This window comes from Solibaculum intestinale (assembly GCF_040096205.1).
In the GTDB taxonomy this organism is placed as follows: domain Bacteria; phylum Bacillota; class Clostridia; order Oscillospirales; family Acutalibacteraceae; genus Solibaculum_A; species Solibaculum_A intestinale.
The window spans coordinates 1-57,226 of the sequence record NZ_JBBMFD010000018.1; the positions used below are offsets into that span (position 1 = coordinate 1).

The 57,226-nt window shown below is 51.3% G+C and carries 59 protein-coding genes and 2 tRNA genes (1 of these 61 cut by a window edge); 22 read left to right on the forward strand and 39 right to left on the reverse strand.

Going from position 1 to position 57,226, the window contains the following annotated elements; genetic code table 11:
- The first annotated feature begins 171 nt into the window (after positions 1-171).
- Positions 172-462, forward strand: coding sequence for a hypothetical protein (locus tag WMO26_RS09800; protein WP_349220011.1), 291 nt, complete (start codon positions 172-174; stop codon positions 460-462).
- Between the two features lie 170 nt (positions 463-632).
- Here the strand turns inward: WMO26_RS09800 and WMO26_RS09805 are convergent.
- Both WMO26_RS09805 and nth read right to left on the reverse strand, forming a co-directional pair.
- Positions 633-717, reverse strand: a tRNA-Leu gene (locus WMO26_RS09805).
- Between the two features lie 40 nt (positions 718-757).
- A complete protein-coding gene (gene nth / locus WMO26_RS09810) occupies positions 758-1,426 on the reverse strand; it encodes an endonuclease III (RefSeq protein WP_349220013.1) in 669 nt (222 codons plus the stop codon).
- Positions 1,427-1,615: 189 nt separating this feature from the next.
- Between nth and thyX the strand changes: the two genes are divergently transcribed.
- The 9 genes from thyX (at position 1,616) to WMO26_RS09855 (ending at position 9,552) form a co-directional block, all read left to right on the forward strand.
- Positions 1,616-2,404 carry an FAD-dependent thymidylate synthase gene (thyX, locus tag WMO26_RS09815; RefSeq protein WP_349220015.1) on the forward strand — a complete coding sequence of 263 codons (789 nt, stop codon included), beginning with the start codon at positions 1,616-1,618 and terminating at the stop codon, positions 2,402-2,404.
- A complete protein-coding gene (locus WMO26_RS09820) occupies positions 2,401-3,075 on the forward strand; it encodes a dTMP kinase (protein ID WP_349220016.1) in 675 nt (224 codons plus the stop codon). The genes thyX and WMO26_RS09820 overlap by 4 nt, the downstream gene beginning before the upstream one ends.
- Positions 3,076-3,082: 7 nt before the next feature.
- A complete protein-coding gene (locus tag WMO26_RS09825) occupies positions 3,083-3,988 on the forward strand; it encodes a DUF2156 domain-containing protein (RefSeq protein ID WP_349220018.1) in 906 nt (301 codons plus the stop codon).
- Complete coding sequence (locus WMO26_RS09830; protein ID WP_349220020.1) at positions 3,985-4,848, forward strand: GNAT family N-acetyltransferase; 864 nt, start codon at positions 3,985-3,987, stop codon at positions 4,846-4,848. Before WMO26_RS09825 ends, WMO26_RS09830 begins: the two co-directional genes overlap by 4 nt.
- A 35-nt stretch (positions 4,849-4,883) precedes the next feature.
- Positions 4,884-5,423: a DJ-1 family glyoxalase III gene (locus WMO26_RS09835; protein ID WP_349220022.1), complete on the forward strand. Its 540-nt coding sequence runs from the start codon at positions 4,884-4,886 to the stop codon at positions 5,421-5,423.
- Positions 5,414-6,010, forward strand: coding sequence for a 5-formyltetrahydrofolate cyclo-ligase (locus tag WMO26_RS09840; protein ID WP_349220024.1), 597 nt, complete (start codon positions 5,414-5,416; stop codon positions 6,008-6,010). Before WMO26_RS09835 ends, WMO26_RS09840 begins: the two co-directional genes overlap by 10 nt.
- Positions 6,011-6,343: 333 nt before the next feature.
- Positions 6,344-7,657: an endolytic transglycosylase MltG gene (mltG, locus tag WMO26_RS09845; RefSeq protein WP_349220025.1), complete on the forward strand. Its 1,314-nt coding sequence runs from the start codon at positions 6,344-6,346 to the stop codon at positions 7,655-7,657.
- A complete protein-coding gene (locus WMO26_RS09850) occupies positions 7,647-8,891 on the forward strand; it encodes a peptidase U32 family protein (RefSeq protein WP_349220027.1) in 1,245 nt (414 codons plus the stop codon). Before mltG ends, WMO26_RS09850 begins: the two co-directional genes overlap by 11 nt.
- A gap of 205 nt (positions 8,892-9,096) precedes the next feature.
- Positions 9,097-9,552, forward strand: coding sequence for a hypothetical protein (locus WMO26_RS09855; protein WP_349220029.1), 456 nt, complete (start codon positions 9,097-9,099; stop codon positions 9,550-9,552).
- 381 nt (positions 9,553-9,933) lie between these two features.
- Here WMO26_RS09855 and thpR read toward each other — a convergent pair whose 3' ends face one another.
- From thpR to WMO26_RS09875, 4 genes are all read right to left on the reverse strand, one after another.
- Positions 9,934-10,479 carry an RNA 2',3'-cyclic phosphodiesterase gene (gene thpR / locus WMO26_RS09860; RefSeq protein ID WP_349220031.1) on the reverse strand — a complete coding sequence of 182 codons (546 nt, stop codon included), beginning with the start codon at positions 10,477-10,479 and terminating at the stop codon, positions 9,934-9,936.
- Between the two features lie 17 nt (positions 10,480-10,496).
- A complete protein-coding gene (locus WMO26_RS09865; protein WP_349220033.1) occupies positions 10,497-11,549 on the reverse strand; it encodes an alcohol dehydrogenase in 1,053 nt (350 codons plus the stop codon).
- Positions 11,546-11,803, reverse strand: a complete 258-nt coding sequence (locus tag WMO26_RS09870) for a helix-hairpin-helix domain-containing protein (protein ID WP_349220035.1) — start codon at positions 11,801-11,803, stop codon at positions 11,546-11,548. The genes WMO26_RS09865 and WMO26_RS09870 overlap by 4 nt, the downstream gene beginning before the upstream one ends.
- Positions 11,804-11,895: 92 nt before the next feature.
- The gene (locus WMO26_RS09875) at positions 11,896-12,756 is read right to left on the reverse strand and encodes a YwqG family protein (RefSeq protein ID WP_349220036.1); all 861 of its coding nucleotides are present in this window, start codon (positions 12,754-12,756) and stop codon (positions 11,896-11,898) included.
- Between the two features lie 600 nt (positions 12,757-13,356).
- Between WMO26_RS09875 and WMO26_RS09880 the strand changes: the two genes are divergently transcribed.
- A tRNA-Met gene (locus WMO26_RS09880) sits at positions 13,357-13,433 on the forward strand.
- A gap of 229 nt (positions 13,434-13,662) precedes the next feature.
- Here WMO26_RS09880 and WMO26_RS09885 read toward each other — a convergent pair.
- The 28 genes from WMO26_RS09885 to WMO26_RS10020 form a co-directional block, all read right to left on the reverse strand.
- Entirely contained in the window at positions 13,663-14,892 is a 1,230-nt protein-coding gene (locus WMO26_RS09885) for a tyrosine-type recombinase/integrase (protein WP_349220038.1), read from the reverse strand.
- A 145-nt stretch (positions 14,893-15,037) separates the two neighbouring features.
- On the reverse strand, positions 15,038-15,307 hold the full coding sequence (locus WMO26_RS09890) for a hypothetical protein (RefSeq protein ID WP_349220040.1): 270 nt from the start codon (positions 15,305-15,307) through the stop codon (positions 15,038-15,040).
- A gap of 381 nt (positions 15,308-15,688) precedes the next feature.
- Positions 15,689-15,988 carry a hypothetical protein gene (locus tag WMO26_RS09895; protein ID WP_349220041.1) on the reverse strand — a complete coding sequence of 100 codons (300 nt, stop codon included), beginning with the start codon at positions 15,986-15,988 and terminating at the stop codon, positions 15,689-15,691.
- A complete protein-coding gene (locus WMO26_RS09900) occupies positions 15,972-16,544 on the reverse strand; it encodes a sigma-70 family RNA polymerase sigma factor (protein WP_349220043.1) in 573 nt (190 codons plus the stop codon). Before WMO26_RS09900 ends, WMO26_RS09895 begins: the two co-directional genes overlap by 17 nt.
- Positions 16,545-16,808: 264 nt before the next feature.
- Positions 16,809-17,771: a DUF6744 family protein gene (locus WMO26_RS09905; RefSeq protein WP_349220045.1), complete on the reverse strand. Its 963-nt coding sequence runs from the start codon at positions 17,769-17,771 to the stop codon at positions 16,809-16,811.
- A gap of 14 nt (positions 17,772-17,785) precedes the next feature.
- Positions 17,786-18,334: a hypothetical protein gene (locus WMO26_RS09910; protein ID WP_349220047.1), complete on the reverse strand. Its 549-nt coding sequence runs from the start codon at positions 18,332-18,334 to the stop codon at positions 17,786-17,788.
- A gap of 26 nt (positions 18,335-18,360) precedes the next feature.
- Entirely contained in the window at positions 18,361-18,897 is a 537-nt protein-coding gene (locus WMO26_RS09915; RefSeq protein WP_349220049.1) for a DUF4313 domain-containing protein, read from the reverse strand.
- A gap of 19 nt (positions 18,898-18,916) precedes the next feature.
- On the reverse strand, positions 18,917-20,047 hold the full coding sequence (locus WMO26_RS09920) for a DUF3854 domain-containing protein (RefSeq protein ID WP_349220050.1): 1,131 nt from the start codon (positions 20,045-20,047) through the stop codon (positions 18,917-18,919).
- Between the two features lie 4 nt (positions 20,048-20,051).
- Complete coding sequence (locus WMO26_RS09925; RefSeq protein WP_349220052.1) at positions 20,052-21,848, reverse strand: AAA family ATPase; 1,797 nt, start codon at positions 21,846-21,848, stop codon at positions 20,052-20,054.
- Between the two features lie 81 nt (positions 21,849-21,929).
- The gene (locus WMO26_RS09930) at positions 21,930-22,664 is read right to left on the reverse strand and encodes a Rad52/Rad22 family DNA repair protein (protein ID WP_349220054.1); all 735 of its coding nucleotides are present in this window, start codon (positions 22,662-22,664) and stop codon (positions 21,930-21,932) included.
- Positions 22,661-23,335: a hypothetical protein gene (locus WMO26_RS09935; protein ID WP_349220056.1), complete on the reverse strand. Its 675-nt coding sequence runs from the start codon at positions 23,333-23,335 to the stop codon at positions 22,661-22,663. Before WMO26_RS09935 ends, WMO26_RS09930 begins: the two co-directional genes overlap by 4 nt.
- A 5-nt stretch (positions 23,336-23,340) precedes the next feature.
- The gene (locus WMO26_RS09940; RefSeq protein ID WP_349220057.1) at positions 23,341-23,904 is read right to left on the reverse strand and encodes a hypothetical protein; all 564 of its coding nucleotides are present in this window, start codon (positions 23,902-23,904) and stop codon (positions 23,341-23,343) included.
- Between the two features lie 10 nt (positions 23,905-23,914).
- Positions 23,915-24,253, reverse strand: a complete 339-nt coding sequence (locus WMO26_RS09945) for a hypothetical protein (RefSeq protein ID WP_349220059.1) — start codon at positions 24,251-24,253, stop codon at positions 23,915-23,917.
- Complete coding sequence (locus WMO26_RS09950; RefSeq protein WP_349220061.1) at positions 24,226-24,729, reverse strand: hypothetical protein; 504 nt, start codon at positions 24,727-24,729, stop codon at positions 24,226-24,228. The genes WMO26_RS09945 and WMO26_RS09950 overlap by 28 nt, the downstream gene beginning before the upstream one ends.
- Before the next feature lie 15 nt (positions 24,730-24,744).
- Complete coding sequence (locus tag WMO26_RS09955; protein WP_349220062.1) at positions 24,745-25,206, reverse strand: hypothetical protein; 462 nt, start codon at positions 25,204-25,206, stop codon at positions 24,745-24,747.
- 29 nt (positions 25,207-25,235) lie between these two features.
- On the reverse strand, positions 25,236-26,594 hold the full coding sequence (locus WMO26_RS09960; protein ID WP_349220064.1) for a DUF6094 domain-containing protein: 1,359 nt from the start codon (positions 26,592-26,594) through the stop codon (positions 25,236-25,238).
- Positions 26,587-27,624 carry a radical SAM protein gene (locus WMO26_RS09965; protein ID WP_349220065.1) on the reverse strand — a complete coding sequence of 346 codons (1,038 nt, stop codon included), beginning with the start codon at positions 27,622-27,624 and terminating at the stop codon, positions 26,587-26,589. The genes WMO26_RS09960 and WMO26_RS09965 overlap by 8 nt, the downstream gene beginning before the upstream one ends.
- 51 nt (positions 27,625-27,675) lie before the next feature.
- On the reverse strand, positions 27,676-28,110 hold the full coding sequence (locus WMO26_RS09970) for a hypothetical protein (protein WP_349220067.1): 435 nt from the start codon (positions 28,108-28,110) through the stop codon (positions 27,676-27,678).
- A complete protein-coding gene (locus tag WMO26_RS09975; RefSeq protein WP_349220068.1) occupies positions 28,107-28,319 on the reverse strand; it encodes a hypothetical protein in 213 nt (70 codons plus the stop codon). The genes WMO26_RS09970 and WMO26_RS09975 overlap by 4 nt, the downstream gene beginning before the upstream one ends.
- Before the next feature lie 15 nt (positions 28,320-28,334).
- Positions 28,335-29,072 carry a ThiF family adenylyltransferase gene (locus WMO26_RS09980; RefSeq protein ID WP_349220070.1) on the reverse strand — a complete coding sequence of 246 codons (738 nt, stop codon included), beginning with the start codon at positions 29,070-29,072 and terminating at the stop codon, positions 28,335-28,337.
- Positions 29,044-30,312: a hypothetical protein gene (locus WMO26_RS09985; protein ID WP_349220072.1), complete on the reverse strand. Its 1,269-nt coding sequence runs from the start codon at positions 30,310-30,312 to the stop codon at positions 29,044-29,046. The genes WMO26_RS09980 and WMO26_RS09985 overlap by 29 nt, the downstream gene beginning before the upstream one ends.
- Positions 30,313-30,788: 476 nt before the next feature.
- Positions 30,789-32,180: a vWA domain-containing protein gene (locus tag WMO26_RS09990; RefSeq protein WP_349220074.1), complete on the reverse strand. Its 1,392-nt coding sequence runs from the start codon at positions 32,178-32,180 to the stop codon at positions 30,789-30,791.
- A 254-nt stretch (positions 32,181-32,434) separates the two neighbouring features.
- The gene (locus WMO26_RS09995) at positions 32,435-32,881 is read right to left on the reverse strand and encodes a single-stranded DNA-binding protein (protein ID WP_349220076.1); all 447 of its coding nucleotides are present in this window, start codon (positions 32,879-32,881) and stop codon (positions 32,435-32,437) included.
- Between the two features lie 15 nt (positions 32,882-32,896).
- Entirely contained in the window at positions 32,897-34,261 is a 1,365-nt protein-coding gene (locus tag WMO26_RS10000; RefSeq protein WP_349220078.1) for an AAA family ATPase, read from the reverse strand.
- Between the two features lie 27 nt (positions 34,262-34,288).
- Positions 34,289-35,461 (reverse strand): DNA polymerase III subunit beta family protein, encoded by a 1,173-nt coding sequence (locus WMO26_RS10005; RefSeq protein WP_349220080.1) that lies wholly within the window; start codon positions 35,459-35,461, stop codon positions 34,289-34,291.
- Positions 35,462-35,539: 78 nt separating this feature from the next.
- Positions 35,540-38,377 carry a helicase-related protein gene (locus tag WMO26_RS10010; RefSeq protein ID WP_349220081.1) on the reverse strand — a complete coding sequence of 946 codons (2,838 nt, stop codon included), beginning with the start codon at positions 38,375-38,377 and terminating at the stop codon, positions 35,540-35,542.
- 472 nt (positions 38,378-38,849) lie between these two features.
- The gene (locus tag WMO26_RS10015; RefSeq protein WP_349220083.1) at positions 38,850-39,425 is read right to left on the reverse strand and encodes an SOS response-associated peptidase; all 576 of its coding nucleotides are present in this window, start codon (positions 39,423-39,425) and stop codon (positions 38,850-38,852) included.
- A 5-nt stretch (positions 39,426-39,430) separates the two neighbouring features.
- Positions 39,431-39,673 (reverse strand): hypothetical protein, encoded by a 243-nt coding sequence (locus WMO26_RS10020; RefSeq protein WP_349220085.1) that lies wholly within the window; start codon positions 39,671-39,673, stop codon positions 39,431-39,433.
- A 202-nt stretch (positions 39,674-39,875) separates the two neighbouring features.
- Between WMO26_RS10020 and WMO26_RS10025 the strand changes: the two genes are divergently transcribed.
- The 3 genes from WMO26_RS10025 to WMO26_RS10035 are packed head-to-tail and all read left to right on the forward strand — an operon-like array spanning position 39,876 to position 43,731.
- Positions 39,876-42,032, forward strand: coding sequence for a DNRLRE domain-containing protein (locus tag WMO26_RS10025; protein ID WP_349220086.1), 2,157 nt, complete (start codon positions 39,876-39,878; stop codon positions 42,030-42,032).
- On the forward strand, positions 42,022-42,690 hold the full coding sequence (locus WMO26_RS10030) for a hypothetical protein (protein WP_349220088.1): 669 nt from the start codon (positions 42,022-42,024) through the stop codon (positions 42,688-42,690). The genes WMO26_RS10025 and WMO26_RS10030 overlap by 11 nt, the downstream gene beginning before the upstream one ends.
- 18 nt (positions 42,691-42,708) lie before the next feature.
- The gene (locus WMO26_RS10035) at positions 42,709-43,731 is read left to right on the forward strand and encodes a hypothetical protein (RefSeq protein WP_349220090.1); all 1,023 of its coding nucleotides are present in this window, start codon (positions 42,709-42,711) and stop codon (positions 43,729-43,731) included.
- A gap of 54 nt (positions 43,732-43,785) precedes the next feature.
- Here the strand turns inward: WMO26_RS10035 and WMO26_RS10040 are convergent, their stop codons facing one another.
- Together WMO26_RS10040 and WMO26_RS10045 are read right to left on the reverse strand one after the other, a co-directional pair.
- Entirely contained in the window at positions 43,786-44,226 is a 441-nt protein-coding gene (locus WMO26_RS10040) for a hypothetical protein (protein WP_349220091.1), read from the reverse strand.
- 18 nt (positions 44,227-44,244) lie between these two features.
- Positions 44,245-44,610, reverse strand: a complete 366-nt coding sequence (locus WMO26_RS10045; RefSeq protein WP_435431556.1) for a helix-turn-helix transcriptional regulator — start codon at positions 44,608-44,610, stop codon at positions 44,245-44,247.
- A gap of 253 nt (positions 44,611-44,863) precedes the next feature.
- On the opposite strand from WMO26_RS10045, the gene WMO26_RS10050 reads away from it, so the two are divergent.
- The 4 genes from WMO26_RS10050 to WMO26_RS10065 are packed head-to-tail and all read left to right on the forward strand — an operon-like array spanning position 44,864 to position 46,870.
- Positions 44,864-45,346, forward strand: coding sequence for an RNA polymerase sigma factor (locus WMO26_RS10050; RefSeq protein ID WP_349220093.1), 483 nt, complete (start codon positions 44,864-44,866; stop codon positions 45,344-45,346).
- Positions 45,343-46,038, forward strand: a complete 696-nt coding sequence (locus tag WMO26_RS10055) for a DUF4367 domain-containing protein (protein ID WP_349220095.1) — start codon at positions 45,343-45,345, stop codon at positions 46,036-46,038. Before WMO26_RS10050 ends, WMO26_RS10055 begins: the two co-directional genes overlap by 4 nt.
- Before the next feature lie 40 nt (positions 46,039-46,078).
- Entirely contained in the window at positions 46,079-46,558 is a 480-nt protein-coding gene (locus tag WMO26_RS10060) for a hypothetical protein (protein ID WP_349220096.1), read from the forward strand.
- A gap of 30 nt (positions 46,559-46,588) precedes the next feature.
- Positions 46,589-46,870, forward strand: coding sequence for a hypothetical protein (locus tag WMO26_RS10065; RefSeq protein ID WP_349220098.1), 282 nt, complete (start codon positions 46,589-46,591; stop codon positions 46,868-46,870).
- 37 nt (positions 46,871-46,907) lie between these two features.
- On the opposite strand, the gene WMO26_RS10070 is transcribed toward WMO26_RS10065, so the two are convergent.
- Positions 46,908-47,120 carry a helix-turn-helix domain-containing protein gene (locus WMO26_RS10070; RefSeq protein ID WP_349220100.1) on the reverse strand — a complete coding sequence of 71 codons (213 nt, stop codon included), beginning with the start codon at positions 47,118-47,120 and terminating at the stop codon, positions 46,908-46,910.
- Positions 47,121-47,261: 141 nt separating this feature from the next.
- On the opposite strand from WMO26_RS10070, the gene WMO26_RS10075 reads away from it, so the two are divergent.
- Positions 47,262-47,513, forward strand: a complete 252-nt coding sequence (locus WMO26_RS10075) for an AbrB/MazE/SpoVT family DNA-binding domain-containing protein (protein ID WP_349220101.1) — start codon at positions 47,262-47,264, stop codon at positions 47,511-47,513.
- On the opposite strand, the gene WMO26_RS10080 is transcribed toward WMO26_RS10075, so the two are convergent.
- A complete protein-coding gene (locus tag WMO26_RS10080; RefSeq protein ID WP_349220103.1) occupies positions 47,514-48,758 on the reverse strand; it encodes a DNA polymerase Y family protein in 1,245 nt (414 codons plus the stop codon).
- 97 nt (positions 48,759-48,855) lie between these two features.
- Between WMO26_RS10080 and WMO26_RS10085 the strand changes: the two genes are divergently transcribed.
- Together WMO26_RS10085 and WMO26_RS10090 are read left to right on the forward strand one after the other, a co-directional pair.
- Positions 48,856-49,395 carry a TetR/AcrR family transcriptional regulator gene (locus tag WMO26_RS10085; protein ID WP_349220105.1) on the forward strand — a complete coding sequence of 180 codons (540 nt, stop codon included), beginning with the start codon at positions 48,856-48,858 and terminating at the stop codon, positions 49,393-49,395.
- A gap of 177 nt (positions 49,396-49,572) precedes the next feature.
- Positions 49,573-50,067, forward strand: a complete 495-nt coding sequence (locus tag WMO26_RS10090; protein ID WP_349220106.1) for a hypothetical protein — start codon at positions 49,573-49,575, stop codon at positions 50,065-50,067.
- 44 nt (positions 50,068-50,111) lie between these two features.
- Here WMO26_RS10090 and WMO26_RS10095 read toward each other — a convergent pair whose 3' ends face one another.
- Positions 50,112-52,670 (reverse strand): glycoside hydrolase domain-containing protein, encoded by a 2,559-nt coding sequence (locus WMO26_RS10095; RefSeq protein WP_349220107.1) that lies wholly within the window; start codon positions 52,668-52,670, stop codon positions 50,112-50,114.
- A gap of 432 nt (positions 52,671-53,102) precedes the next feature.
- Here WMO26_RS10095 and WMO26_RS10100 point away from each other — a divergent pair.
- Positions 53,103-57,226 carry part of the coding region annotated (locus WMO26_RS10100; RefSeq protein WP_349220109.1) for an RICIN domain-containing protein on the forward strand (this coding region is incomplete at its 3' end). Its footprint extends 1,938 nt past the window's final position, so 4,124 of the 6,062 annotated nt are shown.

Here is a 57,226-nt window from a genome sequence, read left to right on the forward strand (position 1 = left end):
CGGATACGTTCCGGCTCGGAGGACACGGCCGGGGGAGCTGAGGACGACGGGACGGCAGACGATGGCGGGGCCTGGCTGCTCGGCGCGGCGCTCGATGGGCTGCCCTGGGATACCGGCGGCGTGGAGATCGGCGCCTGGTGGGAGGCGCTGCCTTGAGAGGACGCGTCGGGCGTGTCCGGCTCCGATGCGCTCGACTCCGGTAAGTCGGAGCTGTCAAGGGCAGAGGAGTCGGGCAAGCTTGACGCATTCGGCAGGGACACGGCGGGCGGCAGCGACGGCAGGCTTGCGGTGGATGTAGGGATGGACGCCGCGTCGCTTTGCTCGCTATCATTTTGGCCGCCTGGTACCATTGCAATTATGATTATCAGCGCCGCAAATGCAACCAAAAAACCAAGAGATAGTAAAATAGTCTTTTTACTTATTTTTTTCTTTTTATCCATGTTTACACCCCGCGAAAAATGATAAATCAATATTATCATCATCCACGGCGCAGCAGACAAAGTAAATAATGGTAATTAGGCGCTTGCAGACATACAAAACGGGATAACGACCAAATAACGACCAAATCAGGAAAAGACAAAAAACAGCACCCCGGAAAACCTTGATTTTGCAAGGCTTTCCGGGGTGCTATCTGGTGCGAGAGACGGGACTTGAACCCGTACGCCATAAGACACACGCCCCTCAAACGTGCCTGTCTGCCAGTTCCAGCACTCTCGCGGGTCAACAGACGTTATTATAGCGTAATCCCCAACCGTTGTCAACCGGTTTTTTTCGTTTTATTCCGCGCGGTTACGACCGGTTTTCCGAAGGATTTACACACCTCTTTGAGCACGCAGACCTCGCAGTTCGGATGGCGCGCGTCACAGACCGCCCGTCCGTGGAGCACAAGCCTGTGGCAAAACCGGGTGGATTCTTCCGGCGGCAAAAGGGCGCGCAGTTCCTTTTCCACCTTGGCTGGGTCCTTGGTGTCGCAAAGGCCGATGCGGTTGGACAGACGAATGCAGTGGGTATCTGCGATGACCGCTGGTTTCCCGAACACCTCGCCCACCACCAAATTGGCGGTTTTCCGGCCCACGCCCGGAAGCTTTACGAGTTCTTCCACCGTATCGGGAATCACGCCGCCGTATTCGCTTTGCAGCTTCTGGCACATCGCCACGATATCCCTGGCCTTGGTCTTGTAAAGACCGCAGGGATGCACGATTTCCTCCACTTCGGAAAGATCCGCGTTTGCGAAGGCCTCCAGGGTAGGATACTTGGTAAAGAGCACCGGTGTGACTAGGTTGACCCTGGCGTCGGTACATTGGGCGGACAGACGGGTGGCAATCAGAAGCTCCAAGGGATTCTTTACGGTAAGGGAACACAGCGCGTCGGGATATTCCTGCTTAAGCAGATCCACCGCCGCCAAAGCCCGTTGCTTTTTTGTCATTGACGATCACCTCACCCGCATTTTAGCACGCTTTTTTCCCAAAAGGAAGAGGAAAATCACAAAATGGAGGAAATTAGTATAACTTGCTGAAAAGTGATTCAGGTGTTGCCCTGCCTGGCGCAATTTGCTATAATAAACAGACATTCGATTTTCCTATGACGCGCGAGGCTACGCGCAGGAGGTCCTTCTATGCCCCAGGTAAAACCAAAGGTCACCCTGATTTCCCATACTCCTGACCCGGAACGCACGGTGGCGGCGGCCGCTCGCCTTTGCTACTCGCCCGCCCATCTCGACCAAGTGTTTGACGATATGACGCCTGAAAAGGCCGCCGGGTTTGTGGACATGCTCTCGGAAATCGGGCATCAGTCCCCCATTGAGCACGCTTCCTTTACCTTCGGCATCGAAGGCGTGTCCCGTGCGCTGCTCACCCAGATCACCCGCCACCGCATCGCTTCCTTCAGCGTGCAGAGCCAGCGGTATGTGGTGGAGGACGGGTTTGACTATGTGATCCCTCCCGAAATTGAGAAGGAGGAGCGGGCCAAGGCGCTTTTCATCGAGGCGATGGGCCGTGCCCAGGAGGCTTACAGCACGCTGCAAAAGCAGCTGGCACACGTGCACGAGGCGGCGCTGATTGCCGAAGGAGCCGATCCGAAAAAAGCAAGAGCCGCCGCTCAGAAAAAGGCGGCGGAGGACGCGCGCTTTGTCTTACCCAACGCCTGTGACACCAAGATGGTGGTGACCATGAACGCCAGAAGCCTCTATAACTTCTTTTCCCTGCGCTGCTGCAACCGGGCCCAGTGGGAAATCCGGGAGGTAGCCGGGCAGATGCTGGCGCTTACGCGCAAAGTGGCGCCTCATCTTTTTGCAAAAGCCGGGCCGCCCTGCGTGGCGGGTCCCTGCACGGAAGGCAAAATGACCTGCGGCAAGGCGGAAGAAGTGCGCAAACGGTTTTCGGCATTGGGAGGCGACGCGACATGAGAGGGCTGCTGGTGCTGGAAGGCCTGGACGGCAGTGGAAAATCCACCCAATTTGCATGTTTGCTCGAACGGCTTCGTTCGGAGGGGTATACTAGCAAAGGAATTTCCTTTCCCGACTATAAGGAGGAATCGTCGGCGCTGGTGCGCATGTATTTGGACGGGGAATTTGGTTCGGATGCGGACAGCGTCAACGCTTACGCAGCCTCCAGCTTTTATGCAGTGGACCGGTACGCCAGCTTTAAAAGGCACTGGCAGGCGGATTACGAGGCAGGAACGCTGATTGTCGCCGCCCGGTATGTCACCTCCAACGCTATCTATCAGATGGCGAAGCTCCCAAAAGAAGAATGGGAAGAGTATCTTTCCTGGCTTTTTGATTATGAATACAATCGCCTAGGGCTCCCCCGGCCGGATTGCGTGGTGTTTCTGGACATGCCGCCGCAGGTTTCCCAGAAGCTGCTTTTAAAGCGCTACGGCGGCGATGAAAGCCGCAAGGACGTCCACGAGCGGGACGAAGCCTACCTGCTGCGCTGCAGAGAGGCGGCGCTGTTCGCGGCCAACGCGCTTTCCTGGACGGTGATCTCCTGCGCCCAGGAAGAGGGACCAAGACCGGTGGCGCAGATTCATGAAGATATCTTTCAAGTATTTCGCGAACGATTGGAATCGAGGGAATAATACATTGATGCAACAAGTATTGCTGGATTTTAAAGAACCGACCATTTCCGACCGGGACTGGGTGACCGAACTCACGTCTTATGCAAACTTCAACAATTCCGAGTACAGCTTCGGCAGCACCTACATGTGGCGCCGGTACATTAATAAACGGATCACCCGGTATAAGGACTTTTTTCTGGCCAGGGCCTGCCTGCGGCAATGCGCCTATCTCTTCCCAGCAGGAAAGGGAGACGTGCGGGAGGCCATCGAGCTATTGCGGGCGGACGCGGAGGAAAACGACCAGCCTTTGCGGTTTTATTCGGTAACGCCCGAAATCCGCCGTCAGCTGGACGAATTGTATCCGGGCCAGTTTGAATACGAGGACTGCCGGTACGCCTACGACTACGTGTACGAAAGCAGCGACCTGATTTCTCTTTCCGGGCGCAAGTACCACGGCAAACGCAACCACATCTCCCGGTTCGACCAGGATAATCCCAATTGGACCTATGAGGACATCGACCATCACAACCTGTGTGACTGCTGGGATATGTTTGAGGAATGGCTGCAGGAGGACAAAAACGGGTCTTCCAGCTACGACGACGAGATGCTTGCCCTGCGGGACACCTTGGATTATTTTGACGAGCTGGGAATGCAGGGCGGCCTTCTGCGGGTGGGCGGCAAGGTGATTGCCTTCACCATCGGCGAACCGCTGACCGACGACTGCTTTGATCTGCATTTTGAAAAAGCCTTTTCCGCCATCCAGGGAGCGTATCCCAAAATCAACCAGGTGTTCGCCCAAAAGCGCCTGTCCGGGTACCGGTACATCAACCGGGAGGAGGACATGGGCATCGAAGGGCTCAGACGGGCAAAGCTTTCCTACCAGCCAGCCTTTTTGGTGGAAAAATCTTATGCTGTGTGGAAGGACGAGGAATGAGAACGCGGATTGACAAGGAGAACGCTCCCAAGCTGCAAGCGCTGTGGGAGCAGGTCTTTGGGGACAAGGCGGAAGCAATCGCCTTGTTTTTGAATGGCTGCAAGGCTTTGGCGGACGTTTACGTCTATGAGCAAGGCGGTGAGATCGCGTCGGCCCTTTACGTGCTGCCCGCTTCTATGGCCCTTGGCGGGACGTGGACCCATGCTGGATACATCTATGCGGCGGCCACCCTGCCCCAGGCTCGGGGGCAGGGAATCATGTCCCGCCTGTTAAAAGAAGCGGCCGACGGGGCTGCCAAGGACGGGATTTCTTTTCTGACGCTTCGCCCGGCAAACCCGCCTTTATTTGACTATTACGCGAAACACGGGTATGATACCATATATAAAGCAGCTTCCCACGTCTTTTCCAAGGAAGGTCTCGAGGCGATTTCCGTCCCGGGCGGCAAGACGGCAAAGGCAACACCGGCCTTTGTAAGCGGGGCGCTCAAAGACGCGTTTGCAGGCAGACCCGGCTCCCTTTTGTGGGAAGCGGATATGCTCTCCTACCAGCTTGCCATCCACGCCTATTACGGCGGCAAGGCGGTGGCGGCGGATACCCCCGCCGGGAAAACAGCGGCCCTTTATTTCGAGGAGCAGGACCAGATTACCTGTCTCGACCCCATTGCAAACAGAGAAAGCTTTCCTTATCTGTGCGAGGTTCTGGGGCGGGAAACGGGAGGCAAACCAATCCAGATGCGCCTGCCGGTGGGTCTTTTGTACGGAGAAACGCAAACAGACCTGGAGCCGGTGGGAATGGCTTGTCCCATCACCGGGTCGCTTTCGCAGATGAAGGATGCGTTTTTGCCCCTGACCATGGAATAAACAGGCATTTGTGTGTGACAAACGGAGGTTTCGAAATGGTATATGTATTTTTAGCCAACGGGTTTGAGGAAATGGAAGCCATCGCTCCCATTGATTTGCTGCGCCGAGCCGGCGTGGACGTGACCACGGTGGGCGTAGGCGCCACGGCGGTGCGGGGTTCCCACGGCATTGTACTGGCGGCGGACACGCTGGATTCGTCGGCTATGCCCGACGACCTGGAGGCGGTGGTGCTTCCGGGCGGGATGCCGGGTACGCTGAACCTGGAACATTCCCCGGTGGTACAGAAATTCATTGACCATGCGGTGGAAAAAGGCGCGATTGTGGCGGCAATCTGCGCGGCACCCTCCATTCTTGGACACAAGGGCCTGTTAAAGGGCAGAAAAGCCGTTTGCTATGAAGGATTTGAAGGGGAACTGGAAGGCGCCAGCGTGGGATCTGAACCGGTGGCGGTGGACGGGCCGTTCATCACTTCAAGAGGTGCAGGAACGGCGACTCAGTTTGCGCTTGCCTTGCTTGCAGCGCTGAGGGGAGAAGGGGCCGCAGACAAGGTGCGCGGTTCCATTCTGTGCCCGTAACCGATATCCGGGTGTTCAAGACGGAGCTTCGCCGCCGGTTTCGGGAGCTTCGCACGGGCATGCCGGAGGACGAGAAAAAAAGCAGGGACGCCCGCATCCGAAAGCGGGTGCAGGCGCTTTATCAGTATAAGCGGGAGAAGGTCCTCCTTCTTTATATTTCCACTGCCATTGAGGTGGACACCATCGGCATCCTAAAGGAAGCCCTGGCCGCAGGCAAACGGGTGGCGGCTCCCAGGTGCGTGCCGGGGACGAGAGAGATGGATTTTTACTTTATCCGTTCCTTGTCCGATTTGGAGCCGGGCACCTTCGGCGTGCTCGAGCCGATTGTGGACCGGTGTGAGAAAATGACCGATTTTTCCCGGGGCCTTTGCATTGTGCCGGGGCTTGGGTTTGACCATACCGGCTTTCGCCTAGGCTATGGGAAAGGCTACTACGACCGGTTTCTTTCCCGTTTTCAGGGAACCACGGTGGGCATCTGCTACCGCAGCTGCGTGCAGCGGCGGCTGCCCCACGGCCGGTACGACAAATGGGTGGACATTCTTGTAACCGAGGATTACACTAGGCGCACCCACGTGCATGTGCAATAAGGAAAGAGGGCGCTTCCCTTCAGGGAAACACCCCTTGTCCGTTTTCTTTATGTTACCCGCGTCAGCAGCCGCAACCGCAGCACAGCAGCAGGAGCAACACAATCCAAATCCAACAGCAATTGTTGGCTCCACCGTTGCAGCACATACTTGTCACCTCACTTTTGCTCCCCTGTTTTACAACCGGGGACTCTATTTCAGTATACGCATTTCCTTTTCGAGAAGTGACGGCTCTATCCGCGCGCCGAAAGCCGGCGGGCGTTTTCGATAAAGCAGGCCTTTCATGAAACCTATTTGGCGGCGCCGACCGACCCCGCCACAACAGGAGGTACGTACATGAACGAAAATCCGAACTATCCTGCAGACGACAAGGATATCCCCGTCGATCTGCCCAAGGATCCCGAGATCCCCGCCGAGCCGCTCTTTGAGCCGATGGACAATCCGCCGGAATTCAAGGTAAACATAAAAGAGGACTCCGGTGATGATATGACCGACCTGTTCGAGCTGGCGAGCGAGGATGACGAGGGGGAGACACCCGACGTGAATACGGCAAACGGTCCGGTAAAAAAGAAGCTCGACGGCAATAAAAAGAAAAAAGAGAACCGACTGCTGTACGGCGGCTGCGCCAAATCGCTGATTTATGCGGTGGTTATCATCGGCGTTTCCCTGCTTCTTTCCTTTGTGCTCCTTTTGGGAATCAACGATATGGTGGGTCTGGTAAAGCCCAACGCCGAGGTGACCGTCACCATTCCGGAAGGAGCCACCACCGACCAGGTGGTGCAGATCATCAAGGACAGCGGCGCGGTCAGCCAGCCGCTCTTTTTCAAGCTGTACATGAGTTTGACGAAATCCACGGAGAAAATCGAGCCGGGCGAGTACACCATCAACACCAACTACGACTATATGCGCATTATTTCCAGCCTGAAGGGGGCCGGGGCCACCTATGAAACGGTGGAACTGAATTTCCCTGAAGGCTTTACCCTGGAACAGATTGTGGACCGGCTGGTGGAAAACGGCGTCAACACCCGGGAAGCATTGATGAATTCGCTGCAGAATACCGAATTTGAATACGACTTGGTCAAGGATATCCCCACCGACGATCCGGACCGGCTGACCAAGCTGGAAGGCTACCTTTTCCCGGACACGTATGAGTTCTACAAGGGAGAAGCGCCCGACAGCGTCATCGGCAAGTTCCTGGCCAACACCGAAAAGAAAATCACGGCGGAAATGCGTGAGCAGGCAAAGGCGTCTGGCATGACCGTGGATGAGCTTCTCACTCTCGCGTCGGTCATTCAGGAGGAATCGGGCGAATACGAGCAGATGCTCAAAATTTCTTCCGTCTTCCACAACCGGCTTAACAGCCGGGAATTCCCCCGTCTGGAGTCCGACCCCACCACCGAATACGCCCAGGCCCACAATGCCCCCGCCTACGACACCTATCAGGTGGCGGGCCTGATGCCCGGTCCCATCTGTAATCCCGGCATTGAGGCTATTCTGGCGGCTCTGTCGCCGGACAATACCAATTACCTCTTCTTTGTCACCGACCTGAAAGGCAATTACTATTACGCCACCACCTATAACGCCCATCTGAAAAATATACAGACGGCGGAAGCTGTCGACAATGAGGTTAAGGCATCCAGTGGACAATAACAACGTATTCCATCGAACCCCATGCGGCGGGGCAGAGCTTCTCTGCCCCGCCGGAGACGTTTCGCGCCTGAAAGCCAGCGTGGACTTCGGCGCGGACGCGGTGTACCTGGCGGGACAGGAATTCGGCATGCGCACTTCGTCGAAGAACTTTGCTGAAGAGCTTCCTGAAGCGGTGGCCTACGCCCATGAACGCAGCGTCAAGGTTTATCTTACCTGCAACACCCTGCCGCGAAATGAAGAGCTTCCCCGTTTGCCCGACGCCCTGCGTTTCGCCGCCCAAAGCGGTGTGGATGCGTTTATTATCAGCGACGTAGGAATTCTCGCCCTGGCAAAGCGGGTGGCGCCCCAGGTGGCCCTCCATGTTTCCACCCAGGCGGGGGTGGTCAACTATTTGACCGCCCGGGCTTTTTACGAGCTGGGTGCGTCCAGGGTGGTGCTGGCGAGAGAGCTTTCCTTGACGGAAATCCAGGAGATCCGGGCGAATACCCCTCGGGAGCTGGAGCTGGAAGCCTTCGTACACGGGGCCATGTGCATGTCGGTATCCGGGCGGTGCCTCTTGTCCAACTATCTGACCGGCCGGGACGCCAACCGGGGGGACTGCGCCCAGCCCTGCCGCTGGCGCTACGCGCTGATGGAGGAAAAGCGGCCGGGGCAGTACTTCCCGGTGGAGGAACAAGGAAACGGCTCTTATATCCTCAACGCCCGGGATCTTTGCCTGATCGACCATCTGCCCGCCCTGTCAAAGGCGGGTGTCACCAGCTTTAAGATCGAGGGCCGGGCCAAATCCGCTTATTACGCGGCTGTCACCGCCTATGCCTACCGGCAGGCCATTGATTTTTATGCCGCCCATCCTAACGGCGAGCCGCTGCCCGACTGGATTCGGCAAGAGGTACATAAGGTCAGCCACCGGGAATATAGCACCGGGTTTCTTTTCGGTACGCCCGGGCAGGAGCTGGAAACCGGCGGCTATGTGCGGGACTATGAGGTGATTGCCGTGGCGATAGGCTGGGAGAAAGGCCGGGTGCTGCTCGAACAGCGCAACCGGTTCTTTGAAGGGGATGAGGCGGATTGCCTTAGCCCTTTAGAGCGCCCCTATCTGCTGCAGCTTACCGACCTGCGGGACTTGGACGGCAACCCAGTAGAAGCGGCGCCTCATCCGAAAATGCGCCTGTCGGCTGCCTGCGAGCGCCCGGTGGCCGCAGGAACCCTGCTTCGCAAACGAACAAAAGGATAGAAAAAGGGACGGCGTATCGCGCCGTCCCTTTTCTGTTCCGGCGAAGCTGTAAGCCAGCCGGACAAAGATGGAATACAACAAGATTTCATTGCATAGGGTTATAGCAGAGGCCTTGTCTTTAGAGAAATCCAATTGACTTTGCCGATGGGCAGGCCTATACTTAAACCAGAACCTTAAACCAAATTCTAGAGGGGGTAATTGCAGCATGCGAAAAGGAAAGTTCAACATTGTCCTGTCGTTTTACGCGGTCGTCGCCTTTGTGCTGGCGATTCTGGGTCAGGTGCTGCTGTGCGGCCTGCTGCTGGGCTTCGTGATTGCGGCGGAGCGAGACGAATGGGCGGTCAGGCAATGTATGCAGGCGTTTTTCCTGTCCATCGTCAGCGGGATCGCCGGCGTGATACAGAGCGTCATGAGCGTGTTCAACATCGTCCCGGTGCTCAATTGGCTGACCAGCGGCATTACCAGCTTTGTCGTGGGCGTGATCTACCTAGTGGTTCTGATCTTTGCGATCATCGGTTTGGTGCATGTATGCAAGGGTCAGGATGCGAGAATCCCGTGGCTGACGACGCTGGCAGGCAAAGCCTACGGCGTCATGGCTCAACATATGGGAAATCCGGGCGGCCCCGCAGGGCCTTCCGGTCCCACCGGTCCGGCGGCATAGCCGTTTCAAAAGCCCTTCGCTTGCCTTTATGGCGGCGAAGGGCTTTTATCTGGGAAGCATAACAATGGAAGGGCCGACAGCGTATTGGAAATATGGCTGCGTCACCAAGGGGTGTAGCTTCGTCTTGTTTTCAGGGTTGCCGCGTGCAGGGTAAAGCAGGAATCGGTTTTATACGATGAAAGCGGCTGTGGATCAACAAGTCTCCGTATTGCCCTCTTCAGCGAATCCGAAGACGGTCTTGCAGGCAGTTCCCGCATGCGTGCGGACAGCGCTTGCAAGGCGCCTTCGGATTTTTTCCGCTGCGAGCGGTTTCCTCGAGACACTTCTATCTAACGGTAAGATTTAAGGAGCGGATGGAGACGAATCCAGGAACAGTATCTCTTAGGTCGCTTCGCCGTCCTTTAACTTTGTCCGGTATAAGCACTTATATAAAAGCCGTCCGTTCACCCGCAGCGACTGCATCAAGCTGACCGCTTTTACCTCCATAGCCGCCGTGGAAATGGATGCGGCGAAAGCTTCTCCATCAAAACCAGGCTGCATTCTCACCTGCCGTCCCAACGTCAGGTGGGGCCGGTATTCTCTCGCTTCTAGAAGAAAGCCCCGTGTCCGCAGGGCGGCGCATAAAGACGCATAGAGAGCAGCCAGAGCCGGGCTTTTTTCCACCCCGCACCACCATATGTCTCCGCCCTCCCGGCGAAATGTCCCCGCCCCTGACAGAATCAGGCAAAAGGAATTGCCCGCTGCTTCCTCCATGGCAGTCTTTACCGCGTCGAGCCGGGTTTGTTCTCCCAAAAATACCAGCGTCAGGTGCAGGTTTTCCCTTCGGGTAAAGTTCCCGCTGCGGGCGTTCGCCCGCAAGGTATCCACAGCAGCGCAAAGCTGGTTTTTCACCGCGTCGCTCAGTTCAATGGCCAGAAACAGCCGCATGACGTTTCCCTTCCTTCTTACAGCTCATAGGGAGTGACCGCCCACTTCAGGCACCCTTCTTCCCGTGCTTCGAACACCCGGTATCCTTCCAGAATCTCGTTGAGCGGACCCTTGTGGGTGATGAGAAAACCGGTGCGCAGCCGTCCGGCCGCCAGCAGATCCAGGAGCCGGGCACAATGGACTGCATCCACCCCGCCGGTCTTAAATATCAGATTTTTCCCATACATACGGGGCAGCGGCAGCCGCTGTTCCTTTTCGTACATGGCCACCAGCGCCACCACCGCATTGGGCCGCGCAATCCGCCAGGCGAGCTCAAAGGTGTTTGTCCCGCCCGCCGCTTCAATAACCCCGTCCGCCCCCCGGCCTCCCGTCAGGGAACGCACCAGGTCTTCGGCGTTTTCTTTTTGAGGATTGCAGATAACCTGGGCAAAACCTTCCTTTTTCGCCACGGCGAGTCTGCTTTCGTCCATGTCCAGCGCGATCACCTGTCCAGCTCCGAATAGCCTCGCGCATTGCATGGCGCAAAGTCCCACCGGCCCCGCGCCGATGACCGCCACCGTGTCACCCGGGGTAATTGCGCAGAGCTGGGCTCCAAAATAACCGCTGGAAAGAATGTCCCCTACAAAGAGGGCATCCTCGTCGGACACCGTGTCCGGGATTTTCGTCAGCCCCTGCTTTGCAAAGGGAACCCGGACATATTCCGCCTGGCAGCCGTCGATTCGGCAGCCCAGCTCCCAGCCGCCTTTCTCGCAGTTGTTGATAAAGCCCTGCCTGCAAAACCAGCAGTCTCCGCAGAACGTGATGCAATTGGCGGCCACCCGGTCGCCGGGCTTCAGTCCGCCCGCCGCCTCCCCGGCAGCCGCCACAATTCCCACAAATTCATGGCCCAGCACGATTCCAGGCTTCGCCCGGGGCACCGCGCCGTGTACAATATGCAGATCGCTGGTGCAGATGGTGGACAACGTCACCTTCACAACGGCGTCCTCCGGCGCGAAAAGCCTGGGAACCGGCCGGTCGGTCAGGGCAAGGGAGCCGTCCTCCCGCCATACCAGCGCTTTCATAGTCTTCATTGCTCTTTCTCCTTCCAGTACCACCATTTGAGTTTCTGGGGATCGGGATACTCGGTCTGGGCAAAATAAACGCACAGCCGGTAGACATAAAGAACACACCGGTCCAGCTCGACGCCTCTTTGCAGGCAGCTGCGGTCGTACATCTCCTGAGGATCCTGCCCTTTTAAGGAGGCGACGTTGCGGTATCCCAGTTCCAGAAGAAACCGCTCCATGGCGGGGCCTACGCCGGGAATCCGCTGCAAATCGCTTTTCATCCGTTTCCCTTCCTTTCCTGTTCCACCGCAATGCCTCTGGAAAAGCGCCGCCTAGCTTAAATGAGACGGCATCCACCCGTACGGCTACAAAGTCAATAACACTGGGAAATCATCCAAACCCGGTCAAAGGCACGGGCCTTCAAATCCGCTTCCCGGATATAAAAGTAAAGCCGGCCGCAATCGCCGAACATCAATTCAAAAGCATCCGCTTCGCTTTCCACTGTGTCCAGCTGCAACAGCAGCCGCCACTGCTTGCTTTCCTTTGCAAACCGAACCCGGTCTTCTTCCGGGAGACTCACTCTTCCGCCGCAGTAGACGCCGTTGGTCACCCGTTCGCATTCCTCCCGCATCTCGTTTTGAATAACGTCGGCAAACCCCAAAAGCTTGGTAACCGTATCGGGCAAGTCGGGCAGGTTAAGCGCAGCCTGGCGCTCCACCTCGTAATTGTCCAGTTCCTCTTCTGTGAGAACGCCCTCGGGGCAGTCGGACAGAAATTCCTCACAGGAGGGCAGGTCCCAGCGGGACGAAAATCGTATGCGAAGTTCGGGAAACCGGAAATCAGGCGCCAAATCTGCAGGAAACTCAGTAGACGCCAGTTCTTCTTTAGGCCCGTCGTAATAATACACCCTCGCGCTTCCCGCGTCTGCCGGGTCAAATCCCCACGTCTGCGTTTCCATTTCATAGAAAAAATAGAGGATGCCCTTGTCTGGCAGACACCCGTCTGCATCCAGCAAATGGAGTTCCTCGCAGTTGATTTGCAGGAGGAAAGCCAGAGGGCGGCTTTTCGTCACATCGTGAAAATCTTTTCCTTCATAATAGTACCAATCAAAATCCGCCGGAAGGTCTGGTTTTCCCCCAAATTTGGAAGCACCTTTGCAGAGCGTTGCATCTTTGGAAAAGGTGCATTCCAGCGTATTTTGATACAGAGAAGAAAGCAGCTCGCTGAGCTTCATGGTTCAACCACCTTCCAATCCAGATTTTACAGGATAATCGTCCACGATTTTCCCTATCCTATGCTTGCATTATATGGGGACGCACAAACCCTGTCAAGAGAGCGACAGGCCATACCAAACAAGTTTCCTAATTTTTGGATGATATTCACTAAAAATAAGAAATCGCCTTACCCTTACAGAATACGAGGATTTCCTCAATGGGACCAAATGAAGTGTATCTCCGCGGAAACGCAAAAAGAAAGCAAACTGCCATGGCGGTAAGAAACGGAGCTTTCTGCGGAAGGCTCAAAAGCCGCATAACCGGTTGGGACAGAAGAATCCACGCTCTTAAACATCGCGTTTTTGTAATTGATTTCAAAAAATATATACATATTTTTTTCTATAACACATCTATATTTGTATCTATCTCTAAACCTGAAATTACCTATTGCATTTGAAGAAAAAGTGCTCTATAATAATAAAACACTCGATTGAGTAAATAGAGATAGCGCGGAGTGGAGCAGTCCGGTAGCTCGTCGGGCTCATAACCCGAGGATCTATCCTCTCGACGCTTTCTCTGTTTGATATTTTTCCTTTCTCAACTTGCAAAATTCCATATGTCGCGGAGTGGAGCAGTCTGGTAGCTCGTCGGGCTCATAACCCGAAGGTCGTTGGTTCAAATCCAGCCTCCGCAACCACAGAGGCCCATGAAACCTAGGTTTCATGGGCTTTTTCCTTTTGTTCCCTGGTATGGTTCCCAGTTATTCCCTGCCCTTCTCTTCCTTCCCCTCCCTGCAAGTTTTCTCTTTCATCCTTCGTTTTCCTCCTTTCTGTTTCCTTTCGTTCCTGTTTTGTACCGCTGCATATACCGCTACGAAAAAAAATCCTTCTTTTTTCTCACCATCTTTCTCTCTTTTCCTGGTTTTCTTATCCGGTAAAATCCCTGCCTCTTTCACCGGACATCCGGTTGAATTTCCTCGCCATCTCCTGCTTCTTCTTATCCTCCGAATGGACGTACATATTCAGCGTGGTCGAAGCTTTGGCATGTCCCAGGGCTTCCGACACCGTTTTTAATCCCACGTCGTCCAGTTCCAAGGCGCGAGTCGCAAACGTGTGGCGCAGGGCATGGAAGTTGATGTGGCTCAGCCCCGCATAGTTTAAAACATGTTCAAACAAATCCTGATAGGTCCTCGGTTCCACGGGATAACCTTGTGGGGTGAGCACCGCATACCCTTGCGGGTTGGAGATGCCCATCTTCTGCTGATAGGCCCATACCCGTTTTACAGCTTCCCTGGCAATGTCCGGCAGATAAGCCATCCGCCTTCCTTTGGCCGTCTTGGGAGGCCCGGCATACAGGGCGCTTTTTGCGTTATCCAAATACGGTTTTTCCACCATCTCGTAGCCGCTGCCTTCTTTCACAAGCTCCCTTGCGATCCGGCTAAGGCTCCGTTTGATCTTCACCCACTCAAAATCCCTGCCGAAGTCGCTCCACTTGAACCCTACTAGTTCCCCGATCCGGGGGCCTGCATAAAGGTCTAGGACAATAAATCCCGCATTTGGGTCTGGGTAGGTAAAGCACGCTTCTTCCAGCCTTTCCTGTTCCTCTTCCCCCAGGATTTTGATCTCCGGAGGGATCACCTTGGGCGTATGGATCGCCAGCATGGGGTTGTTGGGGATCAGCTTGAGCGGATACACGGCATAGTTGAGAGCCCCGCGCATCATGACCTTCATGTTGTGTAACGTCTTGGGCGAGAGCCCGCCAGGCTTCCCGTCCAGCCGTCCGCTTACCGCTTTATGGTTGAAGAACTCCTGGAAATCAATGAGGGTAGCCCGTTTCATGGGAAGGCTCCCCAAACGGCTGGTCATGATATGCCCCTCGATGTAGCCTAAATAGCTCAGCTTGGTCAAGGGGCGCACCTGGCATACATCTTCCAGCCAGTAATACAGATAGGAAGCCACCGGCATGGTGCTGCCGTCCACATAGGTTTTGCGATAGATGGAAGCAAGGATTTCATTGAGCTCCATCCGGACTGTTTCATAGTCCGGGCCGTAGATGCTTTTACGGTGGCCGTCGTAATAATACTGGCCTTCCCAGCGCACGGTTCCTTTGTCTTCCCGCCTGCGGATGTATCCGGTTCCTTGTTGCTTCTTTGCCATGGTTGCACAATCCTTTCTTAACCGGTCCAATCAAGGGCTATCCGGATCAGGATTGGAAGCCGATATGTACTTGTCAAGGTACGCTTGAAGATTTCTATCTGCTTCCAGTGTAACGTTTCTTTGTGATTTGTCAAATTTTACGCACCTACTTTTGATAAAAACAGTTGGAAAAATACCAGTCTAAAAACAACGGGCGGGGGACTAAAAATTTGGTAACGCCGATGTTTACCCGCGGGAATCCCGGCGACCGGGTAATCTTGTAAACGGTGGATTCGCAAAGCCCTAAAAATTTGACGATGTCCGACACCAGGAGGTTATATGGGAGGGCGTCGATGCGCTCCTTCATATCCGAGTCGGAACAGATGATTTTTTTGATTTCATCCACTGGGACGAAATCATCGCGGCCTGGCTGCATAAACGATCACCTCGAAATAAAGTGGCGGAAGGGGATTCTTTCGGACCCATCCCCAGAGGGTTCGCAAACGTGGGACGACAAGGGCGCCACTTTGTGCAACCGTTGCACAAAGTAACCCATCCCCATCAAAGCAAATCGCCAATTTGCTTTGGCCGCAAAAAAGGCGGCGCTGCCAAGCGAAACAGCAAGTCTCATCATCCCGGCGTCCTGGCGGTTTCCTTCCGTCGTCAAGGGAAGGATCTTTTCGCAAAAAAGCGCCGCTCAGCCGGATGGTTCCGTTTGCGAGTACCATGACGCCTTTTCCAGAAAGACGTATTTGTCAAGGTGCAGGTGGTATATCAATCATGCGCTGTGGTTCACAAAAGAACCTGGGTACATGAACTATGACTTATCCAGGACAATGATAACCGGTACCCGGTCCCTACATTCCTCCGATAGTTTGATCCGGAGGACATGGATGGCGTGAAGGGTTGAGAGTTCAATCTCCTGGACAAGATCATCGAAATCTTCTACGGTTGTTTCTTGATCCGCAGAAAAAGGCGCTGACGCCGCTTTTTTAATATATGGCTCGTAGTATTCTAAAAGCCTTTGGACGTATGCATCGTCGTTTAGGGCGTCTAATATGATGTCGGCAGGTGGGATTTGTACTTCTGGATCAAATGGGTCATATGTCTTGCTCATAGTTCCATCTCCTTTTTATGGACTGAATCGCCTTTTGCTTATGTTTTTTGACCATTCTTAGACTAATCCCGAGCCTTTGCGCGATTTTATTCAATGGGATCGACAGTACAACATTTCCAATCAAAACCTCCTTTTGAAGATAGGTTAGCTGGTTCAAGGCAGAAAGAAGCGTAGGGGAATATACCGGTATTCGAAAGCCTCCCGCCTCTACAAATCCACTGACACAATCAAATGTCTGCTCATAGGAAAGAATGGTGTCGATTTCATCCAGCGTGACAAAACGCAGCCCATACTTGCTGGCTTTCTTTTGATAGCGATAGTAGTCTCTGACGCGGTTGTTGATAACTCTTTTTAGATACCGATCAATATAGTGCCGCCTTTCTAAAGTAAGATCTTCTAATGAAAATCGAAAACTCATGGAAAAGCCCCCTTTTTGCCCATCCATTACAAGACAACGGAAAAGGCAAAAAAGGGGGACCTCTAACGCCAGGAAAATAGAATAAATTTGCCAAAAATAAGAAAAAAGAGCAGAAAACACAGAGGTTGTGTTTGCCACAGCCTCTCTGTTCCCTGCTCTTGTCGCGAAATGCACCGATGCTCTTACTGATTACATATTCGCATCACAACCCACTCCACAGTTTTGTTAGTGTGAATATTTTTCACATTTATCCTAAATCAAGTGCATATACAAGTCAATCACCTACAAAACGAATTCCCCTTGCGGTACCCAACTGTGGCTTCAAGCACAAGAAAAGCCGGCGCCTTAAAGACGCCGGCTTCTAATTTATGGCCTTTGGAACTTCCCTTTTTCAAGGGGTCGTCATGCCGCTTTTAATTTTGTTTGCATGCTTCTCAGCTTTAATTCTTGGGATTGCATTTGTAGAAACGCATAGTCGTCATCCAAGGCATCCAACTGGCGGCGAAGCACTTCCTCATAGCTCTGCTTTTTCTGTTGCAAAGCCGCGATGCGCTCCTGCCAACGGTCCATGGTTGCTTGAGAGGTCCCTCCCTTGTCGAGGAACTGCTGGATTTTCTCTTGGTACGCTTCCACATCCCTCCGGAAATTGGCGTAGAATTCTTCGGCCATCTTCTCCCGTTGCCCTTCGTCATCGGCCACATACATGCTGTTACAGGTGACCAAGCTCTCATTTAAGTTTGCACTCTTTACGACAGACAAATAATCCTCCAAGATAGACAATTGAGGCAGAAAGGGCCTCGGGATGAAATAGAGATTACCGTGGATACTGATTTTGACCGCTTGCATCCGGTCCAATTGGTCCTTGATGATGCTGTCCACATGATCGGAGGTGTAGCAGCTACGAAACCGGTCAAACAACGTCAAAGCTTTTTCACAATAGCTTTGTACATCCACATCCGGGTCATGCTGAAGATTGTCGTAATACATTTCTTCCCGTTCCCGGACAAACAGGATGTTTGCCAGTTTTGCATAGGAATTGGTTTTGGAGTTAAGGGTTTCCTTCACCAGCTCCCGGCAGATGACCGCTGCATCCTCCTGCTTGTTTTCCCTGCAATAGATTTTGTAAATGTGTGTACCGGCAGCATCGCGGAATGTAACGCGGTCTTTCAGAGCCGACGTGGCGCATCGGTATGCTCCGGACAAGGAATCCTTGGTCGGCTTCACCTTGGGAAATCCAAAATCTTGCCCAATGGCAATTAAGCGATCCCTCCTCACCAACAGGTTTGCAATGGAATAGTAGAACATTTTTCCAATAATCCCCGTCGAGTTTTCCGGCACAGCCATAAGGTTTTCCATTCTCATCATAAATCTTCGCCCTTTCAGTTGTTAATTTCCTCGTTGAAAGCATACTGCATTAGATCTTTGAGTTTAAATTGATAGAGCCGGCACCCAACTTTTATTACGTTGGTGTCTACAGCCAATCCATAGGATACAAGCAAATCCATACTTCTACCGTCGGGAACGAAGCCATAGCCTTCGGGTAGAGACACATCACAACTCGTTGTAATGTCTCCACAGGTGAAAAGCGCCCCATCTATTAGCTCAAGTTCCTCTATAATAAGATTGCGGTGCTTATCCCTGCGCAAACCTAAAAAATACGAATGCTTGCTCAATCCATCGTCGTAGTCGAGGGTGGAGACAATCCTCGTCTTTTTCGTGTCGAGAGAGGCAAAAGGCTTCCAGTCATATTCTACAAAGCTCTCCCAAAAGGACGGACTAACATAAGCGATCCACAGTTCCTTTTTTCCGCCTTCTAGTTCCTTTGTATAAATTCTTCCGAATTTTTCTTCATGGCAACTAAGCCACATGCCCTCTTTGATTTCTTTGCCGTTTCGATCCAGAAATTCCGTCTTGCTATATTTCGTCATCTCTGTTATCCTCATCTTCCTCGTCCTCACAGTATCCGTCTGGACTCTTCCGTTGACGGCTCTTCATTGATGGTATACTCGCGTATTTTAGGTAAGTTCAATTTGTAGAGAGGATAGGAAACAAAACCGCTTGTCAAGAATTCGCCGGTAGGTTCCATGAAATCGTTGGCTGTCAACCATTGAATGATACTTTCGCCACAATTGTTGATATCAATATAGGCAAATCCCTCTGGAACACTTTCCAGATTCACCGTTATAGTCTGCCACAAATCAATAATATTGTCTGTAAACATGTAGAGTTTGAGGCAAAGACCACCGCCAAATCTGTAGCGCTGTTCTTCAAAAGCACACGCGACAGGCGATATTGTTTTAAAACTCTTTATCTGAGTCAAGTCTAAGGCGTGGAGTGATGGATAGTCCTCGTCGTATTCGATGAAACGGACACCAAAGTCATCTGCATCCACCTCTGTTTCGCTTTGGTATACCCTACCTACTTTTTTACCGTCAAAAACGACCCACATACCTGCTTTGATTTCCTTGCCGTTTTTGTCAAAATACTTCATATCAATTCCCCTTTCGTCGTTATGCAGCAAGATGTTGTTGTTTAAGCTTTTGGAACAATAAAAAGTCGTCGATGCCTTTTTGCTCGAAAGGCCAGTGGAAGGTCTCATATTCATCGCAGAGGGGAAGGCAGATGGTCTGTATCCTTGCTTGCGCTTTTCTCACATGGGGGTTGGACCGCACATCCATGTCGATGCACTCCACAATTTTTTTCGGATGCAACTGCCTGACAATATCGGCTAAGAACCGGGTGTTTTGGACGCCGGTCAACCCTAGAAACAGTGCTCCATCCGAAAGATAGCTGGCTACATCAGCCTTCATACCTCCTTCGGTTAGATGGATCGTATCGGAGGAAGTGTCCCCTGCCACATGGATATACCCGTGAATGCCCGTACCGTTTTGGTAATAGTCCCCTCCAGAGGAAAACCACCGGAACCGGTCGCCTTTCTTCACAGCAAAAGAACCGTCGGGCAACTGTATTTTCTTTGGCGGCGGGTCATCCAAGCGCACTTGAAGCCCCTGAATCCGATTGTGCATGTCACAGATGGGAATGAGGATGCCGCTTTTGCGGCCGGCCATGTCCCATTGTCCATGTTCCGTATAGAACCCAGGGACGCCGGTAAGGTCGAATACAGAGGCGAGCCTCCGGACCACCTCTTTGCGAAACCCCGTATGGGTCGGTACGCTCCGGTAAAGGTTTCCGTCGATGATTTCATTGGACAACCCTCGTAGAAGCAAGTTTTCACGATGTTTCTTTTCCAAGGATAAAAGGTGCAGAAGCGCCAGATAGATTTGGCTGCGTTCGTGCAGGTCGCGGATGCGCTCCTGCTTCCTGACATTCTCTCGGTAGGGAAATGTACTGGTGTGGACAAAAGGCTCTCGCAGCAATGCGTAATACGCTTCTTTCGTGGACATCCGTCTTCCATAGGGATTAAAATCGGCAAAGAGGGTGACTGCGTTTCCGCCTGTCCCACAATTGTGGCAAAAGTAAGTGGGATTCTCCGGATCGTGACACAGGTACATACGGTACTTGTAATCGTTGCAGTAGGGGCAGCGCGCCTGCACCTCTATGTTTTGCAGGGTGCTTTGCTTGATGTCCAAGCCGCATAGCACCGCCGTCTCCACTACATCGATGGATGTATATCCCGCCATACACTCAACCTGCTTTCGCCAGAGGCTGCGATTGCGGCATCCGGTTTTTGCCCGTAATTTGCAAAGCCTGGCCTTTGACGCAGCGCAGCAATAGCGTTTGGGTGGGCACCATGACGCCGGAAAAGGCGTCGATGCTCTCTGCATTGTCCACACAGATGGGATAATCCAGACCCGTGATTCTCCGCACCATAGCGGCGATTTCCATGCCGGCAAGCGTCTTCTCCGAAAGCGATAAACAAGAATAATCCCGCCCGTTGTACTGGAACTTAAATACGCTTTTCAGCTCTCCCGTGGACCGGACCAACTCTACCAGCTTAATAGATACATGGGGCATTTGAAGAGGAGACAGCATCAGCTCCGATTGCTTGAGGATATACTCCTGAAGGGCAGACAGGACATTTCTCACTTGATCCAGCCTGCCGTTTTGTTCGGACTGCTGACCGATCAAGTTAAGCACGGCATTTTCATCCGTCATCTCTTCCAGCATCTGTATTTTTGCCTCAAGACTTTTTTTATCCGCCTCCAAAGCCGTAAGCTCCCGTACTTCCTCATCCGACAGGTTTCCGCCTCGAAGCTGCTCTTCTAAGAGGGCGATGGATTCCTGGAGCTGCGTCCGGCGTGCAACAGCCGGCCGGCGGCACCCTTCCAGCCTTTGGCTGAAAGAAGCAATCTTTTGTGCTTTCTCCTGTTCCCACTGCTGCTTCTCTTGCTCTAAACAGCTTTTTAGCCCTGCATATCGATCGGCAAGCTCGTTGCCTTCCTTCAAAATGCCGTCCAGTTCCCTTTGGAACCCTTTTTGCATGGCGGCCAGGTTTTCCTCCGTGACGACGGTCAAACAAACCGGGCAGCGCATGCCTGGTTTTAAACCGTTCATTTGAGATTGCCGGTGTCTATACCGGTCGCGCAACGCTTGAATTTGACCGGCCAGGCGAGACAACTCATAGGTGATCTTGGAGGAGAATTCCCGGTTCCGGATGGTGCTGAGCTCTTGTTGCAACTGGGAGGATTCCTCTTCGAAATCGGAGGTTTCCGCGTATTGCTTGCGCAGCATCTCCAGACGGATTTCCAAGTCCTCGCGATCCAGGCCGTCCCACTGTCTCGACTGTAGGACGTCTATTTTTTGTTCCACCGCCTGAAGCTCTTGCTTGAGCCGAACCGCTTTGTCGCGGTTCTTGCCCTGCGCCTCTTTGACGGATTCCAGACGTCCTTCCAATATGGCCAGCTGTCCTTCCACTTCCGCCATCTCGCTGCGGAAAGCGGACAGGGCTTCAAAAGGGGATTCCAAGCAAACCCCTTGCAAATGGACGCGGAAAGCTTCCGACATGGCCAGAAGGACTTCCCCGGAAGGGACCGGACGTAGACGCCGTAAGATGAGCTTGCGTCCATTTTCTCCCGTCATCTGCGCTAGATAGAAGGGATTAAACATGGACAAGAACTCTTCCTTGGTGCAAAACAGGTGGGATATATCCTGCTTTCGGGCCGGAAACCCGTCCAGCGTCAGATCGGTTTTTTCTCCCTGCCTAGACCGGACCAGGGTGTGTTCCACCCCATCTTGATCCAGAAAGCAACATTTCACCGAAACAACATCCGCCTTCTCCCGGATAATCTGGGTAATGTCCTGCTCTCCGCAGAAAGTCACGCCGAATAAGGCATAAGCGATGGCATGGGCGATTGTGGTCTTTCCTTCCCGATTTTGCCCACTGACCATCGTCAGGTCATACAGCTGGTACTGGGCGTCTTTGCAGTTGCGGACGTTATGTAATGCAATGGATGTCAGCCGTAGTGAGGTAATGGGCTTCATGTTTCATCGTCCTTTCCAGGAGAAATGAGCCGCCCAGGGGCGGGCAGCTCAAATCCCGTGATAAAATTTTCTTCTCGGCGGTTATGCCGCAACGCGGCAGGAAATGATGTTGTAATCCCCTGCAATGGCGTCATGCTTCGGCGTCACCTTTAAATCGGTGAGGAACTGCCCCACATCGACGCTTTGATTCACAAAGCCGTCCAAAGTACGGCCATCGGCAGCCTCCAGTTGGACATAGGTATGCACCCCGTTGGCCCCTTTGGACTTCCGGGCATTGACAACACGGTATCCCTTGTACGGCTGTTTTCCCGTATTGGATCGGGAGGTTGCTTTTGGCTTTGCCGGTTGCTTTTCGCCCAGGAACCGGGCATACGCCTCTTTTAGTTTGGCGTATGCACCCTTTTGGATCCGTTTTTTAGAATCGATATCGACCCATACGCCGGGGAACTCATACAAATATGTCCCCACGCCCCACATGGAAGCGGCGCGTTTGATGGCGTCGGAAATACCGCCCTTTACCGGCTCGACCTGCGTGCTTCCCGCACCGTTGGACTTTTTGATCCATTCCTGACGGTTCGGGTAATAGACCGAAATCTCACAGATATACGACGCCTCGGCATTGCCCAAGGTCACTTTCAATTCATTCTGCCAGTTTTCCCGACCCAACACTTGGTCTAAGCGTTTGCGGATGGCACGTTCATTCACAAAGGGCGCCGCCATTCCTCCGGTTTTCTCCCGGTTTGTGTTGGTGATCCTCCATCCCAATTCCTCGTATGGAAAAGGGGCCTCCAGCTGTTTCTCTTGTTGCTCGGTCATTGTGATCCCTCCAGATTCAAAAAATCCCCCAAGGTGGTGTTGGGCATCGGAACCAGGGTATGACTGTAATAGTAACCCCGGTCCTTATCCTTGAGATGTTCCAACAAATCCCGATGCCCTAGCCCCAGGCGGTTATGGGAAATCTGAAAATAGTCGTCGTTGTTGGGGAGCCTTAAAATATATTCGGGAATGCTGCCTAGGCTCTGAAGAGTGGGCATTAAGGGAAGGCGATTTCCCCCGATACATAGGCGGAACCCCTCGACGTTGGAAAAGGGGTACTGGTACATGGATGTTGTCTCGGTCAGCTTTCTTTCATCGTCTGCAACCCCCAAACGGATTTGGGAAATCCGGCCGCCGTTTTCCACTACAAACCCAAACACCAGCCTGGGAAGTGGGAAATGCTCGTATACCGTGTCCATGTAGGTGATATCGGTATAACCGATGTCACAGTCCATGACCACATACCGGTTTTCCTGCTCGACGGAGATGGAAACGGCAATGGCTCCCTTTGGCAAGGGCCCACTGGCGATCCGCCTTTGGGGAAAGGTGCTTGCCTGAATACATTCCACCAACGTTTTCGGGTGGATATACTTGGTTTTTGCAACCCCTTGGTAATACTCTTCCAACAAAAACGGGCCATTTTCTTGGATATGAAGAACCATTTGATCCATGACTGTTACACCTCATTTTGTCTGGTTTGTCCTTCCAGCTCATTTTGTGCAACGGTTGCACAAAGTTGTTCCAGCGTAAGGATCCGTTCCTGGAAGAAGTCCCGTATTTCAAACAGGGCTTTTGCGACATCCACCATGGACGCCGATCCATCGTAAATGAAAAGCTGCAAATACGGATACCCGTGCTCGTCGCGCTCTTCCCTAGACGCATGGAATTCCCACGAAACATTGCAACCGTTTGTAACAAAGCAATGGCGGACGTATTCTTCTGCCTCTCTCACGTAAGGATTGTCCTGAAACGGGAGGGAACGACCGGCCCCATAAGTCTCGCAAAGAGAGAAGTACCGGTCGAATTTGGAATCCCAAAAATCCCATTCTTCGGCTTCCAGTTCCTCCAGATAATCGCACAGGCCAAATTCAAAAATGGAATCCATTGTCTCCAGGATTTCGTCGTAAAGGAAGTCTTCACACAACTCTACGTCATCGCACATTCCGGTGTGGTCGTAAATGATCTTAAACAGGCGGAGCAGTTCCAGCTCACAGGATAAATCTTTTGGTTCTTGACACATTGCCTTCACCTCATAGATACGGCACGGGACGGCGCACAGGCATCGCCTCGCTTAATCGCAGCCGGAGGGCGTTGGTGATATGAAACCAAGCCGTCGCCTTTTCTAGGTGTTGCGAATACCAAAGACCGATCTCTTCCAGGTCTTCATAGGAAAAGGCGGAAAAGTCCAAATCTCCGGTCGTGACGGTTTCCCCTGAGAGAAGAGGTTTTAGAACATTGATCCAAAGGGCATATGCCCCGTCGGAAACAGCCTTCCGAACCGCTTGATCCCCGATCCAGATTTCGGATGGATCTTCTTCCGGCGCCTCATGCAGCTTTTGCATCAGGCGGGATACAGAGAGTTCCAGCATGGGTATTCCTCCTCCATCATCAGGCATGCCTGCCCTTCTTCCGATACGATTAAAACCCGTTTTTGGGACGCTGTGGTATGGACCGAAAGGATCCTTCCTTTGCCCTCCAATCGGTTGCTGTTGTTTTGCAGCCACAGGGACGGGGAGACATCGCCCCAATCCCCGCACTCATGATGCGTGGTTACGACCGCAATGTCGTATTGGGTCAATTGGGACTGGGCAAATCGAGTGATTTCCAAGCCTTCCATGGGTCTTGTGACGGAAAGAATCTTCTTGTTCGCCTGTCGAAGCAGCGCCACATTGCATCGTTCCTGTTTGCGCACGGCAGCCAAGAAGGATTGAAATTGCCGTTTGAGTTTTCCGCCGTCCTTTTGACGCTCCAAACTGTGCCGGAGGCGCTGCTGTATCCGGTTTGCCCTGTGGGTATGGTACAACAGCTGCGCTTCGATCCAAAAAGACCGTACCTTGTTTCTCATAGACACACCTCTTTCTCAAGCAGCCGCCTGCGCGTCCAATTTTTGGCATAACAAAGAAAGCTCCTGCAAGAAATCTTCTACAGAAGCGCATTTCTGTTGGAGCGCGGATAAAACCGGACCTTCTTCCAACAAAGCCAGAAGAATCTCTTTCTCCCGTTTCTCAAAAAGGGAAAGAGCGTCCTCCAGACGGAGGGACTGCAAAAGCCGGTCCATGGATTCCAGGTAGTCTTCGACCTGTTTTTCCAGTGGGATGGGCGCCATCTCTTCCCGAAGGCTTCGGTCCATTTTCCTCCACGCCAACTCCCGGAAGCTTCCGCTGTATCCTTGGGTCAGGTATTGCTGCACGGCTTCCAAATAGCCAAAGACGACGACGTCATAGTAGTCGTCGGGCGAGAGGTGGTTTGCCTCCAGGTATTCCAGCATAAGGCCATGATGTTCTGCTGCAAAGGACGTTTGTTCTGTGGTCAATCGTTTCATAATTCTTATCCTTTCTATTTGCAATGTCGTTAACTTAGAGATCGAAACCCATCTGGGGACAAGACATTGAAAACCAAACGGTTGGAAGTGATCTTTTGTACCTTTTGGCGGTCTTGATCCAGGTTCACCACGCTTGTCTTGGTTTCCTTTACAATCCGTCCCTTGATGACATGAGGGACTTCTCCTTCCACCAAGCCATTGATGGCTCCGCTGGCTCCAATCAGGCCAATCTGTGATACATTTAGCGGAAGCAGCGGCCGTTGTTCCCGGTATTCCAGCGCGTTTGATTGAAACAGCTTGTCTAGGCTTTGGGACTGCTGTAATTGCGCCGCCAACTCCGTGACATTAAAAACCTCTCCTCGAAATGAGGACACTTTTTGGGCGGTAGCAGGCAAAGCCAGGCTCTTCTCTCCCAATTGGTCAAGGGCGGGAATCTCTTCTGGATGAAGGGTCGATTCCAAAAGGCCGGATATCTCCATACACACTGTCCGCGGTCTTCGATAGCCGACTACAGCAATCTGGCGGAACCTTTCGAATTCCTTCCCCACAAATCGGTACAGCCGAAGATGTTCAAAATTCTCCATGAGCAGCCGGCAGATGTCTTCCGTAAAGCGATAATATGGGATGATGTAGACAAGCAAACCTCCCATCATCAACGTCCGGAAACTGTCGGCTAGGAAGGCTTTTTCCAGCCTCCGGATGCCGTGCTCCGATTGAACCGATAGATAGGGGGGATTCAAAAACAAGCAGTGGAACGCTTGCCGGCTGACGTGGGAAAAGAAGTAGCTGCCGAACCCTACCCGATTGAGACGGGCAAGGGCTTGCTGCGCACGCTCCTGGTCAATCTCGATTCCATAGGTAACGGCATTTTGCCCCGAAGCCAGATGCGCCAGGGCCTGTCCCGTACCACAGCATGGATCCAATAGATTGACGGTTTTTCCTTCTGGAAATGCGATCGCTTGTTTGATCCAGTCCACATGTGCCAAATCTGTGGGATAATGCCCCATTTTGACCCGGTTCATCAGCCTTCCGCAGGATGCAATTTGGGCTGGACACGGGAGAAGGCCAAGAAATTCCTTTAGCGCCTTGCATAGACGTTCGAAATTTGGTACGCCCAGATAGTCGTACCGTTTCAATGCGTCGTATAACCGGACTGCTGTCTGTACCAGCTTGGCGTCGTCGATTTCCTGAAGGGATCGGACGACTTTCGGAAACTCCTCCCACAGCCGTTTGACCAGCTCTTGCAGGGCGGCCAAAGCAGCCTGCCGTTTTTTCCCCTGCGCTTGAACCAATGCGTATTTCACTTTAGGAAGCTGCGAAGAAAGTTGCTTTAGTACCTCCTTGCTTGCTTCCAATTGCTCCATACAAAAGAATCTCGCTTCAGTCATCTCGATCCTCCGGAACAATTTGGCGCAGGATGATCTCGACGGTCCCCAGTTTTTTGCCGGAAGCCGTCTCGTAATGGAACCGTTTCCCTTCCAGGAAATCCAGGTCGTTTTCCTTAAACACCTCTTTTTCCCGGATGATGAGGTCGTCTGGAATATCCTCCGGCGCAGCATTCATGGGGATATGGTAGATGTTGCGCCCCATACTTTGCATGGCTCCAAATGCACGGGCTGCATTCTGGAAATACAGGGTTTGGGTATATGCTGTTTGATCTACAATTCCTGCATCGGCTTGATATCGCAGGGTATAGATGTTCCCCGTATGACAACTGCCGCAGACGAAGAGCCGCTGGGTAAGCAATCCAAACAAATCCGTTTGCTCCAAGTTTCCAATGGAATATTTTCTTTGCCGCTCATAACTCAAATCTGCGTCCAGCAATACATCCCCCAGGGCGTTTATGTATACGGTATCCGATACCTGGAGCCGGTCACCTGAACATCTGTAGCAGTAGAGGAATTCTTTCGGTGAAAACGTATGGTTGCCGAGGCCGTTGTGTTGCGCCCGTCCTTCCGCCACGATCTTATAGGGCTTTAAACGCCCCTTTTCCAGCGTTTTGGTGTAATATGGAAGGCTGCGGTACTCTTGCAATGCTTTTTGGTCGGCCTTCTCATGAAACTGGTCAATGGAAATGGACAATCCACATCGGTGCGGCTGCCGGCAATAGCCATACAATTCGTCAAGCGCATCAACAAATCCCGCATGGTACTGTTTGGCGTTGGTGGCGACAAAAAAATAGCCAATGGTACAGCCCCAGGCTTTTGCGCGTTCCACAAGGCTGTGAAGGATATCGCTTCTCATGGAGGGTTCTCCCCCGGTCAAAAGCAGGTGTTCCACATGGGATACCTGCGAGAATAACCGATCCAGCAGATCAATGCTTGCAGCAGCATTCTCAGGATCTCCACGCAAGCAATGAGCGCAGTACATGTTGCAGTTCCGTGTTACTTCGATTGCCAAATGGCCCAATTCGATCATAGCTTCCTCCTGTACATCAATCTTAAGGCAACAAAGCGCTGCCCTTTTTGTTCAGCCTATTGGCTCGATCTCCCGGGAGTGGATGCGGCGATGCACATGGCCGGGGTACAACTCGGTAAGCGCTTGCTTGATTTTCTCCAGCTCCGTGGGAAAGGAACGCTTGGCTCGGCCGGGCTGCTTGCAATCTTCCGGAATCAAAAGGAATACGGCAAGATACCCCTTGTCTTCTTCCACCACAACGTCGTATCGTGGACTGCCGGCCAAGACAAACCGTTTCCTTCCGTCTCCCGCGTCTTTCCAGTCTCCTACAAAATGAAATGTTCCATCCTTCTCCATCAGCTTCTGGGAACAAATGTAGAGGAACCGTTCCCAATTTTCCGATAGAACGAGGGCCTTGTCATAGGCTGCGTCCAAGTCAATATAGTAACCGTCGCAGGCAGCGAGAGCCTTTGCGCCCGGCGGCAGCCAGTATCCACGTCCCATCACGCCGCCCCTTTCTTCCGTTTCAGGAAAGGGAACATCTCGGACAGCAAATCCCCCCGGCGCACCTCGTAGGTGCATCGGGAGTGAACGGGGATATGGGAACCGTCGGAAAGCGCTTGGTCGATACGAACACTGGTATAGACTCCCACCTTTTGGCGGGAAAGCGCACGCACGTCTTTTTCATAGGATATTAAAAACAAGGTTTGTTCCATGGAAACCCTTCCTTTCTATTGTTCTGTTTTGGCTTTGCGCGTTTGGTTGACCACAGGCCGTATCCCGATCAAGGACGATGAGAAGGTCACCATCCGGGTATCGCATCGTCCCAGTGCCAACAGGTCGTACAAGAAGCAAACGACGGCTGTCGCCGCCATCAAATTTGCCGCAATGGTTTGCGGCGCTGAAACGGCCCGGTCGGCACAGGATAATTCCGATGGAAACCGGTCTTCCTCTTTGAGCAGTTCCGGATACACGGCGCAAGCCGGCTTATACATAGTCCTGCCGGATCTTCGGACTCCGCATACCACCTGCCCGGTGTTTTCTCCGTTTCCAGAGTCCAGGTAGATGACATCGTCCAACCTTTGAAACACACGATGGCACATCTGGCGGGTTTTGTTGTTATCCACACAACCCACCAACACGACGATTTGCTGCCATTCATCTTGCCTCAAAAGCGCTTGCAGTTTCTCATCCTGCTCTATGTACTGGGGGATATATTCGCACTCCATTCCAAAGGCGGCGGAATACCGTTTGGACAATACCGCGGCCTTGTTTTGTCCCAGATCCTGCAAGACAAAATTCTGCCTTAAGAGGTTCTTTTCTTCCACCTTGTCCCCGTCGCACAGGATCATCCGAATGGGGCGCTCCTGTGTGGAAGCCAGCCGGTAGAGATGGGGGATCAGCCAGCCGCCGGTCCCTCCAGCGCCAAGCACCACGATTTTAACCGGCGCAGTCTTTGACAGCTTCATCCTGGGTTCCTCCCATTTTTTTGTCCGGCAGAAAGGCGCGAACCGTCACGTTCTCCTCCCAAGCTTTTGGGTAAAGATGACCCGGTGTGGTTTCAAAGATCTCCTGGGGCTCAAGGGGGATAAATGTCCCGGAACAGCAGGCTCTCACCGAAATCTCCGGGAATACATGGTCTAAGCGGCCGACCACTCCATACAGCAGATCCCTTTTTTCATCCGCATCGTCTACTGGAGAAAATTTGGCCTCCATGTTGTGATGGGAGTGGATGTCCATTACCGGGACCAAATGAGGTGGATGGGGCTTTTTCTCCACCGTCTCTACGCCCATGGCATCCACCTTTTGCTTGGGAGCGTGCAGCACGTACCGCCTCTTTTCCCGATCGAAAAAAATCTTCACTAAGGCTTCTGCATGATGCCGCTGTGACACGTGGCGGAAAAAGCTGATGATGCTGTATAGCAGCTCCATGGGGATCTTGGGAAGCTCCAAACGGAACCCGGATTTTGCGGTGGGGAACTCCGGCAGAAATTCTGCCGGAGCCGTGAAGGTCCCCACGAAGGTTTTTCGGATCTGATAAAGTTTCCCGTCTCCCGATGGGAAGACGACAATGGGCTTGGGACAATCCTCCGCTTCCTGTTGGGAAGTGCAATACGCCTTATACTGGGGGATACGGGGCGGGATGGACCCTTTTTTCTGGGCGGTGATGTGAGGCTTGACGAGGCATTCCAGGCCTTGCTCTCCTTTTCTTTTCTGGATCATCTCCTGGAATTGCCTGGAACGCTCCATTTCCGCCTTGACGTCGTACACCCGGTCGGAACCGGGGTTTTGCACCATCTTGGTCATGGTACCGTAGGATACCGACCAAGAGACGTTTTTCCCTTCGCTCAGTTCAGGGAAATCCACCTGGTACAGCAGACGCAGCCCTTCAAAGGTGACATCCTTGTCGGTAATCGGATCGCGCGCTTTCCCATAGGAAAAAACGGCGTCCTTTTGGGTTGTTTTCTCCAACCGGCGCTGAAGGCGATCCTCTTCCGCACGCTTTAACGCTGCTGCATAGGGGTCTTCTTCCGGTTGGGAATCCGGTTTTGTTTCCTCTGCCAGTACGGTTTGAACCGGGGGATTCGGTTGCTTTGGCGCGGTTTCCTCTGAAGGGGAGGTGTCGAAGAGGCCGGCAATTCCCTGCTCTTCCACATCGTCCAAAAAGTCCTCCAGGAAGCTTTCGCCTGACAATTGGTTTTCTTTCATGGTGTTTCGTCCTTTCTGTGATTTTTCTATGAAAACAAAAAAAGACCGGCCTAGCAAAATGCTAAGCCGGCCAATCTTTGCCGTCACCGTATGGTTTTTTCCGATTTGCACAAACAAAAAAGGCCAGATGGCATACTCCGGCCTTTGTGCTTCCCTTTTTCCAATGCCCTCTTTGGGGCAATCCATTCTACCTAGTTACAGCTTCAGTATATCCGTCTCCACCTTTTTTGTCAAGGTGCCTTGCTATAAATAAGGATACGGTCTGTCTTATTTTATTGGAACAAACTGTACTAAAAATATTTTTTGAAAAAGGGCTCTAAAATTTGACAAATGGGATTCCCTTGTTATACTGAAAGTGTCCTTTCTTTACAGGGGCGCGGCTTGGGGGATTTTTAGAGCTGCGCCCCTTTTTTCATGGTCAAAAATGCGTAAACCGGGAATCCGACGAAAAGGATTCCCGGTTTTTCTTTGATCCCTTATAGATATCTAGGATTGTCTAACACCTGCATGGCAATCTCGTCTGTTGTGAGGTCTCTGGAATGATAAACAGTGTCACAGAAGGGAAGCAGATCAATCCCGCATTCCCGATCTGCGTCCAGTAAGATGCCTGTGACCGTTACGCGGTGGAGCTGCTTCTTTTCTGTAAATTTCTGTGTAAACGCTTCCGAAATCCTGCATTGCCCATCGGTGACAATGACAACATCTGCGTCCTCGTAGCCCTTGTCCAATAAGCTGATTGCTTCCCGCAATGGGGACTCAAAGTCGGTTCCACCATTAAAGAAGTGTTCCGCCGCCCTCATGGTATCCTGGGTCGAGTACCCCCTCGGTTCAAACCGGTCGGTTTTGATCTGATCCTTGCTTGAAAAATGGACCATGGCGTATTTGCGGTTCCCTTTTGCCGCTATATCAAGCAGCGCCAAGGCAACCGCCTTCGCCCAGCCGTGCAGCAAATGCATACTTTGGCTTTCATCTACCAACACAATCATGTCGCCGGCTCCTTTGACAACCGGCGTCCGTTTGCGGTACTGGAGAAGTTTTTCTTCCAGATACTTCTTCTGAAACAGGATCTGCGTCTCTTTCGTACTCAAAAGAGCCAATTCCGACGAAAGGCACTGTCCAATGTCCTTGCCGAGCGTAACGTCATATTTCTCGCCCAGGCCATAGGAAAAGGATGTCCTGCGTTTGTTCGCTAAAATCTGCCGGTACCTGCCCAATAACTTGGCAATTTCCATTAATGTGGCGTTTTGCTTTAGTTGGGAAAACAGCTCCTTATTCTCCTGCTTGTAGATCATTTTTCCTTCTCCATTGCCCCAGGCCGACAAAAGATAAAAAGTCTCCTGGGCGGATTCGGCTGCTTGTTGCAGCGGCTGCAAGATAAGATCCGCCATCCTGATGCACAATCTGTCCGCGCCTTGCGCTACCTTTTCGCGCAGATTTTGAAGCTGGCGTTGTTTTTCCTTGAGCCGATTCACAAGGCAAAGCAGACGGCGAAGAGAAAAAGGGCCGCCTTTACGTATTCCGTCCAATAGGAGAAACAATAGTTTCTGGGATTGCTGTTCCAACCGTTCCATAATGGATAGATCACCGATATCTATCTCATCTCCTTTTTCCCGCAAAGCCCGGAACAAAGCCGTGCAAAAGGCTTTGCAGGCGTGGTAACTTGGATACTCCCGGTCCTGGCACCACTGTGTTTTTACCTGGTCAAAGGAAGGATCCCGCAGCAGCGATTGGATCACCGGGCGGTGAAAGGCTTCCACTCGGTCCTGTCGTGGGCCCTCTGTAAAGGATACGCCGGTAGAAAAGAAGGCCACAAAGACATCCAAAGCCAATTCCTCGATAAGCGGCCAGATGTTTTTATGATCACTCAAGAAGGCTTGAAACTCCTGGTCGTCGTTCAGGAACTGATGGAATACTATCCTTTGCAGTTTTGTGGACCGCAACACCTGTGTTTGTGTCCTTGGATTGCCGCGTCCAGAGCTTATGTAATCATGCAGCCACTGGGACGCCGTATTGGCTTCAAAAATGGGTTGTTTTCGTTCCCGTCGCATGGTTATCCCCCTTGTTATTGTGGTGGGCCGGTGAAATTCACCGGCCCACTTTTCTGTATTATTTGGAATTGCAGTTAAAACGGCAGATCGTCGTCATCGTCGAAGTCTACATCGATCCCGCCGCCAAACGGGTCAAAGGAAGGAGGCGGCGCGGCTTTCCCAGAGTCGGCCGACTTTGGCCGTGTGGAGGATCCGTCCTCTTTTTTACTCTCACCAAAATAGATGTGTTCTACCACAATTTCAACGGATTGTCTTTTGTTGCCCTCTTTATCCTCATAACTTCCGGATTGCAGCCGGCCGTCCAAGGTCATCAAAGAACCTTTCCGAAAATAGGTTGCTGCAAATTCCGCTGTGCTTCTCCAGGCCACTGCGGAGAAGAAATCCGTAGGGTATTCTCCGTCTTTGTTCCTAAAATCCCGGTTGCAGGCGATACGGAAACGCGCCACGGAAATATCGTTTTGCGTCTTTCTCAGTTCGGGATCCGCTACCAATCTGCCGGTAATTAAAATTCGATTCAACATATTGCTTCCTCCTTGTTATGCAGTCTGTAATATCTTTAGTTCTTCAAACGGGACATAGGTAAAGTTGCTCTGCCCATACGCTTTTTGGCTCAGATTTTCTAACGTATCGATTAATCCATGGATTGCCGTCTGTGCGGATGAATCGTCGGGGAGGCTATCCTTCAAAGCCACCGCCTGGTCATAACAGCCCAGAAGATTCTTCCGCAGCTGCACCAAGGCTTTGTTCTGGTCGGATTCGCTTTGAAAGGCATCGAAATACCCATAGGCTTGTGACAGAATCTCCCGGATCTGATCCCCCATGGGGTCTTCGGTCACATCCCGAATGACCTTTTCTACAACCGGGATCTCTTTCGGCTGGTTCCACAGGCAATGGATTAAAATCCCCATGTCTTCCGGCAACACCTGATCCCGGCCTTGCAGCCATGCCTCGGCCTTGACCAACTCACTGTAATTAAAATAGGTCCGGTCGGACACATGGATTTCCTTTTTACGCAGTTCACACAGGATATTGTCCCACAACTCATTGATGCTTTGTGGAAGGGTGATTTGCCTCACCTCATCCTGCATAAACACAAGCTCCTGCATGGTAATGGCTCCATCAAAGGGCTCTTGAGGGGATATGTCCTGTTTCCTTTGCAAAATCTCCATCCGTTTTGCTTTGCTCTGAACGTAACGGGTATGTACCTTTAAATCGAACCGGTCATACAACGGCTTTAAAATCCGCTCTTCCGGATGATTGAAATTGGGGATTTCGTTGGAGGCGGAAAAGAAACTGACAACTGGAATGGACACCACAACCCCTTCGTTGACATACTGGCGCTCATTGAGTGCCAGCAACAGGGAATTTAAAAGGCCATCGTTTGCTTTGAACAGCTCGTCCAAAAAGCAAATATGGGATTCCGGGATCTTCCCGGTGGTAATGTACTCCGGACGCCCGCCGTACCATTCGCTGAGGCATTTGCGCAAAATCTCCATTTTCTGCTGCGTTTGGGCAGCGGCCTTCAAAGCGGTCAGGTCGTTGGGACTTTGACGGCAGCATGCCAGCTGCCCTTCCAACTGTTCTTTGAGTTGGGCATAGCCTGGATCCCGATCCAAAACCCGTTGGGACACGTTGCCCGGGATCACGCTGGACAGATCCAACCGGCCGAACAGCTGCTCCTGGTCGGTCTGTTTGCTCATTACCGTCAGGAACATCTTAGCGTCTCGGATCTGCCTGCAAAACAGGCTAACGGCATGGGACTTGGACTGGCCGGTATCTCCTAAAACAAACAGGTTCTTCCTCGTTAGAAGCGCGAGAGCAACGGCGTGTACCAGCTCCTCCCGTTCCGCCTCTTGGCTGTTTACATACTCCATAATACGCATCATCTTATCGCGTAACATTGGCTTTCACCCTTTCTTGGTTTTGATTTAGGCGGCGTCGGGTTCATCCTTTGCCTTCCTTTTCCCTTGCTTTGCGATCCTCTTTTCCGGCGTTTGCTTCTTTGCAGGGCGGCGAGGGGATACGGCGCAAAGGCTCTGGTTGGCCTTCAGAACCAAAAATCCCATTTCGTCGAAGACGAGTTCCAGGGGGCCGGAAGCCCTCTGCAAAAAATCTTGAAGCATACGGGGGATGTAGCAGAAACCGTCCTGAGAAGTCGGTTTTGCCTTCTCCGCATGTACTTTTGCCTGTGTCAAACCCAATCCCGATTCCGCAGTGACAAAGACTGTGTTTTCTCGTACCGCTAAGTTTACACACGGATCGTCGTTTGCTTTGAAGCTGTTGGCAATCACATGGAAGGCGGCGTAAAACTCTTTTGCATCCACACATGCGTAATATTGAGGTTTGATATTGGAGAGAACCGCCTTAGCTTGAATAGGAGACGTCATCCCATCCAGCAGCAATGTGGCAAATACCACATCCCGATTGAAAAACACAGCGTATCGATTGACGATCCCCACATACAAAGCATCATTCTTCGCAGCGACCAAAAGCAAGGTCTGAACGGCCTTGTTGTGTAGTACCATGTGCAGATCCCCATCGGAACAATGGGGCGAATAGGCAATTGCCATCCGGTATCCGTCTGCGGCACTTGCCCGGGATGCCTTCTTCTGTAAGTCTATGGAGATTCCCTGTAGGGCGGGCTGGGTATCCTGGCAGGAGGACGCATAGAGGACGCGGCGCAGCAGATTGTGGATCCCTGTGATGGAAACCGTCTCTTCCGGAAAGGGGACGTCGAATTTTGGAAATGCATCCGGCGACATGGACACAACCGCATAGGTAGCAGATCCGCAAGAGATCCAGACTTCTTTCCCAAACTGTTTGAGGGAAACCATTTCTCCCTCCAATCGCGCCAACATTTCCACAAACAGCTTGGCTTTGAGGACAATACCGCCTCCCTCTTCGATATGTACCTCTTCTCCTTGCAGCCGTTTGTGGATGAAGGTACGGATATCGGTCCCAGTCAGTTGCAGTTCTCCGGTGTCTTCATTTGCTTCGATTAATATTCCGCTGATCTCTGGGATGTCCCGGTTCACCACAGCGGCCGTTGCTACGATCTTCGCAGCTCGGTGAAGCAGTTCTCGGTTTGCCTGTACAATCATGATGTTGTACCTCCTGGAATTTTAAATTTTCGAATGATGAAATTGTCTTGATGGACCAAAAAGGCGGCCTCACTACTCTCAAGAAGCCTTGGCGATCAGGTCAAATAGGGTCATCTGGCCTGCCTGATCCTGCGCTTGGATGTTCTTTTGGAAGGGCGTTACACGGCGTGGGACGGATTTCAGTTGTGTTTCTGGGTGATGAAGCGCCATACGTTTAAATGTGTTTGACAATTCTTCTACATTGTCTTTGATACCGTGGGCCAATTCCATGGCCATCTCCGCCATGAGATCGTGGCTTTCCGACAACGCAGCCAAACCTTCTTCGGAGATGTTCCCTTCGATGACGGTGGCGGCCGCCAATTTGTTGGCCATGAGTTTGAGCGCCTTGGCCTGCATGGTGTCCCGATAGCACAACAGGTATACTTCAACCCTCGGCGCCGTCTGATTAATCCGCCAGGAGCGGCGCGACGCTTGGCGCAGAATATATAGGTTGTAGGAGACGTTGTAGAAGATCAAGGTGGTAAAGGCATTGAGGTCGAGCCCTGTTTCGACTAACGCAGGATTTGTGATCAATACGTCAATGCCGTCTTGAACTTGCTTGTCAACCCACGCCTCCCGATTCCGGGCCGGCACTCTCTTGTCCAGGATACCGGCCCGATATCCTTTCTTCGTGAGAAGCTTTTGCAGTTTCCTCTGGGTATCCAGCCGGGTCCAGGCGGTGTAGACTATCACCCGTTCTCCGGCATGTACTTTCTTCTCCACCAACTCTAAGACCTTTTCATCCTTGGGTTCCAAGTCGTCGGGGCATCCGGTATCTTCGGGGACGACGATAGGATCACTGATACCAGGACAATAGATCGGCGTGTGACCATAGGGTTGATCCGGATAGGCGGACAAGAGATTGAGATACGCACTTAAAATACGGTTGTTTTTCCCATATTCATTTTGGATGTATGCCTTAAGCTCTTTCTCCAGCCGCTTGTATTCCTGTTCGACTTCCTTTCGCATGGAAAATGGAACGGGAATCTCCTCGTATTCCGGTAGTTCTTTCCCCATATCGGATAAAGACAGGAACACACAGTTTTCCAAAAGGAATTTAGAATAAATCAACGGGGAAACGCCCGGAAGAAATCGTTCCTGTGTTTGGCTTTTACGCACTTTAGATGCTACATTAAAATCCAAATCCAGATGGAAGACCTTTTCGACCACGCCATACTGCCGGCAGAAATCCGTTGGCTTATCAAACCTTTGTCTGTCGTCCAGCATCAAAGCAGGCTTTAAGCGAAACAAAAGGTAAAAAATCCCCTTGCTGTAACCGTTGATCAAAGTGGCGGTCATCCCAACCACTTTATCGGCAATACCGGCTAGTTCCGCCATGGATTGACCCTGCGCGCTTTCCCCAGAATACTGGTGCAGTTCATCGCAGATCAACGTATCGATCCGCCCTAAACGCCGTTTGATATAGGCGGATAAAGGGAATCTTCGGTATGCTCCTTTCGACGGATAGACCGCCGAAGGATTTTCCACAATCCTCTCAATCTCTCTGGAAATGGACTTGTCCTTGCATGATTTAAAATTGCGGGAAGCAAAACGCCGGCTGACAAATCCATATCCGCCAATATGAACCCATTCCAATTTTTGCTGGATGTCTGGATTCAAAGCGCTCCACAACGGCATGCCGCATGCCTGACAAGTATGGTTCTTGCAGTTTTCCATGCGAAAGAATAGGGAATCGGCAGGAACCGTATAGCTGGTATCTTCCACGAGAGGCATTTCCTGTATGCACCCACAATGAGGGCAGGGATACCCTTTTTTGGCTTCACTCCATCGGACGGCAGGATAACGCATGGGACCATTTCGTGCATCCTCTTTGGAGAGTATCAGGAAAACATGCTTCTCCTTTTGTTGATATGCGTCAAAAAGCCGGTCCACATCCGATAGATCGGATACTATAGCGGCGATGCTGTGCGGGACGGTTTCTCTAATTTCCCGCGCCCATTTTTGGGTCAGATGGGATGGGCACAATACCACATGAAGAGATTTGGATTTTCCTCTGTCTTTCCAGTAGGCATACACAGCGGCAGAACCAATCTTGCTCTTGCCCGTGCCGCATTCTGCGACAAGCAAAGCCAGCCGATCCCGATCCAGTTGCCTCTTTAACCCTTCGGCAGCGGCTAACTGGGCGTCAAATAACGAATAACCGGCATGACCGATCACATGCCGGTTTGCCTCCTTTAGAAAGGGGCAGACAGGCTCTTGTCCCGGATGATACAAAGGAGAAAAACTGCGTTCAATGCGACCGGCCACCTGTTTGCCAAACCTCTTCAGATATGCAGAAAAGGTGCTGATTTTTTCAAAAGCATGGTCATTGCCTGCTTTCGGAATCCGAATTGCGCCGGTTTGCAGCCCTTGCTCCAAGATCTCCACCAGCTCTTTTTTATCGTGGCTGACTGTTAAACGCCATGCACAAAAAGATCGATGGATAGAACGGACGGTCAAAGGCTCCAGAATTCCCTTTTGCACGAGACAATGGATCAAGTATTTGCTGAATTCCGGCAGCAAAGGAACCGACAGCTTTTGATCCAATTCCCAAAACAACCGGTCCTCTTTCTCAGAATACAAGTAGAGATTCCGAGCCGGCGCTATGGGTTGGGTTTCTTCTTGCTCTTCTACTTCGATGGAATGGACGGGATCGTCTGCCAAGAAAAAAACGCCTTCCGCGTATGTCCCATCGTGGGAAACGGAACGCACCGCGTTTCGCCCTCCTTTGCACTGCAAAAAGAGCGTTTCATTTTCCGACAGCTTCATCTCCAGAGTGCAGCCTGACAGCAAAGCGGCCATAACGGCTTGTACCGTTTCCGGATATCCACCAATCCTTATAGCAACCAATTCCTGGTTTTGGCCGAACACGACCATGTCGCTATACCCGGAAAGGTGGATCCCTTTTGCCTCGTCCTTGCAGGCTACTTGGTAAAGTGGGGGTGCTTTCATTGTTCTTCGTCCTTTCTATAATTTTTCTATGAAAACAAAAAAGACCGGCCTAGCAAAATGCTAAGCCGGCCAATCTTTGCCGTCACCGTATGGTTTTTTCCGATTTGCACAAACAAAAAAGGCCGGATGGCATACTCCGGCCTTTGTGCTTCCCTTTTTCCAATGCCCTCTTTGGGGCAATCCATTCTACCTAGTTACAGCTTCAGTATATCCGTCTCCACCTTTTTTGTCAAGATTCTACTAAGCAATCCGTTTCCCATTGTCACACACTATATTTTGGGAGGCATGATTGCATGGAATACGACAGCCGGTCTTGATATGCCTGCGGGATGACAAGGCTCCGGAACAATGTGTAGAGATGTGAATCGCGCCTGGGATAGAACCTAGAAACTTTTCGTTACACGGTTTCTCTTTCCAACATGGGTGGTGTTTGATGGAGAAGCTCCACCGCTTCTTTTTTGTGAAACAACCATTCCTCCAGCCTTTCTTTGGGAAGGACAACAGGCATCCGGTCGTGAATATCCCGGATGGAACGGTTGGCACCGGTCGTCAGGATGACATACCTCCGTTGTCCCTTGTATTCGTTATACAGGCCGGCCAGATAGGTAACTTCTTCTTTTGGGTACGCAAACAGATACTTTTGTTTGGTGGAGTCCTGTTTCCACTCATAGAAACCCGTAGTAGGGATGACGCAGCGCCTCTCCCATACGCTCTCCCGGAACATTCTCTTTTCTTCCACTGTTTCAGCGCGTGCATTGATCATGACGCCGCTTCCTTTAAAATGAGGGAAGCCCCAAATTTGAGGCTGCGCCCTTTGTTGATTTTCCACTCCCACCAAAACAGGAGCCGTGTTGGTGGGAAAAATTTCACCGGTTTTTACCGGAGTATTCGGGTAATTTCGGCTGACTTCCGCGATGATGGATAAAATCTCCCGATTTTCCTCGTCGGTAAAAAAGCTGTACCGTCCACACATAACTTCTATCCCTCTTTTCCCTCTACAAACCACTTAGGGGATTCGTAAAACAAATAGGTTGTTTTCCTTTTGATCTGTACGGTGTATCGTATCCCTTGTCCACCCGCTTTTAAGCTGGCGGCACGCCGGACGTCCAAAACCCGGTCGATCTCATAATTTCTTTCGTCTTCCCAATGGATACACAGCGGCGTGATCCTTCCTTCCACATCAAACCGCGCCGTTACCTCCACATAGACCTTCCTTATCATAGCGATGCCCCTCCCTTGATAGCATCGCCTGTTCTTTTCTTTTTATCCTATCCTTGTGTCTTTAGTCCATGCCGTTCTCATTTTCAATTATCTGTCAATTTTGTCTCTTTTTGTTGTTTGTTCTGTCAATATACATATTTATTATCGTAAAGTATAATTTATTTAGCGATATTTCGCTAAATAAATTTGAGGGGTGTCAAAAATGAAAGCGAAAAAATGGAAAGCATTGACCCTACTGTTCACCGTCCTATTCACTTGCCAGAGCATCATGCTTCCAACCATTTCCGCCGAGGAATCCACCCAGACGAGTGCGGCGTCTTCCACGGTCCTTGGCGAAGCCCAAGGGCTGCGGGGCCAATTTGAGAAGCACTTGGTCAACGACGACGGCACTATGACCGCCATCGTCTATTCCTCCGCCGTCCACTATGAAAAAGACGGCGAATGGGTGGACTACGACAACACCTTGGTCCCCACCGCCCGGGACGGGCAAGTGGTCTACCAGAATTCCTCCAACCCCCTTCAGGTTCAATTCGCCAAAGAGGGCGAGCAGGAGGACCTTGTCCACCTGGAGTACGACGGCCATCAACTGTCCTGGTCCCTGGCCACAGCCGATGTGGACGCCCAGCAACCGGTAGCCCTCATGAGTGTGGGCGCTTTGCAGCCGGAAATGCTGGAAACCATGTCTACCACAGTCGAACAATCGGAAGAAGTAGAAGCAGAGCAACGTGTCCTCGCCTCCGCTCAGGCATACTGGGGCGATGAGGATCTTACCGCTTCCGAAGCGCAGACCGGCGTAACCATCGATGGCATCGATACCGCCGTCCAAGCGGAGATTACCCAGGCAAGCGACTCCCAGGTGCAGGCCATGGACCTTTACGAGCAGGCCCAGAAATTGCCTCAGCTTGCATCCACAGTGGAATACGAGGATTCCTTCCCGGAAATCGACGTCCAGTACACCGTGGACAGCGAGACGGTCAAAGAAGACTTTATCCTAAACACCAAACCTTCCATGGATAGCATTGTCATCCGCCTTGAGACCAACGGACTCAACGCCTTCTTAAACGACGATAGAACCGTCTCCTTGTATCCCAGCGATTCCGAGACGGCGGTCTTCCACATGAGTGCGCCTTACATGTACGATGCAGCAGGGGCCGTTTGCCACGACATCGACGTCTCCCTGGCAAAATCAGGAGAGGGCTACCTCATTTCCTACACCCCTGACCGGGAATGGTTGGACGACAGCAGCCGGGTGTATCCGGTTGTCATTGACCCGACTATATATACCGACAGAGACACTTCCAACATTGACGACACCTATGTGCATCCCGGCGACTATGCAGGGCAGCACTACGGGGAGACCTCCTTCAAAGTGGGGACCTACCAAGGGAAGCTCAACCGGGCCTTTTTGCGGTTTTTGCATTATCCAGGAATTCTCGGCAACGGTAGCACAATTACAAGTGCCATTCTGCGGCTCTATACGGTTTCAGGAACCACCACAGCCAATGACTTTAGCATCTATGAGGTATTTAGCCCTTGGCAACCGGGGACCATCACTTGGAATTCCCATCAGAGCATGTCGGTCACAGATCTCGGCCACGGCGCTCCTTCTGGAAGTGTCAATTTCATTTATAGCCTTTGGATCACCGATGCGGTTAAAAGGGCGATTAACGGCCAAAACACTGGGTTTATGCTGCGCTATTTCATAGAGAGCACCAACGATTGGAACCAGATTATATCCGGCAACCATGCAACATCTGGTTCCCGCCCTCAAATTGAGATTAATTATACCCGGCCAGACTATATTCATTATTCCACAGGAGCCAAATTGACTGGCGGCGTTCGCGGAAGACGGTATTACATTGATCAATCGGCCAAGGATTTTGCCAGCGATGTGGAATCAGCCCTTTCCAGCTGGGAAATCGACAACACCGTTTCCTTCTCCCGCACCTACATCATGGGGCAATCGGTGATGGATATCTATTGTGAATATAACTCCGGTGAATTTGATGGCGCAAATGGATGGGTGGAGTTTTACAACACCAGTAAACAGAAGGTACCAGAAGTCAGCAGTATTAACGGGAATCTTGATAACGATCCCATGTACGACTGGTATTATTGTAAACTGTTTGTAAACTCAAAACATCTGAGAGCAAATACCGTAGACTCTAGAACCACCTTAGCCCACGAAATGGGGCACGTTTTTGGATTGGATGAAAACGTTTACTATCTTAGCGAATCATCAACACGAGACTATATAGCCAATACTCAAAGTATCATGTGTCAGGAAAGATTCGGAAGAGCCGTCTATACGGCCCAGGAATGCGATCGGAGAGGGGTCAGGGCTCTGTATGGTTATTAAACGAATGCTGTCGGCCGCTTTTGTTATCCTCCTCTTTTGCACGGTTTTGACCGGATGCTCCAACAGCAGCTCTTCCTCACAAGACCAACTGGGCCTTCACCTATCCAGCGATCCTTCGGATAAAACCGTCATCTCCACCGTCACCCGGCGGATGAACTGGGTGGTCGATTATTCTGACATGGAGGTGTTGGTCAGGGACTCCGACTTGATCGTCATCGCTTCGGTCCAATCCATCGACAGCGTTGTCGCAGAGAATGGGTTTTACAACACCCATGCCACCATCCGCATCTCCGATACCCTCAAAGGGCAGTCGTCGGATTCCGAGATTTCTATTGCCGCAACCGGCGGGTATGTCTCCTATGAAGAATACGTGAAAAACCTTCAGCCGGAAGAGATGGAGAAACAGGGCCTGGATTGGACCGAGGAAGAAAAGCAAAACGGCGTCATCAAAGCCCAAACCGACCAGCAAAACCTGCTGCAAGAAGGGGAACAATACATCCTTTGTCTAAGAGAAAGTGAAGAATTGGGTTATGTGACGGTGGGGTCTTACCACGGCATCATGCGGATGGACGGGGACAAGGTGTGGCGCAAGGAAAACGCCGGCATCTTTGACAAAGAGGCCATCATCCAGTCCATCCGCGAAGCCCAAGAATCCTAAGAAAAGGAGGATTTTTCTATGAAACGTCTTGTTGTTTTGACGGCCGCCCTGTTGGCGGTCTGTTTGGCGGCTTCCGGTTGCCAGGGGAACCGAGAGGAGGTCTCCTCTTCCCCTGTTACCTCCCAGGCTCCTGCATCGGCATCGGAACCGGCTTCTTCTCTGCCGGAGACAGAATCTTCCTCCAGCTCCAGCCGTAATCTTACGTTGGAAGAGCAATTTCAGGAGCAATTGGCCGAACTTAGGCACGGGTTATCACTGACCAATCCGGATTCTCCGGAACACGGGCGGATGAACAACGGTTTTGTGGGCATTCAGACCCAAGTGTATGACGAGGGAAACGTCCACATGGAGTACCCCGTTGTTTCTGACAACCGTTTTATCCCTGACGAGCTTCCCTACGGTAAGGTAGAGGAACCTGGTTATTTTGACGGGTATGTTAATATCCGAGAAAGTCTAAAAGAAGCTCCCTTCCTATTTCTCAAAAAGTACGATTTGGAATCGGAAGGTACCAGCTTGGATTTGACCTACAAAGTCATTCTCTTTGATCCAAGCGCCTTGTATCTAGACTATTACGGGACTTACACCAGTGCAACCGGGGAAAAAATCCCTGCTCACTTCATCTCTACTTATGGATGTGGCAGCGGCGAGACCGAAGAGACCGGAAAGTATATAAGTATTTCTAGTTACGTTGATATACCATACTACATCTTATCTCAAAGTGAACCCTATACCATTCAATCGGACGATCCTTCCAAACAGAAGGCGGCCGAAGAATACATCCAGTCTTTGGACTTTGATCAGCTTTATGATCTCTTGATGCCCATTTACTATCCTAAGGAACACAACATAGGCTCTATGGAGGACGGCGATTATCCAAAGGGCTACTATTACTGCAAAGACAGCAAGCTTATCACCATGGTGGAGGTCCCTGCGGAATATGGCTATTGGATTACCCTTACCTTTGAAATTGAGGATTTGATGAGTTATTCCGATTGGTTTGGGGCCAATATCAACCCCAACTGGGATGGTTCCTCATCCTGACACAAATGAAATAAAGAAAAAGAAGGCGTCCGGTTATCAACTGGACGCCTTCTTTTATTTTGCCTGTTTGAATGTTTTGATGGTTTTGCTGTGGTCGGTGACCACATCCTCAATGACTTGTACGCGGGAATGGACATCGTCCAGTTTCTCCTCCATGGGAGGCAGCTTATCCAGCTTGGAATTGTTGGCCACCTGGTTCTCCAAAAGCAGCTGCACCGTGGGGCCGATTTCATTTTCCAGCCGGAGGTCTGTGCGCGCTGTGGTCTCCTCGATAGTAGTGACTCGTTCCGTTAAATCCTTTATTTGCCCTGATAAAGAATTTTGCTGCACAGACAAAGAATCCACCCTAGACGTTAATCCATCCATTCTCTCCTCTACTTGGTTAAACCGTCTATCTACTTGCTCAAATCGTCTATCTACTTGGTCAAACCGTTTATCCACTTGATCAAACCTACTTAAAATCTGCGTTAAAATTTCTTTCATCTCTGCATCCATAGTTGGTCTCTCCTATCTCTACCGGCTGCCTACCATGCTCTCCATAATGACATTTAAATTTTCCAGCTCTTTGTTTGTCATCTTTTCCATCAGCTTTAACGATTTCTTTAACAGTGACGGGCTCCGAAAATTAGGATCAAAAAATTGTTCCGGTGTAATTTCCAGGTACAAACAAATATTAAAAAACTGCGTCATACTAGGAAGCGCTTGTCCAGATGATATATGGAAGATATAATTTCTCGATTTTCCCAATTCTAAAGACATCTGTACTTCGTTGACGCCTTTTTCCAAACGCAATTCGGTGATTCTCTTCCGGAAAAACTGCTTGAATTGATTGATTTCAGACTCTGTTTCTTCGTCAATTTTCTTTCGCTGATTTTCCAAAGTGTATCACCCCTTTACCTATGGTATTAGGATACCACAATGACATTTTCCAAAATTCCATTGTAGTATGTTTATTTCTGATATTTGTATTGATAAGTTACATTGAATAGTGTTATAATAAAACAAAACACCATTTGATGGTGATAACTTGAAATTATTGATTGATTTTTCCCCTTTAAAAATGATTCTTGTACTTTGCGAGGTGAAAGGAATGAAGTCCGTCCAACCATTAAATCCTTCGGATGCCGATTTTATGGGAGAGCTTTTTGAGAAATATTATCCCATGATGAAAAAAGCCGTGCTATCCGTAAATCCGGACAGCACGGAAACGGAGGATCTTGTGGTGGAGGCATTCATCCGTATCACCAGTCAAATCAACCGATTGAAAACACTGGACGAACCGGCTTTGGCCGCGTACCTTCGCATAACCGCCCGGAACGTCGCCATAAAAGACATCAAGCGGAAAAACCGGTTCCCCTTTCTCCATATTGAAAGCATCTATGAACAAGTGGAAGGTTCCCCTCAAGATGCCATCGAAAGCAACGAACAGTTTCAAACGCTCTTGTCCGGCTTATCACAAATGGAGAAAGACCTTCTCTTCCTCCGCTACTATCTTGACTACGATATTAAGGCCATTGCAAAAGAAACCGGTTTGCGCCGCGGATACATTTCAGAAAGGCTATACCAGATCCGTGGGAAGCTCCGAAAGAAGCTGGAAAAGGAGGGAGAACCATGAGAGAGATCGACGAGCTAAAAGAAAGGCTCGCTGTTTTGGAAGCCATCGAAAAAGAAAATCAAAAAACACTTTATGAAGCTCAGTCACTTCATAATGACCCCGATTATCGTCCCTCTGCCAAGGCAATAGAAACATTCCAAAAGCAATTGGAACACACCTCGCGCAAAAAGCACACAGTACATACCGTTCAGATCGTTGCACGTCGTGTTTGTTTCGCTATACTGGCCGTTATGTGTGTTGGCGTTACGGTAGCGTTTGCCGTCCCAGAAGCCCGTGCCCAGCTGACCGGCTTACTGATCCAGATCTCACAAGGCGGGGACAACCACTCCATCAACCTTGAAAATGGGGTATATATCGATTGGCAGGAAACCAACTATCCCCGTTATCTTCCGGAGGGATATGACATTTCCGGCATCTCTATCCTAGATGACATCCGTCAAATCGAGTACCGGAATGATGACCAGGCCGCCCTATATTTTTTGCAGCAAAACCGGACGGCCGGTGGAATGACCGATGGAGAAGAGCAAACCAATGCCGAACAAGTAGAGATAAATGGCAAGATCGGCTATTTGACTCAGAAAAACAACGACTGCACACTCCTTTGGGCGGATGAAACGTTTATTTATACCATACAGGGGACATTGCCGAAAGAAGAAATCATCCGCATGGCAGCCAGCGTCCCTACAGCATGAAAGCGTTTGCTTTCAAATAGAAAAAAGAAAGGTGAAGAAAATGAAGAAGAAACCAACCGCTGTTTTCACGGCCATCCTTTCCGCCGCGTTGTTATGGGGAGGGGTTCCCGCAGCGGCACAGCCGGCAATGGAGCCAAATATTGTGGTGTCCGATTCCAGTTATGTGGATGGGATCTCCCCACGCCTGAAGTACTTGAGCAGCGTGTTCACCGATATGACCATCCGAGGCAACCGTGCCGACTGTCAAGGCAACTACACCACTTTTCAAAATGTGAAGGTTCAGCTTCAAGTCATGCTGCAAAAGTCGTCCTTCCATTCCTCCCTCGATTCCGATTGGTCGGAGGTAGCGTCCTGGGACCTCACTTGGACCGGGCCGGCGCAAAAGATCTTGGCCCGCAGCTATACCGGCTTAACCCCTGGCTATTATTACCGTGTCAAGACCACGGCTACCGTACTCGATGGGAATGTGCCCTTGGAAACGGTGGTTGTGCATTCGGCGGTGAGCTATTATGGCGGCTAACGCACGGGGACGCTACGAGGAGTGAGCAACATGCGCGCGGATTACGAAGTCGGCATCTCCTTCCATCTCAGGCTACTGCGCTGTATCAAGGGTGTAAATCTCTTCGAGGTATGCAGGGAAACCAGGATTCCCTTCCGGACGCTATACCGGGCGGAACGCGGGTATTGCAAGCATTTGCGGCTGACTGACGTTGCTCTGTTGGCAAAGTATTATGCCGTCCCCATCCCTTACCTCTTTAGAGACGCGAAAAAGGATGCGGAATATCTCTTAGGCATCCTGCTGGAAGGACGGCTCAAACAAGCGGTCCGGTAACAAAAAAGTTCCACCGCTGTAAAAAGCGGTGGGACAACTACTTACGGTCCCGGCGGTTGGTCAACCCCGCCAGATAATCCAGGCTGACCTGATAGTGCTTAGCAAGAAGGATTGCAATGTTGAGAGGGATCTCCCTCTCTCCGCTTTCATAGCGCACATAGGTGGTCTTGTGCATGTGCAGGATTTGGGCGATTTCCCTCTGGCTCAAATCCGCATCTTCCCTTAGATCCCGGATTCTTCTGTACGGCACACAATCCCTCCTCCGCCAATTCTATGATTGACAGAATACACCGAATGGTGTTAACATGCTTTTTGTGAACACCATTCGGTGTATGTACAAAAAGAGAAGGGATTTTTTATGAAAAATAACAGATAGAGTGGTGGTAACATCATGGCTCGGCGATCCATTGGCGTAGTGAGGAAAACGGATTCTTTGGGGAGGGTTGTCCTACCCAAAGAAATCCGGGACAGTTTGGACATCAAAAAGGACGACCGTCTGGAAATCTTTACAGATGAAGATAGGGTTATACTGCGCAAATATGCTCCGTATTGCTCGGCCTGCGGGAAGTCCTATGAGGTGACGCAGATCGGAAGCATCAAACTGTGTGAGGAGTGCATCCATGCTATCAAAACCAGGTTTTAACTATTTCTTCAGGAACGCCTCTGGATGAATCACATGCTCCGCCACCGGATCCAATGCGGACAACCCTTCATCGGCCAGCATAATCCCACGCCGGATGCAGAAATGCCCGAACCGGCTGCGTAAGGAATCCACCGTGCGTTCCAACGCCTCTTGCTTTTGGCGTTTCTGTTCCTCTTCGAAAAGGGAAATCTGTTCATTCCCTTGGAGCATCAGATTGCAGGCCCGCACCCCTAAGCTGCGTACCGGACGCAGCGGACGGTTCTTCTCATAAAGGGCATAGGCAAGATCAAATATATCCTTGGCCGTGCAGGAAGGGGATTCCAAACGGCCCTGGCGTTCATAGGTATAGAGGGTACTATCCCGTATGGCAATCTGTACCGCACGGCATACAAAGCCGCCGGTCCTCAACCGTTCGGCCACACTCTCCGCTAAAACATACAGCGTAATCCTGACGTCCTGGTCCGTTGTCAAGTCCCTCGGCGTGGTGGTGCTGTTGCCAATGGTTTTGACAATGCCTCTGGAACCGAATTCACTGACTTCGGAGGTGTCCAAGCCGTTGGCGAACATCCAAAGCATGACGCCGTTTTTCCCCAGCAGCTGCCGCAGAAAGGCTGCGTCCATCTGCGCCAGGTCCCCGATGGTATGGATGCCAATCCTTTTTAGTTTCTCTTCGGTGGCCTTTCCCACAAACAACAAATCACTTGCCGGCAACGGCCAGACCTTCTCCCGGAAATGCGCCTGGTCAATGACGGTGGTAGCGTCGGGCTTCTTCATGTCCGAACCCAGCTTGGCAAAGATCTTGTTAAAGGACACGCCGACCGAAACCGTGACGCCTAGTTCGGACTTGATCCGCTCCCGCAGCGTATCGGCGATCCTTTTGCCGCTGCCGAACAGGTGGGTGCTGCCGGTCACGTCCAGCCAGCACTCGTCCAAACCGTAGGATTCCACCTGGCTGGTGTAGTCATAATAAATCTCCTTGGCCATGTGGGAGTATTTCAAATACAGGTCATAGTGAGGCGGGGTAAACACAATGTCCCGGCATTTTTGCCGGGCGAGCCAGAGGGGGTCGCCGGTTTGAATGCCAAACGCTTTGGCCCGGTCATTTTTGGCCAAGACGATCCCATGGCGGGCTCCAGGGTCTCCTGCCACCGCCACCGGCTTTCCCCGGAGCTCTTTCTTGTACAAACACTCGACGCTGGCGTAAAAGTTATTCAGGTCGGAGTGCAAAATGACGCGATTTTCCATAAGAACATCCTTTTAATCGATCATATGTTCTTATTGTATCACAATCACTTTCTCTTTTTCCGTGGTAAATGCTTCCTGTGAGTGGAGGGGAAAGCCAATGAAGGAACGGCAAATCCAAATTGCCCTTGCCGCCATGGATCTGTTTCTGGAATACGGCTATGACGAGGTTACCAGCGCAGATATTATGGCGCATTTTGGCCAAGTCCCCAGCGCCATGTACCGGCATTTCCACTCCAAACAGGAGATTTATCAAGAAGGCGTTGCCCTGCTGTCATCCAGGTTGGCGGACCGGTTGACCGGCAGCTTATCCTTCACAAACCTCCCTTTGCCCATCGTCATACCGATCCTCCCGACGCTTCCGCAGGTTTATCCTTATCCCATAGAGGACAAAACCAAAGGGATCCATCACGACCTTCTTTTTCGAATAGCGGCAAACATGGTCCCGATATGGGAACGGAGGCTGAAACAGGCGAAAGAACAAAGGGAGGTTGAAATAGACGATGTTTCCCTAAAAGCAAGGGTATGCGTATATGGTCAGATCGGGATATTCTTAGACGAAGGCTTATCCGGTCCAGAAAAAATAGACAAAACAAAAGAGTTCCTTTTTCACTTGTTGTGGATGGATAAAAGTCACTAAATTGAAAACATTTGATGACATCTCTTCTATTTTGATATACATAACCCCTTTCGAAGGAGGCCCGGTATTACAACACCGGGCCTTCTATTTAATTATAAAATTGATTTACTTAATTGGTACTTTCTGTTATTCTATATTACATAGTATTTGTAAATTTAGATTTGGAGGAATCCACACATGAATATCAAACGGCGAGGCTGGGTGATCTTCTTCACACTTCTTTCCATGTTCTTACTGATTCTTTCCGTTCCTCCCCTTACCTGGGTACCATATTTTGCGAATTGGGGTATTGGTTTGACAATCGGCGCCTTTTTATGCTATACGGCCGCCTGGTGCTTTGCTTTTTTCAGTACCGATCAACAGGAACGAACGATTTGGAAATTTATCCTCTTATACGTTTCCGGCGCCGTATTTCTTACAACCCTCATATACATTCCAGGGTTGACCTTTTCCCTTTGGATTGCGTGGCGGTCCGTTATTCTTATTGTGATCTGCTACGTCAGTTGCTTTGTTTGCGGATTTTTACTGTACCGGGAACGGGAAAAGGTCTGCCGTTTGTTGTGGACGTTGCTTGGATTCCCGCTTTTTTGGATTTTCCTTTTTTGCTTCGTTTATCTATTTGCAATCTTCTATTTATCTGGAATACGAGATAGGGCATTAGGGATCATTTGAATAAAGCGAAGGCGGCCCGGTTGTTTACCAGACCGCCTTATGGATTATTTTATAATTTTCTTGTTAACTTGAATGCCGGTATCCGTCCAAACCTTATCTTCGCCTTGGATCTTCACATCGAATACACGATTGCCCGGTGTCCCAACGGCCACAGTAAAGGTCCAATGCCGCAAGTTTTCCTTATCAACATAGGTACGGGTACTGCTGGCAAGTCCAGCTCCCGTTTCACTGAATAAGGCGATACTGGTAACCAGCTTGTTACTGACGGCTTCCACGGTAAAAGGCTCGTTAATTTTTGTTTCGCTAGCGTCTGTCTGTGCGCAGAACAAATGAATTTCAGATTGTTCCGTTGAAATGCCGTCCCAAATTTTATATGTGAAGGCTTGGGCCATAACTGGAATCCAGTCTGGATGATAAGAACCAAAATAAGCAACAAATGCGACATCCAACGCTGAAGTATTGGCCATATGATTTAATGCAATTTGGTATAGATCTTCTTTCCGAGAAGCCTCTAATTTTTCCAAAAAATTCTGATATCTTCTCTTGTATCCGGAAGTATAGTATTCTCGGAACACCTGATAAATCGGGGTATCGCGACAAAGCATTCCGAAATAAAGGCCATCGATGTCTTGAATGAAGTCATCCCAGCCAAACTTAGAAGAGATGGTCATACTACCAATAATAAGCGTTGTTTCATCTACAGACAAAACCGTTTGATCATAAGCCCCTGCTAATGACAGCATATCGCCAGCCCAACCAGCTAAATCATTCTTATCATTGTCAATGATTGGATAGTTGACAAGGAAGGAATTTGCGGTCATAGCCAAATGATCAACGGCAAACTTTTTTTGTGTTATAGGATCCACAATCGCTATTTCCGAAAGTGGAACCAAGTCTTCTGCAATACGGATATAATTCCATTCAATATGGCCTGCAACTAAATCCCAAAAGCCCCCGCTATAGGAAGAGTGGCGCAGATATTGAAGCACTCGAGAATTTGCCCCTAAAATGCCATCTGATTCCCGAAACTCCACAGCTGCATCATATAGAATTCGTAGTTGGTTAAAAAGTAAGAAATTATCACTTTTCTCATCTGGATTTACATGATCAATGCCCTGATCCCGGCCGGAAACAATGTTTTTGTCGATTCCAAGCGATCCCGCCCCGGAACCAACGGTATATTCAAGGATCTGGTCAAAGGCCCAGTTGGTTGGCATGGCAAAACCAAGATTACCGCTAAATCCGGTGGACATGTCTCCCACAAAGCTGTACACGGCGTATCCTGCGTCGCTGACAGTCTGGCAGGTGTTGCGGGAGCCATAAACGCCAACCCAATACTTTTCATCTAAATTTTCATGCACGGCTTTAAAATACGGGAGAATATTGTTCTCTACTTGGTAATCGTAGGCGTCAAAGTCCGCGGCGAAATAAATAACCGTCGATGTAGGAAACCCAAATTCTTCTGCTTGCTGGCTGGCGGCTAGAGCGTCCTCCTTACCCTGTTCGGCAGTAAAATATTCCGCATAGTTTCCGACCGTTTGGTAAATAGGCCACAACCGCAACCCGGCATTAAAAATCCGTTCCAATTCTTCGGCCGTCAGCTTCTTGTTCGCACCTCCGGAAATATACCGGCCTACATACTGGTACCCGTTGTCCTTGAGTGTTTGGATCATCTCCGACGTCAATGGGGTCATCATGTCCGCACCGGTACCCGGTCGAGAGGTGTCGCCCTTGCTGGACATCAGCGATGCCCAGGTTCCAGGCACAACCACGCCGTTTTGAATCGGCAAACACATAAATTTCTGGAATTCCGCTACTTTTTCCTTCAGGTTCTGGTCAAAGACGGAGCTTAAATGATTCTCGGTAGGATAGTTGTTAAAGAAAAGCGCAAACCGCAAAATACGGTTTAAAGCCGAACGATTGTTGTTTGCATCCAACATGGGGGCCAAGTTCAATGTCGTATCACCAAAAGAGCCGGTAGGACCTTCCGGCACTTCGGAAAGAATACCGATTTCCAGCTGAAACGCGGCAATCAAAACCTTATTGGTCTTTCTCTCATAAATTCCGTCACAAGGGATAATAGCCACGCCAACGCGATCAATGTAAGGGTAAAGACGAGCCGCATAAATCCGATTGAGCTCCTGCTGGATCTCACGCAACTGCCAATTACCTTTTGAAGATAAAACATATCCGTCTGTATTGAGCAACACCTCAAAAATCATGGGAGTTACTACACCGTCCACAGGTAATCCCGCATCAATCTGGAAATCCTGCACGCCTGCTTCCGTGTCCGCATTAAAATATCCATATTCCCCATATCCTGGGTTATATCCCTTGCACCACATAGCTCCCTGTAAGATATGTACCAAACTGGAATAGGAGCTACCGTATTCGTCCATTGATAAGGTTGGACAAGCCGCCCGGGTTTGAGGTCCAAACGTTCCAGTAGGAGTGGAGATCCCAAGTTCAATTTGGAGAGCTGTTATTAGTGCTTTGACCGTAACGCTTCCGGTTTTTCCGTTTTCCTCAATGGGGGTATACCCGTTACGACCGGTATACGTTTCATTGAGCCACTGCTGTACTTCTAAAACCTTTGCATCCATATACGTACCTCCAATTTATTTTTCTCGTTCATAGCTAGATCCGATGTAGAACGTATGTTCACAATATCACAAAAATCAACATATGTCTATTGAATTGGAAGATATGTGCACAAACTCTGCACACAGAAGAGTACATCAAAGATGAAGGGTGGTAAAGGTCCTTTTTCTGCAAAAAAGCAGAAAAAAGGTTTAAAAAACGATCTATTTGTTTAATATTTCGACAAAAACTATTTACAATTCCATAACAAAGTGATATTCTTTCACTATAAAGGAAGCGGCGGCCCAAGATTGCTTTTCCAAGCAGCAAAGGGGATGGTTCCCGTGGAGAAACAACAAAAGCACAAGGATAGGGGTATCCTTGTGCTTTTTTAATATGCAATTTTAAGGAGAAAGAAAAAGAACGGTTTGAGAAACAACTTAGGAGGTACAAAAATGAAAAGCAAACGGTTGCTCCAGATGATTTCCATGCTGCTGACCATTACGATGCTGCTGAGCGTGATGCAAATCGACGTGTTCGCCATAAAGCGCGACCCGTCCCAGCCTTCCATCCAGGACAGCACGGCCACTGCCCTGCCCGACCCGGAAGAGGAGCCGGAATACAAGATCATCGGGGAACAAAAGGAAAAACGGGACGCCACCACCAAATACTTTTTGACCGAGCATGGAAACGGCATTGCCGCCGTGTACAAGGAGCCCGTCCATTACCAGACATCGGACGGGACCTGGGAGGAAATCGACAATTCCCTTGTGGAATCCACCGACCGTATGGCGGGCGAGGTATATGAAACCGCGGCCAACGACGTGAAGGTGAAGTTTGCCAAGAAACGGGACCACAAGCGCCTGGTCACCCTGGACGACGGGAACTACCATTTGTCCTGGGGGTTTGAGGGGGCGCAGAAGAGCCAGGGGAACCAGAATGTCCAGCTCATACAGCCGGTGGAACCGATGGACGCGGCGGCTGTGGAGGAACCGGTTACCCAGGAAGAGATCCATGCATACAACCGGGAAATCATGGGGGTTTCGAAAAACCAAAGCGGGGCCCTTTACAAGGACGTCTATCCCAACATTGACGCCCAATATATTGTCACCGGGAAAACGGTAAAGGAAAACATTGTCTTACACGACAAGTCTGCGGCCGGGCAGGAGATTTCTTTTCACATCCGGCACAACCGGATGCATATCCGTGAGGAAGAGGACGGGAGCCTGTCCCTGGTGGAAAACGCAGAGCCCCAAGAAGTGATCTACACCTTCCAAGCCCCCTACATGATGGATGCCAACGGGGAAATCTGCAAAGACGTGCACTTTGCGGTTACGACCGGCAGCAACATCCACGAAAGCACTATCCAGGTCGTGGCGGACCAAGGGTGGCTGAACGCCCCAGAACGGGCTTATCCGGTGGTCATCGACCCCATTGCAGAAACCAGCCGGGCCGAGCAGAGCATTTTCGACACCTATGTAGCCTCCAGCCGTGCAGATGAGTGCAATTCCGCCATGGGTGCATTCTATGTAGGGAAGAACGCCTACGACGGCTTTTGCCACGCATTCATCAAATTCGTGAACCTGCCGGAATTGGACCAGGGCGCCTTGATCTACCGCGCCTACCTTTCGGTGTGGCAGGACGACTATTCGGCCAACAACGGGCAGGGGGTCAACATCTCCGCTGTAGAAGTCACTGGTGACTGGGACGAGACCGTCACCTGGAACACCCATCCGTTTTACGACGGGGATACGGTCCTGGATTATGAATACATTGACCAGGTGACAACCCCAACCACCATTACGTATACGGAAAAGGTATTCGACATCACCACCCAAGCCCGCAAATGGTACAATGAGCCCGACGGAAACAAGGGGATCATGCTGCGTTCCATGGAGGAAGTGGAGCGGTATGCAGTAGGACGGTTTGTGGCCTCCAACTATCCCTTTAACGATCCCCACAGCCGTCCTGGAATCTCGGAAGAGTATTTTCCCAGCGGCGTGTTCTACTACAAGAACACCTGGGGGATCGAAGATTACTGGAGCTATCACAGCCAGTCGGCCGGGCGCAGCGGCTCGGGCAGCATCAACGATTTCAACGGGAACCTGATCTACACCCACAGCGACGCCGCCACCAGCGGTAGCCGGCTGCCGGTGTCGGTGAGCCATGTGTACAATTCCGCCGACCGGGACGACGACTGGAAGTTCGGCCGGGGCTGGAGGCTTAACGTCACCCAGCGCATGGAGGCGTCCGGCCTGCCCACGATACGGGACACGGAGTTCCCGTATGTGTACATCGACGAAGACGGCACCCGCCATTATTTCTACAAAGATGGGGACATCTACAAGGACGAGGACGGCCTGGGCCTGGAACTGGAAGTGATCACCCCGGGAGCCGACAACATCCAATATATCGTCACCGCCAAGGACAAATCGGTGATGCGGTTTGACCAATGGGGAGCCCTGCGGCAGTACCAGGACCCCAACGACGACAACGAAATCCATTACAACTACGGCCCGGACGAAGAGCATCCCGGCGACAACTACCTGTACAATGTCACCGACGGTGCGGGGCACATGCTGTCCTTTGCATACAGCGATGGGCGGCTGAGGAAAATGACCGACGAGGCTGGGCGGGACACCCTGTACGGGTACGACGGTGCGGGGAACCTGACGAGCATTACCTATCCGGATGGAGAGGTAACCCAATTCCAATACGACTCGGACTTTAAGCTCATAAAGGCAATTGGAATCGACGGGTATTCGTTGGAATACGCCTATTCCAACGACATGGGCGTGGCACGTGTCACTCAAGTAACGGAATATGGCTGTGACGGAGAAAAAGGCCAGACAATCCGGATGTCCTACTCCAACGGCCTGATCACCACCTTTACCGACGGCGGCCCGGACGGCAGCATCGACACCGCCGAGGACAACCGCACCTACACCTATCATTTCGATAACCTTGGCCGGTGCACCGATGTGCGGGACGAGGAGGGCAACGCCAATTCCTACGAATACTTTACCGCGTCCCAGGATACGGACAGCGACGCGGACATGCTCAAGCACAATTCCCTTTTGGGCTCCGGTTCCACACAGAAGAACATCTTAAACTATGTGGATAACCCCGGCTTTGAGAACATCGACGACAATTGGGCGGCGGAAAAGATGACCACCGACCCCAATTATCCCTATACCGTGGAACGGGTGTACGACTGCGGGTATCTGGGCGGCAACAGCATGAAGGTCACCAAGGATTCTGCCGAATCTTCCTGCGGCTTTGGGCAGGACATCACCCTTCCTGCCTCCGGGAAGTACACCCTTTCGGCCTATGTGAAAACGGAAAACGTAGTGGACACGGGAGCGGAAGACGCGGGCGCGGTTTTGATGGTGGACCGGTCAGTAGGGGGCGTGCCCCAGTGCGACCGGATCTTCTCGGAATACGTCACCGGCACGACGGAAAGCGACGTCAGCAACGGCTGGCAGCGGCTGTATGTCACCTTTGACGCGGTGGCGGGGATCACCTACCGGGTATACGGGGTGGTCTGCAACACCACGGGCACGGCATGGTTCGACTGCTTCCAGCTGGAAGAAGGGGAAGCGCCCAACAAGTTCAACCTGATCCTCAACCCTTCCTTTGAACTTATGGACGGTTCTGCATTCCGAAACTGGGAAACAGGTGAATTTGTTTCCGACGACGGCAGCACCTCGGACTGCTGGAATGGGAGCAATGCGGTCAAGGTGTACGGGGAGCTGGGCAAGCGCAAGTATATCCGGCAATACATCAATGCTTCCGGCAAAGAGGGAGATATATATTCCCTGAGCGGCTGGGCAAAGGCGGAATGCATCCCGGGACGGGAGTTCCGCATTGCGGCTGCGATTTTGTACAACTCTGCGGATTCGAATGGGGATACCGTCCGCTGGGAATACCTGGACTTTAACCCCTATGTTTCGGATTGGCAGTTTGCCAGCATGGCCCTCAATACCGACGACGGGGATCCCACCACGACCCGGGGCTACAGCCGCATCGACCTGTACCTCTTCTACGGGGACAACTTAAACACCGCCTATTTTGACGACATCCAGCTGATCAAGGACAATTCCCCCAGTTATGTCTACGACGACGAGGGCAACTTAACCAACGCCCAGGACGCCGCCACCGCAAACGGCTTTACCTACAACGACGACCGGCTGTCCAAGCTGACCGAGCCCACCGGCTCCTCCTTTGAGTACAGCTATGACTTTGCCAAAAAGCAGCGGCTGCTTTCGGCCAAGAATTCGGAGGGTGTCAAGACCCTCATCGACTACGACCAATACGGCAACCCTGTTAAATCCTATGTCCAAAGCGACCGAAACACATCCACAGCCGTGACCGACGGGCGGGTGTATTACATCCGCAACCAGCAGTCCGGCAAGTATCTGGACGTGTACGACCGTGGGACAAGCCCCAACACCAATGTCATTCAATGGGAATACACCGGGGCGGAAAACCAGCAGTGGAAGGCCGTGTACGTGGGGGGCGGATACTACAAGTTCCTGCCTATGCATACCACCGGCCTTGCCCTGGATACCCGTGGCGC

Coding starts and splice junctions, on each gene's coding strand:
- WMO26_RS09910 (WP_349220047.1), bottom strand. CDS start 18,334: ATGACGAAATATAGCAAGACGGAATTTCTGGATCGAAACGGCAAAGAA.
- WMO26_RS09920 (WP_349220050.1), bottom strand. CDS start 20,047: ATGGCGGGATATACATCCATCGATGTAGTGGAGACGGCGGTGCTATGC.
- WMO26_RS09925 (WP_349220052.1), bottom strand. CDS start 21,848: ATGAAGCCCATTACCTCACTACGGCTGACATCCATTGCATTACATAAC.
- WMO26_RS09950 (WP_349220061.1), bottom strand. CDS start 24,729: ATGAGAAACAAGGTACGGTCTTTTTGGATCGAAGCGCAGCTGTTGTAC.
- WMO26_RS09980 (WP_349220070.1), bottom strand. CDS start 29,072: ATGAAGCTGTCAAAGACTGCGCCGGTTAAAATCGTGGTGCTTGGCGCT.
- WMO26_RS10020 (WP_349220085.1), bottom strand. CDS start 39,673: ATGATAAGGAAGGTCTATGTGGAGGTAACGGCGCGGTTTGATGTGGAA.
- WMO26_RS10040 (WP_349220091.1), bottom strand. CDS start 44,226: ATGGATGCAGAGATGAAAGAAATTTTAACGCAGATTTTAAGTAGGTTT.
- WMO26_RS10050 (WP_349220093.1), top strand. CDS start 44,864: ATGGGAGAGCTTTTTGAGAAATATTATCCCATGATGAAAAAAGCCGTG.
- WMO26_RS09870 (WP_349220035.1), bottom strand. CDS start 11,803: ATGAAAAGCGATTTGCAGCGGATTCCCGGCGTAGGCCCCGCCATGGAG.
- WMO26_RS09955 (WP_349220062.1), bottom strand. CDS start 25,206: ATGAAACGATTGACCACAGAACAAACGTCCTTTGCAGCAGAACATCAT.
- WMO26_RS10085 (WP_349220105.1), top strand. CDS start 48,856: ATGAAGGAACGGCAAATCCAAATTGCCCTTGCCGCCATGGATCTGTTT.
- WMO26_RS09890 (WP_349220040.1), bottom strand. CDS start 15,307: ATGCAGCCAGGCCGCGATGATTTCGTCCCAGTGGATGAAATCAAAAAA.
- WMO26_RS10075 (WP_349220101.1), top strand. CDS start 47,262: ATGGCTCGGCGATCCATTGGCGTAGTGAGGAAAACGGATTCTTTGGGG.
- WMO26_RS10010 (WP_349220081.1), bottom strand. CDS start 38,377: ATGGTCGTGTTCGGCCAAAACCAGGAATTGGTTGCTATAAGGATTGGT.
- WMO26_RS10055 (WP_349220095.1), top strand. CDS start 45,343: ATGAGAGAGATCGACGAGCTAAAAGAAAGGCTCGCTGTTTTGGAAGCC.
- WMO26_RS09835 (WP_349220022.1), top strand. CDS start 4,884: ATGGTATATGTATTTTTAGCCAACGGGTTTGAGGAAATGGAAGCCATC.
- WMO26_RS10030 (WP_349220088.1), top strand. CDS start 42,022: ATGGTTATTAAACGAATGCTGTCGGCCGCTTTTGTTATCCTCCTCTTT.
- WMO26_RS09965 (WP_349220065.1), bottom strand. CDS start 27,624: ATGATCGAATTGGGCCATTTGGCAATCGAAGTAACACGGAACTGCAAC.
- WMO26_RS09930 (WP_349220054.1), bottom strand. CDS start 22,664: ATGACCGAGCAACAAGAGAAACAGCTGGAGGCCCCTTTTCCATACGAG.
- WMO26_RS10025 (WP_349220086.1), top strand. CDS start 39,876: ATGAAAGCGAAAAAATGGAAAGCATTGACCCTACTGTTCACCGTCCTA.
- WMO26_RS10095 (WP_349220107.1), bottom strand. CDS start 52,670: ATGGATGCAAAGGTTTTAGAAGTACAGCAGTGGCTCAATGAAACGTAT.
- WMO26_RS10065 (WP_349220098.1), top strand. CDS start 46,589: ATGCGCGCGGATTACGAAGTCGGCATCTCCTTCCATCTCAGGCTACTG.
- WMO26_RS09915 (WP_349220049.1), bottom strand. CDS start 18,897: ATGAAGTATTTTGACAAAAACGGCAAGGAAATCAAAGCAGGTATGTGG.
- WMO26_RS09975 (WP_349220068.1), bottom strand. CDS start 28,319: ATGGAACAAACCTTGTTTTTAATATCCTATGAAAAAGACGTGCGTGCG.
- WMO26_RS09825 (WP_349220018.1), top strand. CDS start 3,083: ATGCAACAAGTATTGCTGGATTTTAAAGAACCGACCATTTCCGACCGG.
- WMO26_RS09885 (WP_349220038.1), bottom strand. CDS start 14,892: ATGGCAAAGAAGCAACAAGGAACCGGATACATCCGCAGGCGGGAAGAC.
- WMO26_RS09940 (WP_349220057.1), bottom strand. CDS start 23,904: ATGTGTCAAGAACCAAAAGATTTATCCTGTGAGCTGGAACTGCTCCGC.
- WMO26_RS09995 (WP_349220076.1), bottom strand. CDS start 32,881: ATGTTGAATCGAATTTTAATTACCGGCAGATTGGTAGCGGATCCCGAA.
- mltG (WP_349220025.1), top strand. CDS start 6,344: ATGAACGAAAATCCGAACTATCCTGCAGACGACAAGGATATCCCCGTC.
- thpR (WP_349220031.1), bottom strand. CDS start 10,479: ATGCGGCTGTTTCTGGCCATTGAACTGAGCGACGCGGTGAAAAACCAG.
- WMO26_RS09905 (WP_349220045.1), bottom strand. CDS start 17,771: ATGATGAGAATGGAAAACCTTATGGCTGTGCCGGAAAACTCGACGGGG.
- WMO26_RS09820 (WP_349220016.1), top strand. CDS start 2,401: ATGAGAGGGCTGCTGGTGCTGGAAGGCCTGGACGGCAGTGGAAAATCC.
- WMO26_RS09855 (WP_349220029.1), top strand. CDS start 9,097: ATGCGAAAAGGAAAGTTCAACATTGTCCTGTCGTTTTACGCGGTCGTC.
- WMO26_RS09875 (WP_349220036.1), bottom strand. CDS start 12,756: ATGAAGCTCAGCGAGCTGCTTTCTTCTCTGTATCAAAATACGCTGGAA.
- WMO26_RS10035 (WP_349220090.1), top strand. CDS start 42,709: ATGAAACGTCTTGTTGTTTTGACGGCCGCCCTGTTGGCGGTCTGTTTG.
- WMO26_RS10080 (WP_349220103.1), bottom strand. CDS start 48,758: ATGGAAAATCGCGTCATTTTGCACTCCGACCTGAATAACTTTTACGCC.
- WMO26_RS09865 (WP_349220033.1), bottom strand. CDS start 11,549: ATGAAGACTATGAAAGCGCTGGTATGGCGGGAGGACGGCTCCCTTGCC.
- WMO26_RS10060 (WP_349220096.1), top strand. CDS start 46,079: ATGAAGAAGAAACCAACCGCTGTTTTCACGGCCATCCTTTCCGCCGCG.
- WMO26_RS10015 (WP_349220083.1), bottom strand. CDS start 39,425: ATGTGTGGACGGTACAGCTTTTTTACCGACGAGGAAAATCGGGAGATT.
- WMO26_RS09945 (WP_349220059.1), bottom strand. CDS start 24,253: ATGCTGGAACTCTCTGTATCCCGCCTGATGCAAAAGCTGCATGAGGCG.
- WMO26_RS09985 (WP_349220072.1), bottom strand. CDS start 30,312: ATGAAAGAAAACCAATTGTCAGGCGAAAGCTTCCTGGAGGACTTTTTG.
- WMO26_RS10090 (WP_349220106.1), top strand. CDS start 49,573: ATGAATATCAAACGGCGAGGCTGGGTGATCTTCTTCACACTTCTTTCC.
- WMO26_RS09960 (WP_349220064.1), bottom strand. CDS start 26,594: ATGACTGAAGCGAGATTCTTTTGTATGGAGCAATTGGAAGCAAGCAAG.
- thyX (WP_349220015.1), top strand. CDS start 1,616: ATGCCCCAGGTAAAACCAAAGGTCACCCTGATTTCCCATACTCCTGAC.
- WMO26_RS09830 (WP_349220020.1), top strand. CDS start 3,985: ATGAGAACGCGGATTGACAAGGAGAACGCTCCCAAGCTGCAAGCGCTG.
- WMO26_RS10000 (WP_349220078.1), bottom strand. CDS start 34,261: ATGTTACGCGATAAGATGATGCGTATTATGGAGTATGTAAACAGCCAA.
- nth (WP_349220013.1), bottom strand. CDS start 1,426: ATGACAAAAAAGCAACGGGCTTTGGCGGCGGTGGATCTGCTTAAGCAG.
- WMO26_RS09895 (WP_349220041.1), bottom strand. CDS start 15,988: ATGAGCAAGACATATGACCCATTTGATCCAGAAGTACAAATCCCACCT.
- WMO26_RS10005 (WP_349220080.1), bottom strand. CDS start 35,461: ATGATTGTACAGGCAAACCGAGAACTGCTTCACCGAGCTGCGAAGATC.
- WMO26_RS09935 (WP_349220056.1), bottom strand. CDS start 23,335: ATGGATCAAATGGTTCTTCATATCCAAGAAAATGGCCCGTTTTTGTTG.